We start from the raw sequence: 44,803 nt of genomic DNA on the forward strand, positions 1-44,803 counted from the left end.
TTTAATAACCATCTTAACTTATTTATTAATATTATCAAAACAGACTTTAAGCAATAATTTTATAAAATTCTATCTATATAAAAATGGAATTTTAATCTGCTGTTCAGCTCAACTGTATAAAAAAAACACAATGAATATTTAAAAGTTTTCTACATTGATAAATCAGATATCTCAATTATACTTTAACCTAAATAACAAAAGAGTTCATACATATGTATGAACTCTGGTAGCGGAAATAGGACTTGAACCTACGACCCTTCGGGTATGAACCGAATGCTCTAGCCAGCTGAGCTATTCCGCCAAATCTGGTTGCGGGGATAGGACTTGAACCTATGACCTTCGGGTTATGAGCCCGACGAGCTACCAGCTGCTCCACCCCGCGATATTATGGTGCCGAAGACCGGAATCGAACCGGTACGATGGTTTAAGCATCGCAGGATTTTAAGTCCTGTGCGTCTGCCAGTTCCGCCACTTCGGCACGTCATTTCTGACGACAAGATTTATTATATATCATATATTAATAAGTGTCAACAAATATTTAAAATATTTGTTATTATATTTTAATTTAAATCATATTTATATAATTCGTATACTGTTAAAAATAATAGAGGCTACTATAAGCCTCCTTATTACCTAACTTTTTTTATAACCACCACGACCTTTTGCTTCCTGGTGTCTCTTTAAATCTTGAAATCTTTCTTCACTATCTTTTAAAAATCTTGATAGCCTATCTTCAAAATCGGCTCCTCCCTGTTTAGGTTTTGAATTTTTGCTCCAATCAATATCAACAGGTTTACATGTTTTCTTAGGAATAGATGCTTGCTTTATAGACAAACTTATCTTTCCATTATCATCTACTGCCAAAACTTTTACCTTTACTTTATCTTGTTCCTTTAAATAATCTCTTATGTCTTTAACAAAAGTATCTGCCACTTCTGAAATATGAACAAGACCAGTTTTACCCTCCACCTCTACAAATGCACCAAAATTTGTAATATTTATTATTGTACCTTCTAGAATTACTCCTGCCTTTAAGGTCATATTAAAAAGACTCCTCCTCGATATATGTTTATATTTTATTTTAATTATAAATGCTATAACATTTATTTGTTATTAGTACCATTTATTACAGGAACCTCGCCTTGTTTAATAAGCCCTAGTTTTTCTCTAGCAAGTTTTTCGCTGTATTTATCCGATTGTGATACTTTAATTTCATCCTGTAATTTTTCATTTTCGGATTTTAGCTTTTGGGCCTCTACAGTTGTGTCTTTAATTCTAGCCTTTATTCTATGCATAGTGATTTGTTGATTTATAAACAAATAAGATACATTAATAGCAATAATACCCATTATAAGATATTTAAGCTTAGACTTTTTTCTCATACCCTTTTTCCTTTCAGAATTTAACCTTTTAGACTACTATCTCTATTTTAAATTTTTTTATCAATATATTCAAGTTTTTTATTCTTTATTTTTATCTTTAACTAAAAAATAATCAAATAATAGTCTAAAAGGATATACCATCAACTTAAATATTATCCTTATAATTCTAGCCAAACCTCTCATCATTTTAACTTCAATGTACATAAGTTTTTTACTTAAAAGTTTAATATAAATATAAACTCCAATTCCTATAAACAAATAAACATAAATGCCCATAATTGCATCATTACTATAAAGTAAAAATATAAATATTATTATAGCTGTTAAAATCCAAAATAAAAGATCTTCAATAAATCCAATAAACTTATTTGGGACTTCTAATCCTCTCATGACTCTATATATATCAAATAATATACCGGTAAATATCCCTGCAATAAAACTATAAAAAAGCAAATTAAATTGAATAAAATTTGAAAGTACCATAATCTTTACCTAAATAGCCTAGCTATTATACTTTCATTATTTTTTCTGTTTTTACTTCCTGTATATGCAAAAGAATTTATTGTTCCGGTAATTTTCATATCTCCATTTTCTACATCTAACTTATTCATCTTAAGGCCACTCCCTCTAACTGTAAGCGCCCCTAGATTAGTATTTAATATTATAGTTTCATCATTAAAACTGACTACTTCATTTACACCTGTAATAGACAATTTCTTTCTATTTTCAAGCACTAAATTTCCTTTTTTATCCTCAACTTTTACTTCCATACTCTTCCCTCCTATTCCACTTATAAATATATATGTAAAATAGAAGAGTTATATTACATCATATATATATTAATTATCTTCTCCAAAAATAATCTCATACATTTGACTTGCATGTTCTTTAAGAACATGATTTGAAATATTTATTATTTTTGCCTTTAATATTTTTTCAGAATACTTAATTTCTATAATGTCCTCTTCGTTTACATCGGTACTAGGTTTAGCTACTTTTCCATTTATAGAAACTCTACCACTTTCGCAAGCTTCTTTTGCTACTGTTCTTCTTTTTATAATTCTTGATACTTTTAAATATTTATCTAATCTCATAAGATTTCTCCTTTGATATAGCCTTTAATATTTTAATACATAAATAACGAAAAACCTGGATAAAATCCAGGTTTTACAATAAAATTATAAAAACTATTTATTTACTCTGTCTTTAAATTCTTTTCCTGCTTTAAATACTGGAACAGTTGAAGCAGGTATAGTTATTTCTTCTTTAGATCTTGGATTTCTTCCTTTTCTTTCAGCTCTTTCTCTTGTTTCAAATGTACCAAAGCCTACCAATTGAACTTTTTCACCCTTTTCAAGAGCTTCTTCAATACTTTCTATAAACCCTTTTAGAGCTATTTCTGCATCTTTTTTTGTTAAATTACTCTTTTCAGATATACTTGTAATTAATTCTGCCTTATTCACTTTTGTTACCTCCTTAAAATTAAGAATATACGTTAACTTAATAGCATATTCTTCAAAAATTACAAAATTCCTTTTTTTTAATAGACATTTAATTAATAATTAACTAAACGTTATTAATCTTCTAGTGATTTTGATTCATTCCATAATTCATCCATTTCACTAAGTGTCATATCTCCTAGATCGCTATTCATTTCTTTTGCCTTTAACTCAATGAATTCAAAGCGCTTAATGAATTTATCTATAGTATAATTTAAAGCATTTTCAGGGTCAATGTCAAGGAATCTTGAAACATTTACTACACTAAATGCTAAATCGCCCACTTCTTCTACTATTTTATCCCTATTACTCCCTTTATATACATCTTTTACTTCAGTTAATTCTTCTGAAACCTTGTCAAATGCATCTTCTACTTTATCCCAATCAAAACCCACTTTAGCCGCTTTTTTCTGTACTTTTTCTGCTCTTATAAGCGCAGGTAGATTCTTAGCTACATGTTTCAATGTATCTGTATAACTATTCATTTTCTGCTCTTTCATCTTAATCTTATCCCAATTGTCAATAACATCTTCTGTAGTTTCTGCTATTTCATCACCAAATATATGAGGATGTCTATTAATCATTTTATTGCAGATACCTTCTATTACATCATTAACATTAAAATATCCTTCTTCTTTTCCTATTTGTGAATGAAATATAACTTGAAATAATACATCGCCCAGTTCTTCTACTATCATATTTTCGTTTTTTTCATCTATTGCCTCTAAAACCTCATAACTCTCTTCAATAAGATTTCTTTTTATAGAATCATGATCTTGGTCCTTATCCCAAGGGCATCCATTTTCTCCCCTCAAAATATCAATAATTCTTAACAAATCATAAAAATCTTTAGTGTTATCCAAATCTTTTGGTATGTATATAGAAGTAAGATAATCTATATCTTGTTGGCGATCAAGCTCATATAACGCTATTTTCCTGATACTCTCATCCTCTTTTATTCCTGCTGATCTTACAAAGTAAATTTCAGTATCATCTTTATAATACTCCAATAATGTAATTTTAACCTCAGATGATATAAAATTATTATAAACTTGAGTTATTATCGTTCCTATTCTCTTATCCATTATTTGATTTTTTACATCAAAAGCATCTATTACTTTAATCCCCTCTATTGGATCTATCTCTAGTGCCTCCATCACGGCATCTATAAAGCTTACAGCTGGTAATATATTTGTTTTGACTTTTTTATTTTTGCATAGTTTCAGTAGAATATTTACTGATTTCTCAGCTACAAGTGGATGTCCTGGTACTGCATATACAATATCACCTAATAACTCATGTTGCTTGACTAAATCCTCGGCAATAGAACTATATACCTCATCAAAACTTTCTGCCTGCTCATATTTACCATCGTAAGTTGTAAAATGAATTCCTTCATCTTTTAAAAATTTAACAGTAGGATGCTTTTTTGTTCTTAAAAATATATTATTATTTTGCTTTATTAGCTGTATCGCACCCATAGTCAATGATTCTAAAGATCCAGGACCCAAACCAACTATATTAATCATACCTCTATCCCCTTTATGCATATTGCTTATTGCTATTAGAAAACATTATCAATGTTTTCTAGCTATTCTTCTCTTTATTTGACTATAACTAAATATACCAAATACCAATATTAAAATTAAGTATATAATAACTCCGAGAAATATAGCTACAAAACAAGCTATACCATTACTCATTGTATTATTATAGACATTTGAATAAATAAATACAACTGTAATCACCATAATTATAGAAGCATAAGCCGGTTTTATTATACTATCATAGAAACTAATCTTTACATTTAAACATTTTTTAACAAGACGTATATTCAGCATAGCCGCTGTCATATACCCCAATATAGTTCCTACTATAGCTCCATACACATTTATTTCAGGTATTGGAACTAAAAATAAAGTTATAGTTACTTTAACAACGCATCCTAAAAATAAATTTATTACAGGATAAAAATACTTTCCTATACCCTGCAATATGGCCGTACTTGTTTGAGCAAGAACTATAAATGGTATACAAATACTTAAATATTTCAAAATCAAATATCCATCTCCATGCCCAGGAAATATCAAGTTTAGTATAGGTCTAGACATAAAGAACAATCCACATAAAGACGGTATAGCAATAACCATAGATACCTTTATAGCTGACTGAAGCTTATTTAGTACTTCCTTCTTCCTGTTTAATATATATGCTTCTGATATTATTGGAACAAGAGAAGCACAAAGAGCTATAGATAAAGTTAATGGCACATTAACTAATACAAATGCTTTACCTGTAAGTTGTCCATAAATTATGGTAGCTTGTTTATAATTAAAACCTGCTATAAGAAGCTTTTGTGGTACAATTATAGAATCTAATAGCCCCATAATACTGCTCACTGCTGATCCAAGAGAGATAGGGATTGCTATATAAAGAAGTTTACTCATTATGTCATGATTTTTTTTGTGACTAACAACCTTAAATTCCTTTCTAACGGAAATATATTTACTTATCAAATATATTCCAGCCACTACGGCCCCTGCCACTGCACCAAAAGCAGCTCCACCGGCTGAGTATTCTATGCCTCTAGGTAATAGTATGTACGCAAGCCCTACCCCCACAATTACTCTTCCTAGTTGTTCAAATATTTGTGATATAGCTGTAGGATTCATATTTTGCATTCCTTGAAAAAATCCTCTAAAAGCACTTACTACAGATATAAATAGAGGCGCTAATGCAATAGCAATTAATGAATAATAAGATTTCTTGTCCCAATTCAAAAAATCAATTAAACTATTACTGAATATTAGAATAAAAGTTGTAAATCCTCCTCCAATAATAAACATAAGAATTAAAGCTTTTCTAAGAACTAAAATTGCCCCATCCTTGTCTCCCATGGCATTTCTTTCTGAAACCATCTTTGAAATTGCTACTGGTATGCCCGATGCAGTGGCTATAAAAAACATATACATAGGATATGACATTTGATAATATCCTATTCCCTCGTCACCTATTAACATTATAAGCGGCCATCTAAAGAATATACCTAAGAACCTAGCAAAAATACCTGCTATTCCTAAAATAACAGTTCCTCTAATAAGCGATTGTTTCTTCATAATATACAATACCTCCAAAGTTCCTATAAAATATTAATATTTATAGTTTGGAGGTATTATTACTTTTTATCTAATTTTTATATGTAACCTTTGGTTAAAAAAAATTTATTATAACTAGTACAATAATATTATTGTTCCATTTGTTTCCCTAAGAATAGAGAAGCTGTTTCACTCAATTTTTCTTCTGTTTCACCAAAAGTCACTCCTGATTCTTTAGACATTATAATTACTGCACCTATAGAATCTCCTTCTGCTATAATAGGTGAAATTATTTGTGCAGAATATTTACCCTCTATTTCTTCATCTTCTATTAAGGGTATTGCTTTATTATCATTGCTATTCATGTTGACAATTTTTCTGCCATCCATGACTTTTTCTAGTTCATCACTTACACGTTTTTCTAAATACTCCTTTTTAACTCCACCACTTATGGAAATAATACTATCTTTATCAGCTATAAGTACTATATGTCCAATGGATGTGTTCAAAGATTCTGCATATTCTCTTGAAAAGTCACTCAACTCACCAATAGGTGAATACTTTTTTAATATTACTCCTCCTTCTCTGTCAGTAAATATTTCAAGAGGATCTCCTTCTCTTATCCTTAAAGTTCTTCTAATTTCCTTCGGTATTACAACTCTTCCAAGATCATCTATACGTCTAACAATACCAGTTGCTTTCATACTCATTTTCCCTCCTATATAATGTAAATGTTTTTACGTTTATAGTATCTTACCAAGTATAAAATTTTATGCATACTTTTTACTATAGTACTAAATTAGACTTATATTTACAAAAACTATTTTGCACAATTTCCTGTATTAAAGCTTTACTTATCGTTAAGTAATTTATCTAATTTTCTCTTTATATCAGTGGAGTATTACAGCGACTAATCAACTAGTCATCAGATAAGAACATAACTTCGCTTAAACTATAATATCTTCATAACTAAATATGCAAATAGGCTATCCTGACAGGATAGCCTATTTGCAATTATATAAATATTATATTTAATTTAAATTTTTAGGATATTGTGTAATTTTAGCTTCTTTCTTCCATTTATCTATAGCTTTTGTTGTAGCATCTTGTTTTGCTGTTTTTATCAAAGTATCTTTTATATCAGATTTTACTTCATCAAGTTTTTTAACAGGATATTCGGTTTTAGTAATACATTTTATAACATGCCATCCAAATTGAGTTTGAACTGGTGCTGATACCTCACCTGGTTTTAATGCTAATCCAGCTTTTAAGAAAGTAGCATCAAGTCCTGAGTTTGCTTCCTCTAAATCCCCTAAATCTCCACCATTATCTTTACTTCCTGTATCAGTAGACACTTCTTTTGCTACCTTTGCAAAATCTTCGCCTTTATCAATTCTATCTTTAGCCTTTTGAGCATCAGCTTGTGTTTTCACTAATATATGAGCAAGGTGTACCTTATTAGGTTGTGTTGTAAACTGACTCTGATTTGCATTGTAGTAATCTTGAATCTGTTTGTCTGTTACCTTTACATTCTTAGTTACATTATCTACAACTTTATTTATTATAACTCCATTTTTTATCTGCTCTTTTAGAGAAGCATCTGTAAATCCATTTTGACTTAAAGCTGTCTTCCATTCAGCATCAGTTTTATAATTAGATTTTGTAGAATTATATTGTTTAGTAACTTCTGTATTCAATTCAGAATCAGACGGTACTAATTTCATTGATTTTGCCTTTTGTAGAAGTAGTGTTTCCGTAACCATTTCATCAAGCATGCTTTGTTTTTGTTGTTTTAATGCTTCTACTGCCTGATCATTACTAGTATAATTGTCTCCATACTGTTGTTTAATTTGACTAATAATACCCTTCATTCTGTCATCAAGTTGACCTCTAGTTATTTTTTCATCATTTACTTTTGCCACTGTACTCTTCATAATACCTTGTTCTGTTTTTGCTATCATATTACATCCACTCATGGCTATAGCAACTATACCAATAATTGCTATAGACACTATTTTCTTTATGTTCTTCAAATCTACGCCCCCTACTTTTTTAATTATTTAAAATATAAATTTATCAACATGCATTTAATTTTACCATAGATTTACTTTGTTTCAACTACTGATATCATGTATTTTAATAACTCAATCAAATCATTCAGTAAATTTTCCCTTTTTAAATCTCTTAAATTGTATACAATTATAGGTTTATCTTCACTCTTAAAAACTATACGTCTTTTGTAATTTTTAATTAAACCTTGTATCAGTTTATCTGTTATTCTATCTTTATCCTCAAATTTAAAATTTATTGATTCAATTCTATCTCTAACATCGACTATACCTATTTGTCTTGCTAGCGACTTAATATAGGCAATATCCATTAAATTAGCAACAGATATAGGTATGTTGGAATACCTATCCTCTAATTCTTCTTGTATATCTGTAAACTCATCTCTTGATTCAATAGAAGCAATCTTTTTATAAATCTCTATTTTTTGAACCTCATTTTCTATATAGGAACTTGGGATATATGCATCAACTTTGAGTTCAATAGATGTTTCAATAGGTTCTTTTTCTATATCACCCTTATACTGTTTTATAGCATCTTCAAGCATTCTGCAATATAAGTCATATCCAATAGCTGCCATATGACCATGTTGAGCTGATCCCATCATATTACCAGCTCCTCTTATTTCTAAATCTCTCATTGCAATTTTGAACCCAGACCCAAGCTCTGTAAATTCTTTGATTGCCTTTAATCTCTTTTCAGCTACCTCTGTTAACATCTTATCTTTTCTATATGTAAAATAAGCATATGCCATTCTATTAGTTCTTCCAACTCTACCTCTAAGTTGATAAAGCTGAGATAGGCCCATTTTATCCGCATCATATATAACCATTGTATTAACATTTTGAATATCAATTCCTGTTTCGATTATAGTAGTACATAGCAGTATATCATATTCCTTATTCATAAAGGCAAACATTTCTGTTTCTAATTGTCTTTCAGTCATCTGTCCATGTGCCACAGCCACCTTAGCTTCTGGAATTAATTTAGATAACTTAGATGCCATGTCTTTTATAGTTTCTACCCTGTTATATACAAAGAATACCTGTCCACCTCTATTAAGTTCTCTCATTACAGCATCTCTTATAAGTTGGTCATTATATTCCACCACATAGGTTTGTACTGGGTATCTCTCCTCTGGAGGTGTTTCCATAACACTTATATCTCTAACCCCTGTAAGTGACATATGGAGAGTTCTAGGTATAGGTGTAGCTGTTAACGTCAATACATCTATATTTCTCTTAAGATTCTTAATTTTTTCTTTATGAGTTACTCCAAATCTCTGTTCTTCATCCACTATTAAAAGTCCTAAATCTTTAAATAATACATCCTTTTGCAATATTCTATGCGTACCAATAAGTATATCTATATTTCCTTCTTTTAGAGATTTTATAGTAGCTTTTTGTTGAGCCGAAGTTCTAAATCTACTTATCATATCTACAGTTACAGGAAAGTCAAAAAATCTTTTCTTTAAATTTGTGTAATGTTGTTCGGCAAGTATAGTAGTAGGAACCAAAAATGCCACTTGTTTTCCATCCATTACCGCTTTAAAAGCAGTTCTAATTGCTACCTCTGTCTTACCATAACCCACATCACCGCATATGAGTCTATCCATAACTTTTCCTATTTCCATATCATTTTTTATATCTTCTATTGCACTAATTTGATCCGGGGTTTCATCATATGGAAACTCCTCTTCAAATTGCTTCTGCCACACAGTATCCTTGGAATAAGTGTATCCATTTAAAGTAGATCTTATAGCATATAATTTAACAAGTTCTTCCGCTATTTCATTGATGGATTTCTTAACTTTATTTTTAGCTTTATTCCATTCATTTCCACCCAATTTATTTATCTTGGGTGAATTTCCATCACTACCTATATATTTTTGCACTAAATCAAGTTGTTCTACCGGAACAAATAATTTGTCATCACCAGAATAACTGAGCTCAAGGTAGTCTTTTTTATGATTTTCAACCTCAAGTTGTTTTATACCCTTATATACTCCTATTCCATGATTAACATGAACTATGTAATCTCCAGGCTTTAATTCTGCAAAACTCTTTATCTTACTTACACCTTTTTGATTTTTCTTTTTAGCCTTTCTTTTAGCTTCTCCAAAAAGCTCTTTATCTGAAATTACACATAGTTTCAAATCTGGATACTCAAAGCCTTTATTAAGACTTCCAAAAGTAATTATAATTTCACCAAATTGTATACTTTTTATTTCATCTCTATAATTACTTTCTATACCTCTATCCCTTAAAGTATTTACAAGCCTTTCTCCCCTTGGTTTACTTCCACATAATATAATAGTTTTATAGCCTTTATCCTTCTTATCTTTGATTTCATTTATGATCAAATCAAGAACTCCACCAAAACCACTTAAAGTTATTTCTCTAAAGTTCTCATTATAAGTAGTCTTCAGAAAGCCTGCTGCCTTTTCAATACTAGTCATATTAATTGTTTTATTGTCATTCAATACTTCATAAATTTCCTTTTCAGGAATAAGAAGTTTACCCTGACCTGGTAGTATATCCCCTCTTTCAAGAAAGGCTTTATAATTTTCCTCAAATTCTAAGAATATGCTACTTAGCTTTCCCTTACAACGTACGTCATCTACTACTATTATTAGTGAGTCCTTGATAAAATCAAAAAATGTAGATAACTTATCATAGAAAAAGGGTAAAAAACTATCTATAGTTTCAAAATTAGAGGATTCTTTTAAAGCTTCAAGATTTCTATTCATTATATTAGTTATTTTTTCTTCAGCTTCCTTATCATTTTTTTGCTGAAGATTTTTTACTACTAAGGAAAGCTCTTCTTTTATCTTATTATATCCTCTTTTAACATTGTTTTCCTCTAAAATAACTTCTTTTGCAGGGAATATATCAATTTTACTTACCTTATCTATACTCCTTTGTGAATCCGTATTAAAAGTCCTTATAGAGTCAATTTCATCTCCAAAGAGTTCAATTCTATAAGGCATATTAGTTATAGGAGGAAATATATCAAATATACCTCCTCTTATGGAGAATTGTCCCTTACTATCTACAGTTTCTACTCTTTCATAGCCTGATAAGATAAGTTCTTTACTAAACTTATCTAAATCAATAGTATCTCCAAATCCAATACTGTATGAATACTTATTGTATAGCTCCGCAGGAGCATAATAGGATGAAAAAGCATCAATTGAAGTAACTATTATCTTTCTACCTTTTATAAGCATTTCTTTTATAATTTTTATTCTTTCCCATCTTAGGTCACCGGATATTGCATCTATATTATAGAACACCATATCTTTAGATGGAAAATAATAAACATTAGATAAGTATAATGACAAATCTTCATATATTTTTTTTGCTTCTACATCGTTATCCGTTACAATAATAAAAGGATTATCCATTTCTTCATACACACTGTAAATAAAATAACTTCTTGCCGAATCAGATAAACCAGATATTCCAATGGGAAATTTATTTCTATTTATATTAGATATTATATTTATAAATTCTCTACTTTCTCTTAAAGGCTGAATAAGCCCCCTAAATCTCATATTAACACCTCTTAAATTACTAAACCTTAATACCATTAAAATTATTCATGGCCTCACAGGTACCTTTTGTTATTATGCATTGCACTGCATCAGCTGCAACATTAAATACTTTTTCTACCTCAATTCTATCCTCAGTACTGAATCTTCCAAGAACATGTGATATTAGATCTCCTATTGGAGCCCCTACCCCTACTTTAACTCTTGGGAATACATCACTGGATAGATTAGATATTATATTTTTTATACCATTATGTCCACCAGCACTGCCTGATTTTCTTATTCTCATTCTTCCAACACTAAGACTAATGTCATCATAAATCACTATTATATTTTCATTTTTTATTTTATAAAAATCACAAACCGCTTTAACACTTTCACCACTTAAATTCATAAATGTAGCTGGTTTTAAAAGTATTACCCTTTCATCATCTATTTTTCCATCACCATATACTCCTTTAAATTTTGTCCTATTCATATTGATATTATACTTATCGCTTATTAAGTCTAATATATCAAAGCCTACATTATGTCTTGTTTTCTCATATTCTTTTCCGGGATTTCCTAATCCAACTATTAGATGCACTTTATGCCACTTCCTCCTTAATTTTATCACAATAAGACATACAAAAAGAAATGAGAAGTGAGCTGTACTTTAAATATCTTTACTGTTCATTTCTTTATTATGCCTAAATACATTATACTAAATATTTATATAAATAAAAATCGGCAGTAAAGACTAAATTCATTACTGCTAAATATTTTATGTTTATCAATTATCAAACACCGGTCTCTCTGATAATTTGATGTTATATCTTATAATCTTTCCGTCCCTTAAAATTTTACAAGGTATTGAATCCCCAACCTTATGCCTGTTTATAATGTCTTGTAGTTCATTTTTTGATTGCAATTTCATGCCATCAAATTCTATTATTATGTCATTAGCTTTAATACCTGATTCGTCTGCTCCAGTCTTCTCTGCAACTTTCTTAATCAGTACACCCTTTACACTTTTATCTTGAGATACATAATCTTCAGGATAAATTCCTAAATATGGTCTTATGACTCTTCCATCCTTCATTATAGAGTTTATTATTTTTTTCGCCTCGTTTATAGATATAGCGAATCCCATTCCTTCTACATTTTCGTTAGACCCTATTTTTAAACTGTTTATACCTATAACCTGACCATCTTCATTACAAAGAGCACCACCGCTATTTCCTGGATTTATAGCAGCATCAGTCTGAAGCACCTTGTAAGTTGTATTAACACCTGTAGATGGATCCTGTATTCGTATTTCTCTATTTATAGCACTTATTATGCCTGCAGTAACAGACCCTGAAAATTCATCTCCTAATGGATTCCCTATGGCAACGGCAGTCTCTCCTACCTGTACCTTTGATGAATCCCCAAAAACAGCTGTGGGTAAATTAGTGGAATCTACTTTAATAACGGCTAAATCAGACATAGCATCATATCCTATAACTTTTGCATTTAGTGGTTTAGAACTTTTACTATTGGACAATTTAACTAGATGCTTATTTGTTCCTTTAATAACATGATAATTTGTTACAATATATCCATCAGATTTAAAAATTATCCCAGATCCACTATAAGTACTAGTCTCACTATCTAAAACATTATCATTACTATTATTTATCCCAACTACGCATTGACTTACATTTTCAGCTACTCTAGTAATTGGATTTTTAGAATTGCTATCCTCATTGTTAGTTACCTTATTACTTTGAAAAATAGATGAGTTATTATTTTTTGCTTGATTATTACTATATAATTTACTGGAAATATATCCTCCCGTTATTCCACCAGAAAAGGCAGCAATTAATACAAATGCTACACCTTTATATATTTTAATGAGGATAGCTCTTTTATCCTTTTTTCTGAATTTTATATTTCCACTTAAATTTTCTTTCTTTGTTTCTAATTCATGCCATTCTACATCTTTAATAATATTATCATTATCTTTCAAAGTAACACCTCCCACTATATAAGATATCTTCAAAGAAACATTTAACCCATAGGATGTTCCTTTCTAGAATTATTATTTCTTTTCATCTTTTTAAAATCATTTGAATACATCTAATCTACCGCTTTTTTCAATGTAAATGTAAATTCCACTCCACTATCTTTACTATTTTTAACCCATATATCTTCCCCATGCTGAGTTAGTATACTTTGCACTATAGGCAATCCAAGTCCTGTACTTACCTTAGAGGTTCTAGACTTATCATTTTTATAAAATCTGTCCCATATATGTTTCAAATCATCTTCTGACAGCAGCTTGCTTTCATTGTATATTGAAACTAAAATCTTATCTCCCTTTATTTTTGTTCCAATACTTACTTTTCCCTCATTTATTGCATATTTAATAGCATTATCAATTAAATTTGTAACAACTTGCATTATTCTATCAATATCACCCATGCCATATAATTCATCTTTGTTGAAACATACATCCACTTTTAATTTCTTTTCATTTATCTTAGTTTCAAATTTTATAACCGTTCTTCTTATTATTTCATTAATATTAATCTTCGTTATGTTTAGAGGTAACTGACCAGACTCTATTGCAGATAAATCTAATAAATCATTTACAAGTCTTGTTAATCTTTGAGTTTCATCATAGGCTAAAGACAAATAGTATCTCTCCTTTTTCTCAGGTATAACTCCATCAAGTATTCCACCAATAAATCCTTTAATAGAAGTTATTGGTGATCTTATTTCATGAGAAACGTTTGAAATAAATTCTCTTCTATTTTTTTCAATTTTAGCTATAGAATCTGCCATATAATTAAAAGATTTAGCCAATTCTCCAATCTCATCCTCTGATTTAATTTCAACTCTTTTTTCTATATCACCATTAGCTATCTTTCTAGCCACATAATTTATCTTTTCCAAAGGCTTAACAATAATTTTCTGAGAAAGATGGTAAATAACGATACAAGCTATTACTATAGCAAAGGTAGCTAAAGCCCAAATTATATAATACACTTTTATAAGTGGTTTCTTTATTTCAGATAATGACGTATTCATCATTATAGCTCCTTCAAAACCACTACCATTATATATGATTGGTACAATATATGTATGAACTGGAGTTTTAAAACTACCTCCATATATATCTTTCCTAGCTATAATATTTCCCTTTCTAAGTTGCTCAATGTCTTCATTTAGAATTTGCTTATCAAGTAATTTACCGTTGTTTTTCATGTCAGATAAAGCATATACGTAACCATATTTATTTACTAGAAGTATATTGGCATTAAAATATTGTTCTAAATGTTCTAATGTATCATTCAGAAAATCATAGGACATACCGCCCTGCATATAATTTACCGCTACAGGTTTTATAAGTGTAGCTGCTCTATAAAGTTCATCTTCTCTTTGCTGAAAATAATAGGATTCAAACCAAACAGATAACAGTCCTGAGACTATAATAAAACTTATAGCTATAATAATAGTATATGCTGCTATCATCTGGGAAAATAATCCTTTTTTCATATACTATTTCACCTCAAATTTATATCCTACACCCCATACAGTTTGTATTTGCCAATTTGATCCACCTTGAAGTTTCTCTCTTAGCCTCTTAACATGTACATCTACAGTTCTAGAATCTCCAGGATAGTCATATCCCCATACTTCACATAAAAGTTGTTCTCTAGTAAATACTCTATTTCTATTATTTGCTAGATAATATAACAATTCAAATTCTTTAGGAGGCATTTTTATCTCTTCTCCATTATATACAACTGAATAGGAATTTATATCAACTATCAATCCATCAAAACTTAATTTTTCTTTTCCTCTATTATCAGTATTATATCTTCTTAATACAGCTTTTACCCTTGCTATAAGTTCCTTTGCTTCAAATGGTTTAACAATATAATCGTCTGCACCCAGCTCAAGTCCTAAAACCTTGTCAAAGGTTTCCCCCTTAGCTGTAAGCATTATTACAGGTGTTTCATATTCCTTTCTTATAGCCTTTAGTACATCTATTCCATCTATATGAGGAAGCATTATATCTAGAAGAACTAAATCTGGCTTGCACTCAATAAAAGTATTCATAGCTTCTTTGCCATCATAGCAAAGCCTTGTATTATATCCTGAACTTTCAAGATATATTTTTATTATATCTGCTATATTTTCATCATCATCAATAATTAAAATTGTTCCTAGTGTTCCTTCCATCTCTTTACCTCCTATGGGTATTATCTTAACCCAGTAATTATAATTTATCACATTCTACATAATTAATCATGAATGTTACAAATTATTAATCATAATTTAAAATATAGTAAAACATCGCAAAACTAAAAATCAGATTGCGATGTTACTTAATTTTAACTTATACATTATATATTATTCTTTATTTGCCATTGTTTCATCAAATATTTTACTTACAGAAATATCTTCATATATTCTTCTTATTGCTTCTGCAAAAATATTTGCCACAGATAAAACTTTTATTTTACTAGCACAACTCTTCTCATCAATAGGTATTGTATCTAATATAACTACTTCTTTAAGTGATGATTTTTCAATTCTCTCCATAGCTGGTCCTGATAATACACCATGAGTACAGCAAGCATATACCTCTTTTGCCCCTAATTTCATAAGTGCATCTGCTGCATTTGTAATTGAACCAGCAGTATCTATCATGTCGTCTACTAATATAACTCTCTTACCTTCTATATTACCAATAACACTCATTACTTCCGATACATTTGGTTTAGGTCTCCTCTTATCAACTATAGCTATTGGTGTTTCAAGTCTTTCAGCAAACTTTCTAGTTCTTTTAACTCCACCAATATCAGGTGAAACTGAAATAAGCTCATCTTTATTCAAATTTAATCCTTGAAAGTACTTAGCAAGTATTGGTGCACCTTCTAAATGATCAACTGGTATGTCAAAGAATCCTTGAATCTGAGCTGCATGTAAGTCCATTGTAAGAACTCTATCCGCACCTGCAGTATGTATTAAATCAGCTACCAGCTTTGCAGTTATAGGCTGTCTTGCTTTTGCTTTTCTATCTTGTCTTGCATATGCATAATGCGGAATAACTGCTGTTATTCTTCCAGCTGATGCTCTTTTAAGCGCATCTAACATAATTAAAAGTTCCATAAGACTGTCATTAACAGGTTCACAAAGAGTCTGTACTACAAATATATCTGCACCTCTTACAGTTTCATTAATATCAACAAAAGTTTCTCCATTACTAAACTTGCTTACCTTAGAATCTCCTATTGCAATACCTAGTATATCTGCAATACTCTTTGCCAAATCAGGATTAGAATTCCCTGTAAATATTTTTATATTCTTTCCATGACATATCATAATAAAATAATCCTCCTAAAGTCTATTTCTTTAAATTCTTTTTTGATACCCAACCTTTTTTTATAACCTGTCTTGCTCTAGCTATTGCTAGTGACCCTTCTGGAACTTTTTCTGTTATTGTAGACCCTGCCGCAATATATGTATTGTCATCCACTTCTACCGGTGACACTAAATTAGTATTACATCCTATAAAGGAGTTATCACCAATTATAGTCTTATGCTTATCTCTTCCATCGTAATTTACTACTACAGTTCCACATCCAAAATTACAATTACTTCCTACTTGTGCATCGCCTATATATGTCAAATGTGATACCTTAGTATTATTACCAATAGTTGATTTCTTAATTTCAACAAAATCCCCCACTCTAACATGATTTCCAATATTACTTTCAGGTCTTATATATGCAAATGGGCCTACTGTAGTGTTGCTACCTATTTTACTTTGCAAAATCACAGAACTTTGTATAGTCACATTTTCACTAATAATGCTATCTGAAATTCTAGAATTAGGATAGAGAATACATCCTTCCTTTATTATGGACTTTCCTTCAATTACATTTCCAGGATATATTATTGTATCCCTTTCTATTTGCACATCTTCACCTATATATGTAGAAACAGGATCAATAATTGTCACACCATTTTCCATGTGTTTTTCGTTAATCCTATTTCTCATTATAACTTCCGCTTCTGATAATTGAACTCTTGAGTTCACACCTAGAGTCTCCTCAAAATCTATAGGCATTGCACCAACCTTTTCTCCAGACGCTTTGAATATTTCAACCATATCAGTCAAATAGTATTCTTTTTGAGCATTATCATTTTCAATTTTATCCAATCCATTTAAAAGAATATTTATGTCAAAACAATACATTGCTGCATTGACTTCTTTAACTTTAAGTTCTTCAGCCGTGCAATCTTTATGCTCAACTATTTTTTCTACATCGCCTTTAGAATCTCTCATAATTCTTCCATAGCCCGTAGGATTTTCTAATATTGAGGTAAGTAAAGTAGCTTTATATTTTCCCTTTTTATGGAAATCAATGAACTTTTTAACAGTGTTTTCCGATATTAAAGGAGCATCTCCTGCAAAAATCGCCACAATTCCATCCTTATCTTTTAGAAAATCTTTAGTACACATAACTGCATGTCCTGTACCTAATTGTTCACTCTGAAAAGAATAAGTTACATTTCTGTCTCTTGTAGCATCTTTTACTTGATCAGCTCCCTTTCCTATTACAACATTCACATCTTGAAAGTCTGCCTTCCTCATCACATCTATTACATGGTTTATCATTTCTTTGCCACAAACTTTATGCAAAACTTTAGGTAAATCTGATTTCATTCTCTTACCTTTGCCACCAGCCAAAATCAAAACACACTTATCCATGCTAACACCTCTTTATGGTTAATAATTTTCATTTACAATATATATTACGACAATTAACCTTTTTTATTATATTTTATTATTAGATTATTTTCAAGATAATAGGACGTTTTTTGAACTTTCTAAATAATATATAATTTTACAAAAAATAAAAAGGGAGCATTTTCCCCCTTTTTATTTTATTCTTCAGTTTCTGATTTTACTTCTTCGTTCTTTACTTTTTCATATTCATCTAAAATTGCTGTCTGTATCTTTTCTCTTGTCGTAGTGTTTATAGGATGTGCTATGTCCTTAAATTCTCCATCTGGAGTTTTCCTACTAGGCATAGCAATAAAAAGACCATTTTGACCTTCAATAACTTTTATGTCATGAACAACAAATTCATTATCGAATGTAACAGAAACTATGGCTTTCATTTTTCCTTCTGTAGTGATTTTTCTGATTCTTACATCTGTAATCTGCATTCTTCAACTCCACCTCCAAGATGCTTTATACTTTACTTATATTCTCTATTTATTATATTTTTCCTTCTTATTTTTCAAAAAATTTATAATTTTTATAAAAATTTTTTGAAAATTTTATTATTTTCAGTTTTCAGATGGAATTAAAATAGCTGATCCATCATCTGATATACCATTAAACTTAATAATAGAAATGTAGTTGTTTACAAGTTTTCTTTTATTCTCTACATTATCCACTAATACACCTATTCCCAAAACTTCGCTATCAAATTCTTTCAATAAATCAATAATTCCTAGAGCTGTTCCACCAGCTTTCATGAAATCGTCAATAAAAATACACTTACTTCCTCTTTTCATAGACCTTCTAGATAAAGACATATTTTGAATTCTTTTTCCAGACCCACTAAGGTAATTTATACTTACAGTAGGACCTTCAGTAACCCTACTGTCTCTTCTTACTATAATAAGTTGAACTCCAAGCATTTTAGCAACTTCATAGGCCAAAGGAATACCTTTAGTTTCAACTGTAACTACATAATCTATTGATAATTTATTGAAACTTAATGATAAAACAGCAGCTGCTTTATGTACCATAACGGGATTATACATTATATCTGTCATGTAAATAAAATTCCCCGGTATTATTCTATCCTTTTCCTTTAAAATAAAGCACAATTCTCTAGCCAACTTATTTTTATCATCTTCTGAAACATCACATGCATATTTAATTCCTCCAGATGCACCTGAAATAGTTTCAATATTGCCTAATTTAAGCTTATTTAATATATCTCTTATAATAACTATATCTTCACTTATTGTTGATTTTGCAGCATTAAAAATTTCTGTAAAATTATTTAAGTTAATAATTTTATTAGGACTTTCAACCAATATTTTCGTTATGGCTGCTATCCTCTGGTTCCTGCTAAACTTCTCCATCCCATCACCTATTTACATTAAAATTACGAATTATTTATGAAATAATTTTCTTATCATTCATATTTTATGCTATATTATAGCCTTTATCAATATAAATATTCTTACTTTTAAATGTTATTCACTATTTTATGTATTGCTTTTTTTCATATTTGTATATAATTAAGAAGGGGAATTTTTTAATTATTAGGTGTAATATATTCTATTAAATAATATTAATTTATAACAATGATTAATTAAGGAGTTGATTTCATGAGTTTTAATTTAAATAATGACTTAGACAAAAAAGTTCACTTTATAGGAATAGGTGGTATTAGTATGAGCGGACTTGCTCAAATTCTGCTTAAAAGAGGCTATACAGTATCAGGTTCAGACATGCATAAGTCTCCTCTTACTGAAAAATTATCAGCACTTGGAGCTGAGGTATATATAGGCCATGATAAAAGCAACATAAAGGATGTAAATTTAGTAATATATACAGCTGCTATTCCAGAAACAAATCCAGAAATAATAGAAGCTAAACGATTAAAAATTCCAATGCTTACAAGAGCAGAGTTTTTGGGATTAATAATGAAAGGTCATAAATATAATGTAGCTATATCAGGAACTCATGGTAAGACTACTACTACATCCATGATCTCTCACATAACTTTAAAGGAAAATTTAGATCCAACTATTCTTGTTGGTGGTGAACTAGATATAATAAATGGTAATGTAAGAACTGGCAAAAGTGAATACTTTATAACTGAAGCCTGCGAATATAAAGCTTCATTTTTAAAATTCTATCCTTATATAGGTCTAATTCTTAATGTGGATGCAGATCATTTAGACTACTATAAAGATATAAATGAAATTCAAGATACTTTTCAAAAGTTCACCAGTTTAATTCCAAAGGATGGTTATTTAGTTGCAAATGCGGACGACATAAGAGCTTCACAAATAGCTTCAAAGGCATCCTGTAATGTTATAACTTTTGGTATAGATAATGGTATTATAACCGCTAAAAGCATACACTTCGATGATAAGGGTTGCGCTTCTTTTGACGTGTATAATTCTAATGACTTCTTATTTAATATAAAACTTGCAGTTCCTGGGAAACACAATGTATTAAATGCTTTAGCATCAATCAGTTGTGCTTTAATACTTAACATAAGTAATGAATCTATATTAAATGGACTTTCAAGCTTTGGTGGTACCCATAGAAGATTTGAATATAAGGGCATAAAGAATGGTGTAATAGTAATAGATGATTATGCACATCACCCAACTGAAATAAAAGCTACTTTATCCGCTGCTAAGAATTATCCTCATAAAAGAGTCTTTTGTGTTTTCCAACCCCATACTTACTCAAGAACACTCACTCTTTTTGACGAATTTAGCAATGCATTTTCAGATACAGATAATCTTATATTAGCTGATATCTACGCTGCAAGGGAAAAAGATACAGGCGTGGTTAGTTCAGATACTCTTGGCGACGCAGTAAGAAAAAACAATGTGAAGTGTGAAAACATACACAGTTTTAAAGAAATAGTTTCATATTTAAGTGAAAACTTAAAAGATGGTGATTTACTTCTAACTGTAGGTGCTGGAGATGTCTTTAAAGTTGGAGAAATGTATTTAGAAAATTAAAATTTATATTGACAAGTAAACTTCAATACTCTATGATTGAAGCATAATATTATAAGGAGGTAGGAAAATGAGATACGGAATTTTATTACTAGGTATTTATAAAAATTTAAAAGATAGTCCTGCCTTAAAAAATATACTTTATAAATAATTTAAAGTTTGCTTTTAACAGTCATGGGCTATCATTCCCATGACTTTTTTATTTTGATATATGCAATGTATTCTATTATGTAAAAGTCCATGGGAAACTGTGGACTTTTTGTTTTATTATAAAATAATAAGTTCATAATAATAACACATCAAAAGGAGGCATTATTACTTGAAAAGAATACTTAAATATTTACCTAAATATTATTTTCTCATACTAGTACCATCAATAGCAATGCTCATAGGTATTGGATTAGATATGTTAAATCCATATCTTGTGCAGGTAATGATAGATAGAGTAATAATATTAAAAAAATACGAACTGCTTAATAGACTTCTTATTTATATTGGCATTATATCCATAGCAAGAGCCCTACTAGGATACATAAAAGAATATTGTTTTGATTACATGTCTACTAAGGTTACCACAGATATAAAAAAGGATTTATTTGATCATATTCAAAGTCTTTCTTTTAGCTATTTTGATAGTATTAACACAGGTGAACTTATGTCTAGAATAGGAGAGGATGTAGAAAATGTATGGAAATCCTTAGGCTTCGGAATAAACTTAATAATAGAAAATGTTTTATATTTTATTATTGCATCTATAATACTTTTCAAACTAAATTGGATTCTAGCAATTATATGTTTGTCTACCATGCCTATATTGATATATGTAACCGCTAAATTAAAGAAAGAGACAGATCATCAATTTGACAAGATAAGTGATCAAATAGCTGTATTGAATACTACGGCTCAAGAAAATATTGCTGGAGTAAGACTAGTAAAAGCATTTGCCAGAGAGAAACATGAAATATTAAAATTTTTAAAACTAAATAGGAATAATTACAATTTAAATATAGGATTAAACCACATATGGAGTAAGTATAATCCACTTCAAGATTTTTTAGGAAATATATCAACACTTCTAGTTGTATGTGTTGGTGGTATTTTAGTTATAAAAAATAATATGAGTATAGGTACTTTAGTTGCCTTTAACGGTTACGTCTGGATGCTAATATGGCCAATAAGAATGATTGGTACTTTTACAAATGTTGTATCTCAAGGATCAGCTTCTGCAAGAAAGATAGATAAAATATTTAATATAAAACCACAAATAGTGACTCCTAAAAATTCAATCTCGCTCAATAATATTAAAGGATACATAGAGTTTAAAAATGTAACCTTTAAATATAATAGTGAAATTGTTTTAAAAAATATTAATTTAAAAATACCAGCCAAAAGTACTGTAGCCATAATGGGTACTACTGGTTCTGGCAAATCCTCTTTAATGAATTTAATAGGACGATATTATGATGTTGCTGCTGGAAGTGTTCTAGTGGATGGAATAGATGTTAGAAACGTAAATATAGAACTTTTGAGAAGGCAAATGGCTATAGTTCCACAGGACACCTTTCTTTTCTCTGATAGCATAGAAAATAATGTAAAATTTAGTAATATCACCGCGTCCAAAATAGAAGTTGAGAAAGCTTGCAATGATTCTTGTTCCCTAGATTTTATAAATGAACTTGAAGAAGGTTTTAATACAGTTATTGGTGAAAGGGGAATAGGTCTTTCTGGTGGTCAAAAGCAAAGACTTTGCATAGCCAGAGCACTTATTAAAAATTCAAAAATATTAGTATTAGATGATTCTACCTCGGCTTTAGACATGGATACAGAATATAATCTATTAAAAAACCTTTATAATAGACAAGAAAAAGTAACTACTTTTATAATTGCCCATAGAATATCAGCTGTAAAAAATGCAGATATTATTGTATTTTTAGAAAATGGTGAGATAGTTGAAACTGGAACTCATAAAGAGTTAATTAACCAAAAGGGGCGTTATTACGAAATTTATTGTGAACAATTTGAATCTTTAGATGAAGATGAGGTGATATAATGGCTAAAAATTCAGTGCGACAAGATGAGGATATAAATAATACCTCCAATAAAGACTTAATAATTAGATTATTTAGTTACTTGAAATCATATAAATTAAAAGTATTCTTTATATTGATACTTCTAATTTATGTAATGATATGTAATCTTTTAAACCCTTATTTAATGAAAATGGCTATTGATAAATATATTTCAGTAAAGAATCTAAATGGGCTTATCTTTATAGCTATTATCATGTTCATAATGAACTCCTTATCAATGCTTGCTTCAAGAACGAGTATTCGAATGATGTCTAAGGTCACAAATAAAATTTTACTTAAGATAAGACAACAGCTTTATGAACACATTCAGAAACTTTCATTTTCTTTCTTTGACAATAGACCAGTAGGAAAAGTTCTAGCTAGAGTAATAGGTGATGTAAACTCTCTCCAAGAATTATTTTCCACTAGTTTAACAAGCTTTATACCTGAAATATTAACACTTATATGTGTAACCTTGATAATGTTTTATATGAACTTTAAGCTAGCTTTAGTTTCCATAATTATTCTTCCATTTTTAGCAATTGCTCTTTTCTCTGTAGAAACAATTTCTAGAGGTAAATGGCAAAATTATAGAAGAAAAAGATCAAATTTAAATGCCTATACCCATGAAGACTTTTCAGGCATAAGAGTAATAAAAAGTTTTTCCGAAGAAGAAAAAACATCAAGAACGCTCTTATTACTTACAAAAAATATGATGAGTACTTTCATAAAAGCGGTAAGGTTAAATGACTCATTTTGGCCGATAGTCACACTTTCCTCTGGGATAGGTACCATACTAGTCTTTGGTTATGGAGTCTCACTTATAAAATCTGGGAATATAACTATTGGAACCATGGTAGCCTTTATTTCTTATGTAAGCATGTTCTGGAGACCTATTATAAATATAAGTAACTTTTATAACACTCTTATCACAAATTTTGCTGCCGGTGAAAGAATCTTCGAAATTCTTGATATTGAACCAGATATAATAGACATAAAAGATGATATTATGCCAAAAATAAAAGGTACTGTAGAATTTAAAAACTTAACTTTCTCTTATGATGATATACCTATTTTAAATAATCTTAATTTTAAAATAAATCCCGGCGAAACTGTTGCTTTAGTTGGCCCTACTGGTTCTGGTAAAACTACTATAGTAAATCTTATAAGTAGATTTTATGATTCTACTAAGGGTGAAGTATTAATCGATAATACTAATGTTAAAAATGTAAATATAGAATCACTAAGATCTCAGATGGGAATCATGTTGCAGGATACTTTTTTATTTTCTTCTACTATAAAAGAGAATATTAGATATGGAAAGTTAAATGCTACGGATGAAGAGGTTATATCAGCAGCGAAATCGGCTAATGCTCATGATTTTATTATAAAACTTGAAAAAGGTTATGATACAGAAGTAAATGAAAGAGGCTCAAGACTATCAGTAGGGCAAAGACAACTTATATCCTTTGCAAGGGCCATTCTAGCAAACCCTAGAATATTAATTCTTGATGAAGCTACCTCAAACATAGACACCTACACAGAGAAATTAGTTCAACAGGGAATAAAAAAATTACTTATTGGAAGAACTTCTTTTGTAATAGCACATAGGCTTTCTACCATTAGAGATGCTGATAAAATAATGGTTATAAATAATGGTACTATAGCTGAGTCTGGAACCCATAATGAATTGATAAAATTAAAGGGTATGTATTATGACTTATTTATGTCTCAATACAAGTTTCTTAATGAACCTATTTAAAAATTATAAGAATATAGCTTAATTCCATTAATTTAAGCTATATTCTTATAATTTTCACTAATAACAAGTTTACTATCATTTAAACTATACTGATCAATGAATGTTATTTAGTTGAAGCTTGTATTCCTACTAACTTTAGATTAGGCATATGAAAATAAATAGTAAGTCAAAGATGCGACGTATATTTTGAAGCCTACAAGGAAATAGGTTCTTTAGATAGTGAGCTATCTGAGGGTTCTATTGACGTGGTGGGATTCAAAATAGACTAGCATACTGACTAGTTATTTATTTGAATGTGCCTTAAGTATACAATAGCTAGTCATCATCTAAATAAACTACATAAAATATTAATTTTAAATTTTATGTGTAAAATTCTATAAATTAGGCAAAATATAATAGAATATAAAAAGCTTATTTTCATGATGAGGAGTGATTAACATGAAAAATTTTATTATCTCAGCAGGCATGGATTTAGTCCTAATACTTATTTCTTATTTCTTATTTAGAAGTATTATTAGTGGACCTACTCGTCATAGATTTTATGAAAAATTCATGAGTTCTTTTGCAAAATTTGTTATTTATATATTTGTAGCTTCAATTTTGATTACTGGTGTAACAGCTCTAATTGTTTATAAAACTAGATATGTAGTATATATTAACGTTATTGCACCAGCATTGGTCTCTATACTTATAGGTTTTATAGTTTCTGTGGTGCCTACAAGAGGTGCAGGTGATAAAAGACATAAGTACCCACATTAATTTATAAAAAACAAAATATATAGAATTTCAATGGTATCATAATGTAAAATAGGGCTTAGTAGCAAATAATCAATCATACTTGCTACTAAACCCTATTTTTAATATTAACTTTATTTAAATAAAAATTTACAAATCCACTTTATTTTCAATTATATATGAAGTTAAAAAGAAGAATGCCCAAAATAGAATAAATTCAAATATAAGTGCTGATATATTGAAAGGTACACTATTCTGAAGGAGTAAATCACTACCGCTCTTACTTACAGTAAATGTAAACCCATTAACTATATCTAATAAAATCGTCTGAGGAAATAAACGATTAAGTCCATCAGATGCAAAGCCAGTTATTATGGATATTATTATAAAAACTATAAAAGCTGCAAACTTTCCACCTCTTTTTTTTGTTATAGCCATTCTAGTTAAAGATATTGAGAAATATATACTTACAAGTAGGGAAATAGCTGTTATACACATACCTATTAAACCTATAAAAAACAGTCTAGTTATATTAACTCCTGAACCTATAAGGTCTAACTGATTTTGTATGTCGTTGGGAGTTGAAATAAAGTAAACTATAAATAATCCGGTTATAATTCCTGTTATTATATAAGCAATTAGAGATACTATAATTTTAGAACCTACTATTGAATAACCCCTTTTAGGTAAAATATATGTAAGATAGCCTTTATCCTCATATAAATCTTGACTAAACAATCCTATACACCATATTAATAGTACTACTGACACCAATCCTGCTATAAAAACAGATAACATTATTATGGCTGGATCAGGCCAAACTCCACTTCTAGTCATTAGAAGTAGATTTAAAATTATAGCAACTGCAACTAATATTCCAAAGGCTCTATACTTGCCTATAATTTCATATTTTATAAGTTTAAACATTATTTAAACACCTCCCTATATAACTCATCTATAGATTTTCCCTTTTCTATTCTAAGCTCTTCTGCATTCCCTTGAAGAACAATTTTACCTTCTGAAATGAATGCTACATCATCAAATAATCTTTCAATATCATTTACCAAATGAGTAGTAACAATCATAGAACTATCATCTCTATAATTTTCTAATATTGCATTTATTATCTGTTCCCGTGCAGTTGGATCTACTCCTCCTAAAGGTTCATCTAAGATATATAATTTTGCTCTTCTTGAAAGTGTAAGGGATAACGTTAATTTCTCCATCATACCCTTAGATAACGATGTCACTTTATCCTCTTCACTTAAATTCATTATTTGCAAAAGTTCCCTACATTTATTATCATCAAAATCATTAAACATATCTTTATAAAATTTAATTGCATCTTTAATTTTCATCCACTTATAAAGAAAGTTTACATCTGGTAAATAGGATACTATAGATTTTGTATAAACTCCTGGATTATTCCCATCTATCTTTATTTCTCCTGATGTGTGTCTTAAAATTCCAGCAGCAATTTTTATAAATGTAGTCTTTCCACTACCGTTTGGTCCTAGAAGTCCAATTATTTTACCTGATGGTATTTCTAAGTTTAGGTCCTCTAGTCCCCTTTTTCTAAAATATGACTTTTTAAGATTTGATGCCTTAAGTATTGGCTCCATCCTTACCCCTCATTTCTAATTCTTTTTTTAATATTTCAATTATTTCCTGTGAATTATATCCTAATTTTGACATACCTTCAACAAAAGTGTATATAAATTTATCAGCCATTTCCTTTTTTAGCAACCTCACTTTTCCCTCATCTTCTGTAATATATCTTCCAAGTCCCCTTTGACTATGTGCTACATTTTCTCTTTCAAGCTCTTGATAAGCTCTTTGAACTGTATTAGGATTTACTTTTATAAATTCAGCTAATTCTCTAACAGATGGAAGCTTTTCTCCCTTTTTTAATTCTTCTGTAATAATTCTTTCTTTTATATAATTCATTATTTGTATATATATTGGAATATTCTCATCAAACTTCATTATCTCACCTCCATATCAATTACTGTTATACTTACATAATACACTAAACATTCATGCTTGTAAATACTTATATTATTAATATTTTAAATTAATCCTTGATTTTTGTTGAGTATTTGTATATAATAATAAATGTTGCCGGGGTGTGGCGCAGATGGGAGCGCGCGTGGTTTGGGACCATGAGGTCGCAGGTTCAATCCCTGTCACCCCGACCAAAAGAGCTATTAAGCTCTTTTTTTTTATTATCTTCATTTTTATCCACTATAATATAAATCACTATCGATTTTTGAAAAATATTCATATATAATTAATATATAAACTTATTGTATTCATTAATAAATAGTTTCTTAAGAATACAATACATATTGTATGGTTAAAATAATAATTGATTCATATTACATAAAATTTATAAATTCATTAAACAATTTAGAGGAGTTGGTTAAAATGAAGCAAGAATATAATAATTTATTTAAATCTCTTGTAGATGCATATTATAAAGATGAATTTGAAATATTCATAAAAAAGACACTTTCAGATCCTTCAATAAACAAAAATGAACTTTCTAATATCATATCTTCTTTCTGTGGAGTAGAGTTAAAGTATACAGATAATGATAATTACATAAAAGATTTAAGAAATGCTATTAAAAACTATAAGTCTGATCATAAAATTGTCAGTAAAATTAGAGATTGTTCAATAGACTGTGCTGATGAAAATGGTCAAACTTCTTGTCAAAAATCTTGTCCTTTTGATGCTATTTTAATTGATAAAGAAAAAGGGAGCTCATATATTCAAGAAGATCTTTGTACAGATTGTGGTTTCTGCGTTGAAGGATGTCCAAATGGCTCTATTTTGGATAAAGTTGAATTTATACCACTAGCTAACCTTTTAAAAGAAAAGAAGCCAGTTATAGCTGCAGTAGCCCCTGCCATAACAGGACAATTTGGAGATAACATTACTATGGATCAACTAAGAACAGCTTTTAAAAGGGTTGGCTTTGCTGATATGATAGAGGTAGCATTTTTTGCTGATATGCTTACCTTAAAAGAAGCTTGTGAATTTAATGAACATGTAAAATCAAAAGATGATCTTATGATTACTTCCTGCTGCTGCCCAATGTGGGTTGGAATGCTGAAAAGAGTATATAATGATATGGTAAAATATGTTTCTCCTTCTGTATCCCCTATGATAGCTGCTGGTAGAGTTATTAAATCACTTAATATTGATTGTAAAGTAGTATTCATTGGACCATGTATAGCTAAAAAAGCAGAAAGTAAAAATAAGGATATTATAGGTGATATTGATTTCGTCTTAACTTTTGCTGAAGTTAAAGACATATTCGAATCCTTAAATATAAAACCAGAAGAACTTCCCGAAGATCCTTCTACAGATTATGCATCTCGTGAGGGAAGACTATATGCTCGTACTGGGGGAGTTTCAATTTCAGTAAGCGAAGCTGTAGCAAAACTATTTCCTGAAAAAAAGGATTTATTTAAAAGTGTTCAAGCAAATGGTGTCAAAGAGTGCAAAGAAATATTAGAAAAAGCTCAAAATGGAGAAGCTAGTGCAAACTTTATAGAGGGTATGGGTTGTATTGGTGGTTGTGTTGGTGGACCTAAAGCTCTTATTCCAAAAGAGAAGGGTAGAGATAAAGTTAATGAGTTTGCAGAAAATTCTAATGTAAAAATTTCACTGGAAAGTGATCAGATGAAAAAGATTTTGAGCAAATTAGGTATAAGTTCTGCTAAAGATTTTATGGATGAGGATAAAATGAAAATATTTGAAAGAGATTTCTAGTTGTAAATATCATTTAGTACAATTATAATCTAGACTATGTATTTTTATATAAAAATATGATATCATTTATACAATAAGAGTGTTGCAAATTTTATTTGCAACACTCTTATTGTATAAGGCACATTCAAATAAATAACTAGTCAGTATGCTAGTCTATTTTGAATCCCACTACGTCAACAGAACCCTCAGATAGCTCACTATCTGAAGAACCTATTTCCTTGTAGGCTTCAAAATATACGTCGCATCTTTGACTTACTATTTATTTTCATATGCCTAAGATTAAAAATTAACTTAAATTTAAAGAAGATTCAACATTAATATTATAAAATGAATCTACAAACTCAGTAAACATTCATAATATATTTTATAGGGTGGTGAAATTTATGAATGCTCTTTTAGATCGTATCCAAAGAAAAGATACTTCAATACTAATGATTTTTAATAGTTCTATAAAATGTAAGATATTAGATATATTTATGCCTATAGTTACTTATGTGGGGTCTGCAGTGTTTGGAATATTATTTTGTGCTATATCTACTATATATTTCAAAACTAGGGTTTTCGGTATGGAAGTCACAGGTGCCCTTTTAATAAGTTCATTAGTTGCTAGATTTATAAAAGTCCATGTAAGTAGAATAAGACCTTATGTAACTTTACAGAATTTATATATTCGTAAAATAGGCATAGACAATTATTCTTTTCCATCTGGTCATACAACGGCTACTTTTTCAATTGCCGTTATGATAGCTTTAAATATACCTACTCTTGGCATTTTTAGTATGTTAATTGCTATTACTGTGGGAGTTTCAAGAATGTATTTAGGAGTGCACTATCCCTCTGACGTTTTAGTTGGTATGTTGCTCGGTACTATTACTTCTCTATGTATATACTTTTGGGTTTAATCTTTTGTTTGTATATTTTAACAATGCTTATTAGAGGCCTTTAAAATAATATTCTTTAACAAACATATATTTGCAAAGCTTATAGATGACTTGTCTTTATATTATAAAATTTTCATGTTATACTTCTATGGAGGTGATATTATGCTAGATAACATTAAAGCCGCTATATTTGATATGGATGGTACGCTTATAGATTCCATGTGGGTATGGAATTTAATTGATACAAGATATTTAAAGAGGAGAAATTTAATAATGCCTCTAAATTTGAGGTCTGATATAGAACATTTAAGCTTTCTAGAGACAGCTCAATATTTCAAAAGAAAATTTAATTTACCAGAATCCTTACAGGAAATAATGGATGAATGGAATAATATAGCATATCATGAGTATGCTTATAATGTAGATTTAAAACCCTTTGCAAAAGAATATTTATATAAATTAAAATCCCTTGACATAAAATTAGCTCTAGCTACTAGTAATTGTACCTTACTTTTAGAAACTGTATTAAAAAAATATAATATATATGATTTATTTGATACTATAACCACTACCGATGAAGTAACTAGAGGGAAAGATTTTCCAGACATATATTTATTAACTGCTAAAAAACTTCAAATTCCACCGAAGAATTGCATTGTTTTTGAAGATATCCTCCCAGCTGTTATAGGGGCCAAGGCTGCTGGTATGAAAGTAATTGGAGTTCATGATTCCTATGCTGAATGTCAAAAGAAAGAAATAATAAAAAGTGCAGATAAATATATAATTGGATATAAAGAACTAACTGAATCTGCTAAAGCTATATAAAACAAAATGGACATTGCAAAATAGAAATATGGATAATGTCCATTTTTATTTTGCAATAAATATGCGTGAAATAATAGGAATATAAATTGTTATAAATAATATTATAATACTATGTTACTAAAGTTTCCTCTAAATTAATATTAATAAGGAGAGAGTATTTTGTTAATCATATTATTTTTAATATTACTAGCTATATCACTATACTTTACATCACATTTTGCAACTATAACTTCTATGCAAAAAAAACAAATAATGCTTCTTGTAAGACAAAATATTAATCTTAAAGATAAGGTTAATAATGAAACTTTGATACTTGACAACGTCACTATATTCTACAGTGTTCCAAAATATAAGTATGGTGCTGTATCAAATTCTTGTAATCTCTATATTGCTCCAATAAAAAAATATGTTATACTTTGTAAATTAAGTTCTAATATGAAACTTAAAATATTAGATTGTGCAAAGATTGATAAAAACATATGGTACGAAGTACAATTTCAATCACAAGACAATATTAATAACAAAGGCTGGATGGAAGCAGAAAATATAATTATTTTTGAGAATGACTTTATTGACTATAAAAATTAAAGGACATCTCAAGTTTGAGACATCCCTTTAATTTTAAACTATCTTTGTTGTCCATTCTTCACAATTCCATATATCAGTAACTACATCTTGATAAAACTCAGGTTCATGACAAACTAAAAGTATACTTCCTTTATATTCCTTTAGTGCCCTTTTAAGTTCCTCTTTTGCTTCAACATCAAGGTGATTAGTAGGTTCATCTAATACTAATATATTTGTTTCTCTATTGATAAGTTTACAAAGTCTAACCTTTGCCTGTTCTCCACCACTTAGAACTGTAATCTTACTTTCTATATGTTTTGTTGTAAGACCACATTTAGCTAATGCAGCTCTAACTTCATATTGAGTAAATGATTGAAATTCATTCCAGACTTCATCTATACATGTATTATAATTAGCCTTTTTTATCTCCTGTTCAAAATATCCTATGTTTTGATAATCACCTAAAGTAACAGTTCCTGAAATTGCGGCAATCTCTCCTAATAAACTTTTTAACAAGGTAGTCTTTCCAAGTCCATTAGCCCCTACCAATGCAATTTTCTGACCTCTTTCCATCTTTAAATTAAGCGACTTTGATAAAGGTGTATCATACCCTATTTTCAAATTATCAGTTTCAAAAATAAGTTTTCCAGAGGTCTTTGCAGGTTTAAAATTAAACTCTGGCTTTGGTTTTTCCTGAGTGAGTTCAATAAGTTCCATTTTATCTAATTTTTTCTGTCTTGCTTTTGCCATACCTGTAGTTGCAACTCTAGCTTTGTTTCTTGCAACAAAATCCTTAAGTTTAGATATTTCAGCTTGTTGCCTTTCATAAGCAGCTTCTAGCTGCCTCTTGTTAGCTTCATGTACTCTTATAAAATCATCATAACTTCCTACATACCTAGTTAACTTTCTATTTTCTACATGATATATAAGATTAATCACACTATTTAAAAAAGGAACATCATGAGAAATTAATATAAATGCATTCTCATAAGACTCCAAATATCTTCTTAACCATTCTACATGACTTTCGTCAAGATAATTTGTAGGCTCATCTAGAAGTAGTATATCTGGATTTTCAAGCAATAATTTTGCTAGAAGTACTTTAGTTCTCTGCCCACCACTAAGATCTGTTACATCTCTATCTAATCCAACATCTGTGAGTCCTAATCCCTTTGCCACTTCTTCAATTTTAGCATCTATTATATAAAATCCACTATTATCTAATAAATCTTGTATAGTTCCCATTCTTTCAAGCAGCTTTTCTAAAGTTTTCTCGTCTACTTCTGCCATTTTATCTGCTATTTCCATAATTTCAGCTTCAAGATCAAATAAATATTTAAAGGCCCCTTTAAGTACATCCCTTATACTTTGTCCTTTTTGAAGTTGTGCATGCTGATCCATGTAACCTACTCTTACATTACTTGACCATTCCACTTTACCTTCATCCGGCATAAGTTTCCCAGTTATTATATTCATAAATGTAGATTTACCCTCACCATTTGCACCTATAAGTCCTATATGTTCTCCTTTTAATAATCTAAAAGAAACGTCTTCAAAAATCGCTCTATCTCCAAAACCATGATTAATATTTTTCACTGTAAGAATACTCATGTTTTCCCTCCAAACTTAATAATTGTCATTTAAAATAAATAGAACTGAAATGTGGAAAATAAACTAATCCATTTCTCTATTTTTTCTTTGAAAACACCCTAATTTACTATTTAAAAATTTAATGTCTAATAAACAGTTTAAATGAGGTTAACAGCTATGTCAAAAGAATTTTTTATTCATAAATTAATGTATAGATCCATCTTTATATTCTGGAACTGAATCAATTATATCCTTTTGGCAACAATACTCTAAATCTTCGTATAAACCAAGCTTGCTTATTTTTTTGTAATGATTTGCATATCTTATGAAACTTTTTATATCTTTATTATTTTCATATATATATAATGCTGTAGTAGCTATATCAGATAAATGAAATTCACGCTTCTTCTTCAATATACTTATTATATAACCGCTACATATAAAATCATCTATAGAAAATTCTCCATTGGTACCCGAATTAACAATAACTATATCATTATTAAGATTAATTAATTTTTTTGCCACTGCCTCAGCATTTATCATAGCTGCAATAATTATATGTTTCGCATTAATGCTAGCTTTTATGGCCCTGGTTCCATTAGTAGTAGTCATAATAAGAGTTTTGTCTTTAACTTTATCTGAATTGTATTCTAGTGGTGAATTTGAAAAATCAAAGCCTTTTATTTTTATGGCATCTCTTTCTCCTCCAAGCATATACTTTTTTCTATCTTTTCTTGCTATTCCTACTGCTTCATCCACTGTAAGAACAGGAATAACTTCTTTGCATCCATTGTTAATTGCAGTTACAATTACAGATGTAGCCCTCAATATATCTATAACTACTACTGATTTATTAAGTATTTTCTTTTCCTTTATATCATCTGCTGATATTATTATATCAATATTCATAATATTTTCCTCCTAAACTACACTTTCCTCTATTTTGTTAGAATAGCTATATATCTTATATTTATGAATCTCTTTTTATATTACTGCTACACTTTTTCATTATAAAAACAAAAATTATTCTGATTAATTTTTATGAAAACATAATCCTTGATAAATCTTTTCTTCTTTCATCTTATTATCAATAGCATTGAGAATTTCCCACTTTTTTAGACTCCATTTTGGCTCTATTAGAAGATTTCTGGGTGCATCTCCAGTAAGCCTATGTATAACAATATTTTCCCTTAGCATAGTAAGAGATTTACATATAATATTCACGTATTCTTCTTCAGTCATAAAATTCATCTTATTATCTTCATATAATTTTACTAAAGGTGTATTCTTCATAAGATGTAAGAGATGCATTTTAATTCCTTGAATATCTATATCCGATATATATCTTATAGTTTTTAGCATATCGTCTTCAGTTTCTCCCGGAAGACCAAATATAGTATGGACAACTACATCTATATTTCTACTCCTCAATCTTTCAAGTGTAATTTCAAAGGCACTTAAATCGTATCCCCTATTAATTATCTCGGCTGTTTTATTATTTATAGTTTGAAGCCCTAACTCTACCCATAGATAAGTCTTCTTATTGTATTCATCAAGTAAATCTAATACAGCATCACTTATACAGTCTGGTCTTGTGGCAATAGCCAAAGCTACTACACCATCTTGCTTTATAGCCTCTTCATATTTATATCTTAAAGTTTCAGTATTCGCATAAGTGTTTGTATAAGCCTGAAAATAGGCTATGTATTTACCGTGCTTCCATTTTTTATTCATCATACTTTTTATATCTTGAAACTGTCTATCTATTGAAAAATTTCGATTCCCAGCAAAATCTCCTGACCCTCTTTCACTACAGAAAATGCACCCTTCATTACTTATGGTTCCATCTCTATTGGGACATGAAAAACCAGCGTCAAGGGATATTTTAAATACCTTTTCACCAAATTTTCCTCTTAAAAAACTATTTAAATTATAATAATGTTTACCATTCCATTTTAAATCATGAATTGAATCAACTTCTTTTTTTATCATATACACCTCATTTTTATAATAAGTTTCTAGCTCCTATTATAATATTTATAATAATTTTATACTTATAAACTTATTCCTACTTTATTTTATTATATAAAAGTACAATAATTCAAATAAAAATTCTTGAAAACTTTTAATAAGTCTCAAGAACTTTTATAAATTTTATTTCTTTAAATTACTTATTTCTTTTTCATCTATTTTCTTAGGTTTATACTTTTTCATATCTATTTGCCAATTACCTATTATATCTTTTATACTTTGGTCATTTTCCTTACCTTTTATAGGAGTGACTTTATAAATAAGTCCATCCTCTACAAAGTTTATAATTTTTAAGTCCACTTTATCCATGGGATATTTGTTTTCAAATTTAAATGATATAACTTTTCCATTCTTATTTAGATATATTTTTATAGAATTTCCTAAATTAGCTTTTGAATATTGAATAGCTAAATACCTTTCATCTTGGGAAAACACCATATTATTTATAGTAGCCCCAGGAATTACATCCATAGGTACTATTTCCATACCAATTGGAGTCTCTGGTTTAGATTCCATACCTTCACTGCTACCACCGTCATTACTTGAAGATCCACTTCCACTACTATCCTGTGAATCTCCTTGAGTTACCATTGATTCATTAAAATGTATAACTTCTATAAATGGATTATCTCCTCTTGTAGTTATAGCTTCTGCAGTTCCTTCATAAGTTAAAGCAATAATACCAAATTCACTATTACTTATAGGTATTTTAGTAGCTCTTGCCTTATCATCTTGTGTATAAAAATATCTAGGTACTCCCTGTAAATTTGTAACAAGACTTGTATCTACATTACTTGAAAATCTTACTCTTATCTGTTTACCATTAAAGGATGTATTATTTCTCCCTAGGGCAGAAAAAGTTTCACTTTCATTTGTAATATCTATACTAGAAATTTTGTATTGACCTTTTTCTTTTTTAACTTTGAAATCTTGTGTCTCTAAAGATGAATATGATGTTTGAGTATTAATTTTTGTTACTCTTACATTTATATCCGCCATATCTTGAGCTTGATTGACTTCATCAAATTTATATCCATTAATAATAACATTCTGCTTATTATCTAATTTATTGTCTTTTTTTAAGCTTTTGTTGTATAATTTTTCCATTTCGTTATTGTCATTTTTCATGCTTGCTGCCATATATTTATTAATTACTTCAATAGCCTTTTCTATATTAAATTCTTTCATTACTTCACCTTGCTCTACATTACCTTTATTACAACCAAATGTAGATAATAACATACAAATACATATAATACCACAAAGTATTCTTTTCATAAACTTACCTCACTTTATAAACGATTTTATAATAGTTTTCCACAAAATATAAAATTCATTTATAAAGTTTCATATTAATATGCAATTTTATTTATCATATATTTTCCATATATATCATATTAATCTACATAGTGCATATTTTAATAATAATATTTGATTTGGAGGTAAAATATGAGAAAATCTTTAGGTATAATTTTTCAAATATCAGCTGTATTTATAGGTACTATTGTTGGCGCTGGTCTTGCTTCTGGACAAGAGATAACACAATTTTTTTACTACTTTTGGATACAAAAGTTTTTTAGGTCTTACACTTTGTATGATTATGTACATGCTATATAGTTTTATGATTATAAATCTTAGTATAAAATATAAATTGAATTCCTATAAAGACTTAATTTCATTAGTTAGTTCTGGATTTTTGAGTAAAATAATTGATATATTAACAAGTTTTTTTATGATAAGCGGTGCTGCCATAATACTTGCAGGAAGTGGTGCATTATTACATCAATATTTTGGTATATCAAAGTGGATAGGAATAGTATTAATGGCTGCTATATCTTTAATTATACTATTTAGAAACACTAAGGGGCTTATCGAAATAAACTCTTTTATAGTTCCTTCATTACTCATAGTAATAATTACTATATTTATATTATACATATTTTTTTCAGGACATGCTATTAATATAAGTCATATAAAGTCTATTCCATATAATAAAAATTACTGGCTTTTATCATCGCTAGTATACGCTAGCTTTAATATATTATCTTTCAGTGGAGTATTAGTTCCCTTTAGCCACGAAATAAAAAGAAAAAAATATTTAATTATAGGTACAGCAATTGGCGCATTAGGACTAACTGTTCTTTCTTTTATGCTAAACTTCATGTTATTAATGAATATGCCCTATATATTTAACTATGATATTCCTTTACTATATATAGTGAGCCGTTTTGGAAAAGTAATTCAAATATTACTTCTTGGCATAATTTGGCTTGAAATGTTTTCTACAGAAGTATCAGATATATACAGTGTTTCTAAAACCTTAGAACAATCCTTTAGTATCTCTTATAATAGAGCAGTTATGTATATCTTAGCTTTAGCTATTCCAATATCCCAAATAGGTTTCAAAAAGCTTATAAACTTTCTATATCCAGCATTTGGAATTATAAGCTTTATATTTCTAATACAATGTATCATATTTTACAAAAAAAATTATTAGTTATTTTGTAATTACATTATAAAAACTGTATAATCAATTTATATACAGATTCTGTTTATATAAATAATATATCATACCAAGAAGGTGTCCTTATGCTAAATATGTTAAAATGTTGTAATCTTTGTCCAAGAAATTGTAATATAAATAGATTAAAAGATGAGGTTGGATTTTGTAACTCTGATAAATATATTAAAATAGCAAGAGTTTCTCTTCATGCTTGGGAAGAACCATGTATATCTGGAGAAAATGGATCTGGAACTATCTTCTTTTCTAATTGTAATCTTAACTGCGTATTTTGTCAAAACCATGAAATAAGCCAAGAGAATGTAGGTAAAACTGTATCTATAAATAGACTAAGCGAAATTTTTATGGAGCAACAAGATAGAGGAGCAAATAATATAAACTTAGTAACTCCCACGCACTATGTTCCCCAGATTATAGAAGCTCTTAAAATAGCAAAAAAAGCAGGTCTTAATATACCAATTTTATACAATACTAATGGCTATGAAAATTTAGAAACAATAAAAGCACTTGAAGGCTATATAGATATATATCTACCTGATTTAAAATACATGAATGATAAATATGCATCAAGGTATTCTAAAGTAAAAGATTACTTTAAATTTACATCAAAAGCTATAGAAGAAATGGTTAGACAATGTCCAAAGCCACTATTTGATAAAGATGGTCTAATTGTAAAAGGGGTTATTATAAGACACCTTATGCTTCCAGGTTTACTTTTTGATTCAAAGAAAATAGTTGATTATATATATAATACCTTTAAGGACTCCGTTTATATTAGCATTATGAATCAATATACACCCTTGTTTAATTCTAAAGAATATCCTGAAATCAACAAACCTTTAAATAAAAAACATTATAAAAGCCTCATAAATTATAGTTTAAATATAGGAATTAAGAATGGATTTATTCAAGAGGACGGAACAGTTAAGGAAAGTTTTATTCCTCACTTTGACTTAAGCGGAATTTAAAAGGCCATGGATATAATATTAATCCTAAGCCTTAAGGCACATTCAAATAAATAACTAGTCAGTATGCTAGCCTATTTTGACTTACTATTTATTTTCATATGCCTAAATTAAATATTTTATAATTATATTTTATATTTTTTTAATTCATCATCAAAGCTTTCTATAAGCTTTTTAAATTGTCCTACATTATCAGTTAATTTTTTAATCTGGCTGGTGTAATTAGCTACATTAGCACTTACTTGTTCTGAAGAAGCTGAGTTTTCTTCTGCTATAGCTGCAAGAGATTCTATATTATTGTATATACTTGATATGGAATTTGCCTCTACATTTAGTCTCTCTGCTGCATTTATCATAGATTGAGAAACAGTTTTAGCAGATATTTTTGCTTCATAACTTGAATTTCTTACACTTTGCAATGAGTCTATTCCATTTTGAAGCACTCCATATTGAGTTTCTATATTACGTACAAGCACTCCAATATCATTAATAAAATTAGCTAAACTGTCGTTTATTTCTCCTACAGCATTTTTTGTTTCTTCTGCTAATTTTCTTACTTCTTCTGCAACTACACTAAAGCCCTTACCAGCCTCTCCAGCACGAGCTGCTTCGATTGAAGCATTCAAAGCTAATAAATTAATCTGGCCTGATATCTCTGATACTATTGAAATGATTCCTCTAATATTTTTAACTTCTCCATTTAACTTAACACCATTATCTCTCACTTCTTTAAATTTATTGAGACTATCCATTATATTTTTACCAGTTTCATCTACGCTCTCATAGCTATTATCAATTTTTCTAATAGCATCTTCTAACTTTTCCTTATTTTCATTTTCGTCTTTTACTACTTCCTTCAAAGATTCTATATTATCATTCAATACGGTAGCACAATCTTGAGTATTATTAGCTTGATCTACCGCTCCACTTGCTAATTGCTCTACTATACCTGATATTTCATTTGAAGTTGTACTCATAAAATCTGAAATATTATTTATATTTTTTACAAATGTATTCATCTCATCTGTAATACCTTTAATTCCAACAAAATCTTTAGATATCACCTTTTCATGATTTATTATACCCTTATGAATTTCTTCAAAGAAATCTGATGTCTTTATGCTACTCTTCACAACAAAATCATGATTATTTATCTTTAATAATTGTTGATTTATAAATTTTTGTGGTCTAAGTAAAAGTTCTGTCCCTACAAATGATGCTATTCCTGAAATAATAGCTGCAGTAATGACTCTTATTATATTGCTTGTCCCAAGTAATGGTATAGATATTATTAAAGAAACTATAAAAGTAAATATTGCCACTTTAACTCCCATATTTTTAATAAATCCTAAAGATAATAGTTTATTAAATCTAAATACCTTTACATAATGTATATCTTTTTCAAAATTAATTTTTAATTTAGCATAGCTATCTGTTCTTTCAATTTCATCTATAGTTATATTTTCATTAAAAAACTCTGCACTGCCTTTAAGCAATCCATATAAATAATCAAACATTCCTCTTTTAGATTTATAGGTAAATATAGCTTCTCTAGAAGCTATAGGTTCAATAGATACAATTGGTGGTTTTGCCCCAGGAAATTTCTGAGTCATTACTACATGAATATCAAAAAGTGTTCTCAAAAATGAATACAAATTTTCATGCTGAAAAAATGCAGGGAAGTCATTAAAGAACGATACTACATTATCCTTACCTATGGTTGTCCAAAGTTCTTTAATGTTTGTGTTTGTTTTTTTAGAAATATATTTTATAAGTTCATTTACTTGATTATCATCAACATTTTCAAGAGGTGAAAATATCTTTTCACTACCAAAACCTACTTGTTTCATAGCCTCATCAATTATAGAATCACCATAAAGCTTTCGGCAAGTCCGCACCCAGGTTGCAACTACAGTTCCCTTCATTATTTCCCCGCCCCCAATATTTATAATACAATTTCTAATCTATCAAGTTTTGCTAATGGCTTTATTTCCTTTATATATACGGTTTGTGTTTTAATGCCACTACCATTATTGCTAACAAGTAATAATTTATTACTGTCTAATTTTTTAATCTGTCTTATTATTTTTTTATTGCCATGTTCGAGTAGGCATAAAGAATTATTCTCAGCTTCATGAACTATATGTGCAAAAGCAATATCTCCCTCTGCAATTCTGAAACCTATCATATCATTATTTTGTATTTCAATAAAAAACACCTTATCTTGAGCGTATCCTTCTATTTTATTTGAAATTATAGGTAATTTTCTTGATGATACAATAGTTTTTAGATCAGTTTTATAAACTGGTACAGATTTTAATATAGACCCTAGCGCAGTATCCCATACATCGTTAACTTCTTGTCTTTTTACAGATTTTAATGATGATATATCTCTTTTAGGAATATCTACTTCTTTCTGATCCTCTTCATACATGTTAATATCATCTAAATCTTTTCCAAACACCTTTGATATTCTCTTTATAATAGATTCATTAGCTACCTTCCTACCAGTTTCAAGTTCATTTATAAAACTTTCTGAAACACCTAATTTCTTACCCAAAGTTTTTTGAGTCAATCCCTTTTCATTTCTTAAAAACTTAATTTTTTCTCCAATTCTAGTCATATACATACACCAATCCTTAATATCAATGAATCTTACTTGGTGAGAGTTTGTTTTACTCCCGCCAAGTTTAGATGAATTATTTTTTTCGTTTTTCCATCCATTTTCTTTCTTCTACTAGATGCTCTAAAAGTTCATCCACCGTCCATTTAATGGATGTTGGCGTTACTACTGCAAATATAGTTTTTTTATCTATGTTGTTTCTAAATACCTTTATACTTTTCTCAAGTTCTTCATCATCTAGATTATTAAATAAAATTACCTTTTCATCTTTTACAGTACCCTCTACTACAGGTAAGCTCAATCCCTGTATAATACTTCCTATTTTCATCTTACCCATATGTTTATCAATAACTTTAAATTTCACAAGATCATTACTTAATATAAGCTCTCCTATATTTACAACATCTTGTTCATTAAACCCATATACCAAAATCAGCTTATCATTATTAAGTACCATTAACCTCTCTCCCTTCAAAGTGATAAATATTGTAATCTTACTTAATTAAACTCTTTATTAAACTCGTTCTGGTTCACCGTATTCTTTTCCAAAAGTATCAACAGTTACTTCTTCCATCACAATATCCTCTAATGGTTTATCTCTATAGTCAGTTTTTGCCTCTGTCATTTTCTTAGCTATTTCTAAACCTTCCGTTATCTTTCCAAAAGCAGCATATTGTCTATCTAAATGTGGAGAATCTCCTACCATTATAAAAAATTGACTTCCTGCAGAATCAGGGCTCATAGCTCTTGCCATAGACAATACTCCTTCTGTATGCTTTATATCATTTTTAAATCCATTAATCTCGAATTCACCCTTAATTGAATATCCTGGATTTCCCGTACCTGTTCCATTAGGACATCCTCCTTGTATTACAAAGCCAGGTATTATTCTATGAAAAATTAATCCATTATAAAATCCCCTATTGATAAGACTTATAAAATTCTTTACTGTGTTTGGTGCTAAATCTGGATATAATTCTGCTTTCATTATATCTCCATTTGATATCTTAATTGTAACTATGGGATTCATATATATCTCCTCCATTATTTTATGTGATTTATAACATTAATTATATATTCTTAATACTATTATTATACACTAAAATCTACGAAAAAATAAGAAGTGTGGTATTTACTACACAACACTTCTTCTATTTTTATTGAGAAATAATCTCCTCTCGCCATTTTATAGTTAATTCTAGATTATTTACAGCTTTATCTAATTTTACAAATACGCATCCTTTGGGCAACAAAAAAAACAAAAAATTTTTTAAAATATTTTTTGACTCATCCTTATATAATCTTATAGAACATACTTCTAAATTTTTATCTTTATCTTTTTTTAATTCATAATTTACATTAAATGTATTTGTATCTCTAAATAACGTTTTATTAAAATTCATTTCTCCTATCATTAAACTAATCATACTATCTTTATCACCTAATTTAAAATCTATATCTTCCAAAATACATATACGATTGCTTTCTGTAGGATTCTGTATAGTTATAAAGTTAAATTCATTATTTTCTTCTATTTTTATAAAAGACTTATTTTCCATCGAATCTATAACTTGCAAATCATCTTTCAATAATTTTTCCACTGTGAAAACTTTCACTTTATCACCTTATTTCTTAGGTTTTAAAAAAGAAGCCTAATATAATTTATTCATATATATTCATAAGGTGATAGATAGTTTATGGATATCTTACAGCATTATTCTATATACTTAGAAGTTTATGACTTAAATCGATCATTCTTTTATCCTCAAGTGAATTTAATATTTCTACGCTACCTTTTTGTCCACTTTTATTTAATAGATTAAGCATTATGAGTTTTCTTTTTAATTGTTTAACTGTACCCATACTTCCATCAATTATAGGTACATCTACTGCAATTTTTGCAATCTCATCTCTTATAAAAGGATAGTGAGTACAACCTAAAACAATAGTTGATATGCCTATATGTACATATGGCAATAATTTTTCCTTTAGATAATCTTCTAATTCACGTCCATTAAGTATTCCCGCTTCTATTAATTCTGCAAGACCAGGGCACGGCAACGGAACTATTTCTGCCATACCCTTATATCTTCTAAGCAAGTTATTAAACTTTTTTTCTTCTAACGTTACGGGGGTAGCCATAATTAACACCTTACCAACCCTATTGGTTTCAACAGCTGGTTTTAATGCTGGCTCTATACCGATTACAGGAATATTCCTGTATTTTATTCTTAAATCTTTAATTGCTGCACTAGTAGCTGTATTACAAGCAACTACTAAAGCTTTTATATGTTTCTCAATAAGAAATTCAGAAACTTGAAAACTCAATTGTCTAACTGCATCAACGGTTTTAGTTCCATAAGGTGCATTTTTTGAATCACCATAATAAATAAAACTTTCATTTGGCAAAATTTTCATTGCTTCCTTTAAAACACTTATTCCTCCAACACCAGAATCAAAAAAACCTATGGGTCTATTCTGTATTTCCACTACATATCACCTCAAGTTAAGTATCTAAAATAAACAAAAATTTTAAATAAGCACTCTATACAAACAAATATTATAAATTTAATTTTATTATAACGTATATATATATATTCTTCTATATATAATATACACAATACATAAATACAAATATAAATATATACACTATATTAATCAATAAACAAACAACAATACTTGTAATTTTAATCATAAATAATTATATACCGTCTTAATTCTTAATGTATATTATTATTATTTGCATTTTAAAATAATGATATTTAATTTTAACACACTTTCATTTTTTATAAACTTTCACTAAAAAATTTACAAATTATATTGTATATATTTAATAATTATATTATAATTAACAATCATAATGCTTGTGTATATCTAAATTTTTATTCACATTGTAAATATGATAATTACATTAGAAGCATTAACATTTTACTTCTAAAATTTTAAATTAAAATAATAATATTTTTATAGTTTTTATATTTTTCAAAATGAGAGGGGATTTTTATAATGAGCAACTTATCAGAAATTTTTGGTTCAAATGTATTCAATGACTCAGTCATGAAGGAACGTCTTCCTAAAAATACTACGTGT

The 44,803-nt window shown here is 29.0% G+C and carries 41 protein-coding genes, 4 tRNA genes and 1 pseudogene; 11 read left to right on the forward strand and 35 right to left on the reverse strand.

What is annotated here, in order from left to right; all coding sequences use genetic code 11:
- Positions 1-224 precede the first annotated feature (224 nt).
- The 22 genes from RH99_RS05770 to purR all read right to left on the reverse strand — a co-directional run bounded on the left by RH99_RS05770 (position 225) and on the right by purR (position 19,741).
- Positions 225-301 (reverse strand) — tRNA-Met (locus RH99_RS05770).
- Positions 302-306: 5 nt separating this feature from the next.
- Positions 307-382 (reverse strand) — tRNA-Met (locus RH99_RS05775).
- Positions 383-388: 6 nt separating this feature from the next.
- Positions 389-478 (reverse strand) — tRNA-Leu (locus tag RH99_RS05780).
- A gap of 155 nt (positions 479-633) precedes the next feature.
- A complete protein-coding gene (locus tag RH99_RS05785; RefSeq protein ID WP_010235211.1) occupies positions 634-1,041 on the reverse strand; it encodes a S1 domain-containing RNA-binding protein in 408 nt (135 codons plus the stop codon).
- Between the two features lie 62 nt (positions 1,042-1,103).
- Entirely contained in the window at positions 1,104-1,382 is a 279-nt protein-coding gene (locus tag RH99_RS05790; protein ID WP_010235213.1) for an FtsB family cell division protein, read from the reverse strand.
- Positions 1,383-1,460: 78 nt separating this feature from the next.
- Complete coding sequence (gene yabQ / locus RH99_RS05795; protein WP_010235215.1) at positions 1,461-1,865, reverse strand: spore cortex biosynthesis protein YabQ; 405 nt, start codon at positions 1,863-1,865, stop codon at positions 1,461-1,463.
- Positions 1,866-1,870: 5 nt separating this feature from the next.
- Positions 1,871-2,152: a sporulation protein YabP gene (gene yabP, locus RH99_RS05800; protein WP_010235217.1), complete on the reverse strand. Its 282-nt coding sequence runs from the start codon at positions 2,150-2,152 to the stop codon at positions 1,871-1,873.
- A gap of 69 nt (positions 2,153-2,221) precedes the next feature.
- The gene (locus RH99_RS05805) at positions 2,222-2,476 is read right to left on the reverse strand and encodes an RNA-binding S4 domain-containing protein (RefSeq protein WP_010235218.1); all 255 of its coding nucleotides are present in this window, start codon (positions 2,474-2,476) and stop codon (positions 2,222-2,224) included.
- Positions 2,477-2,569: 93 nt separating this feature from the next.
- Entirely contained in the window at positions 2,570-2,872 is a 303-nt protein-coding gene (hbs, locus tag RH99_RS05810; RefSeq protein ID WP_158511939.1) for a non-specific DNA-binding protein Hbs, read from the reverse strand.
- Positions 2,873-2,958: 86 nt separating this feature from the next.
- Complete coding sequence (yabN, locus tag RH99_RS05815) at positions 2,959-4,410, reverse strand: bifunctional methyltransferase/pyrophosphohydrolase YabN (RefSeq protein ID WP_010235220.1); 1,452 nt, start codon at positions 4,408-4,410, stop codon at positions 2,959-2,961.
- A gap of 48 nt (positions 4,411-4,458) precedes the next feature.
- On the reverse strand, positions 4,459-5,997 hold the full coding sequence (locus RH99_RS05820; protein WP_010235221.1) for a putative polysaccharide biosynthesis protein: 1,539 nt from the start codon (positions 5,995-5,997) through the stop codon (positions 4,459-4,461).
- Positions 5,998-6,125: 128 nt separating this feature from the next.
- Positions 6,126-6,680, reverse strand: a complete 555-nt coding sequence (gene spoVT / locus RH99_RS05825; RefSeq protein ID WP_010235223.1) for a stage V sporulation protein T — start codon at positions 6,678-6,680, stop codon at positions 6,126-6,128.
- Between the two features lie 327 nt (positions 6,681-7,007).
- Complete coding sequence (locus RH99_RS05830) at positions 7,008-8,009, reverse strand: peptidylprolyl isomerase (protein WP_010235225.1); 1,002 nt, start codon at positions 8,007-8,009, stop codon at positions 7,008-7,010.
- Positions 8,010-8,080: 71 nt separating this feature from the next.
- A complete protein-coding gene (gene mfd / locus RH99_RS05835) occupies positions 8,081-11,599 on the reverse strand; it encodes a transcription-repair coupling factor (RefSeq protein ID WP_010235226.1) in 3,519 nt (1,172 codons plus the stop codon).
- Positions 11,600-11,618: 19 nt separating this feature from the next.
- Positions 11,619-12,182 (reverse strand): aminoacyl-tRNA hydrolase, encoded by a 564-nt coding sequence (pth, locus tag RH99_RS05840; protein ID WP_010235228.1) that lies wholly within the window; start codon positions 12,180-12,182, stop codon positions 11,619-11,621.
- Positions 12,183-12,368: 186 nt separating this feature from the next.
- Positions 12,369-13,586, reverse strand: a complete 1,218-nt coding sequence (locus RH99_RS05845; protein WP_010235231.1) for a S1C family serine protease — start codon at positions 13,584-13,586, stop codon at positions 12,369-12,371.
- A 110-nt stretch (positions 13,587-13,696) separates the two neighbouring features.
- The gene (locus tag RH99_RS05850; RefSeq protein ID WP_010235233.1) at positions 13,697-15,118 is read right to left on the reverse strand and encodes a sensor histidine kinase; all 1,422 of its coding nucleotides are present in this window, start codon (positions 15,116-15,118) and stop codon (positions 13,697-13,699) included.
- A gap of 3 nt (positions 15,119-15,121) precedes the next feature.
- On the reverse strand, positions 15,122-15,808 hold the full coding sequence (locus RH99_RS05855) for a response regulator (RefSeq protein ID WP_010235235.1): 687 nt from the start codon (positions 15,806-15,808) through the stop codon (positions 15,122-15,124).
- 171 nt (positions 15,809-15,979) lie between these two features.
- Positions 15,980-16,954 carry a ribose-phosphate diphosphokinase gene (locus tag RH99_RS05860; protein WP_010235237.1) on the reverse strand — a complete coding sequence of 325 codons (975 nt, stop codon included), beginning with the start codon at positions 16,952-16,954 and terminating at the stop codon, positions 15,980-15,982.
- 22 nt (positions 16,955-16,976) lie between these two features.
- The gene (gene glmU, locus RH99_RS05865) at positions 16,977-18,347 is read right to left on the reverse strand and encodes a bifunctional UDP-N-acetylglucosamine diphosphorylase/glucosamine-1-phosphate N-acetyltransferase GlmU (RefSeq protein ID WP_010235239.1); all 1,371 of its coding nucleotides are present in this window, start codon (positions 18,345-18,347) and stop codon (positions 16,977-16,979) included.
- Positions 18,348-18,523: 176 nt separating this feature from the next.
- Complete coding sequence (gene spoVG / locus RH99_RS05870) at positions 18,524-18,808, reverse strand: septation regulator SpoVG (RefSeq protein WP_010235241.1); 285 nt, start codon at positions 18,806-18,808, stop codon at positions 18,524-18,526.
- 123 nt (positions 18,809-18,931) lie between these two features.
- Entirely contained in the window at positions 18,932-19,741 is an 810-nt protein-coding gene (gene purR / locus RH99_RS05875) for a pur operon repressor (RefSeq protein ID WP_010235245.1), read from the reverse strand.
- A 249-nt stretch (positions 19,742-19,990) separates the two neighbouring features.
- On the opposite strand from purR, the gene murC reads away from it, so the two are divergent.
- From murC to RH99_RS05895, 4 genes are all read left to right on the forward strand, one after another.
- Entirely contained in the window at positions 19,991-21,367 is a 1,377-nt protein-coding gene (gene murC, locus RH99_RS05880; protein ID WP_010235248.1) for a UDP-N-acetylmuramate--L-alanine ligase, read from the forward strand.
- 316 nt (positions 21,368-21,683) lie between these two features.
- Positions 21,684-23,414: an ABC transporter ATP-binding protein gene (locus tag RH99_RS05885; RefSeq protein WP_010235250.1), complete on the forward strand. Its 1,731-nt coding sequence runs from the start codon at positions 21,684-21,686 to the stop codon at positions 23,412-23,414.
- Positions 23,414-25,195, forward strand: a complete 1,782-nt coding sequence (locus tag RH99_RS05890; RefSeq protein WP_010235252.1) for an ABC transporter ATP-binding protein — start codon at positions 23,414-23,416, stop codon at positions 25,193-25,195. The genes RH99_RS05885 and RH99_RS05890 overlap by 1 nt, the downstream gene beginning before the upstream one ends.
- Before the next feature lie 438 nt (positions 25,196-25,633).
- Entirely contained in the window at positions 25,634-25,954 is a 321-nt protein-coding gene (locus RH99_RS05895; RefSeq protein ID WP_010235254.1) for a hypothetical protein, read from the forward strand.
- Between the two features lie 126 nt (positions 25,955-26,080).
- Here the strand turns inward: RH99_RS05895 and RH99_RS05900 are convergent, their stop codons facing one another.
- From RH99_RS05900 to RH99_RS05910, 3 genes are read right to left on the reverse strand one after another with little or no spacing between them, the layout of a single operon-like run.
- Positions 26,081-26,857, reverse strand: a complete 777-nt coding sequence (locus RH99_RS05900; RefSeq protein ID WP_010235256.1) for a hypothetical protein — start codon at positions 26,855-26,857, stop codon at positions 26,081-26,083.
- A complete protein-coding gene (locus tag RH99_RS05905) occupies positions 26,857-27,552 on the reverse strand; it encodes an ABC transporter ATP-binding protein (protein WP_010235259.1) in 696 nt (231 codons plus the stop codon). The genes RH99_RS05900 and RH99_RS05905 overlap by 1 nt, the downstream gene beginning before the upstream one ends.
- On the reverse strand, positions 27,536-27,916 hold the full coding sequence (locus RH99_RS05910; RefSeq protein WP_010235260.1) for a GntR family transcriptional regulator: 381 nt from the start codon (positions 27,914-27,916) through the stop codon (positions 27,536-27,538). The genes RH99_RS05905 and RH99_RS05910 overlap by 17 nt, the downstream gene beginning before the upstream one ends.
- Before the next feature lie 136 nt (positions 27,917-28,052).
- On the opposite strand from RH99_RS05910, the gene RH99_RS05915 reads away from it, so the two are divergent.
- From RH99_RS05915 to RH99_RS05935, 5 genes are all read left to right on the forward strand, one after another.
- Positions 28,053-28,128 (forward strand) — tRNA-Pro (locus RH99_RS05915).
- A gap of 229 nt (positions 28,129-28,357) precedes the next feature.
- The gene (locus RH99_RS05920; protein WP_010235263.1) at positions 28,358-29,710 is read left to right on the forward strand and encodes a [Fe-Fe] hydrogenase large subunit C-terminal domain-containing protein; all 1,353 of its coding nucleotides are present in this window, start codon (positions 28,358-28,360) and stop codon (positions 29,708-29,710) included.
- 383 nt (positions 29,711-30,093) lie between these two features.
- Positions 30,094-30,612, forward strand: a complete 519-nt coding sequence (locus RH99_RS05925; RefSeq protein ID WP_010235265.1) for a phosphatase PAP2 family protein — start codon at positions 30,094-30,096, stop codon at positions 30,610-30,612.
- A gap of 141 nt (positions 30,613-30,753) precedes the next feature.
- Positions 30,754-31,416 carry an HAD family hydrolase gene (locus RH99_RS05930; RefSeq protein WP_010235267.1) on the forward strand — a complete coding sequence of 221 codons (663 nt, stop codon included), beginning with the start codon at positions 30,754-30,756 and terminating at the stop codon, positions 31,414-31,416.
- A gap of 159 nt (positions 31,417-31,575) precedes the next feature.
- Positions 31,576-32,004, forward strand: coding sequence for a hypothetical protein (locus tag RH99_RS05935; protein WP_010235269.1), 429 nt, complete (start codon positions 31,576-31,578; stop codon positions 32,002-32,004).
- 33 nt (positions 32,005-32,037) lie between these two features.
- Here the strand turns inward: RH99_RS05935 and RH99_RS05940 are convergent, their stop codons facing one another.
- The 4 genes from RH99_RS05940 to RH99_RS05955 all read right to left on the reverse strand — a co-directional run bounded on the left by RH99_RS05940 (position 32,038) and on the right by RH99_RS05955 (position 36,882).
- Positions 32,038-33,594 carry an ABC-F family ATP-binding cassette domain-containing protein gene (locus RH99_RS05940; protein WP_010235271.1) on the reverse strand — a complete coding sequence of 519 codons (1,557 nt, stop codon included), beginning with the start codon at positions 33,592-33,594 and terminating at the stop codon, positions 32,038-32,040.
- A 183-nt stretch (positions 33,595-33,777) separates the two neighbouring features.
- Positions 33,778-34,482 (reverse strand): 2-phosphosulfolactate phosphatase family protein, encoded by a 705-nt coding sequence (locus RH99_RS05945; RefSeq protein ID WP_010235273.1) that lies wholly within the window; start codon positions 34,480-34,482, stop codon positions 33,778-33,780.
- 123 nt (positions 34,483-34,605) lie between these two features.
- Positions 34,606-35,565, reverse strand: coding sequence for a tRNA modification radical SAM protein MnmL/YtqA (gene mnmL, locus RH99_RS05950; RefSeq protein ID WP_010235275.1), 960 nt, complete (start codon positions 35,563-35,565; stop codon positions 34,606-34,608).
- A 162-nt stretch (positions 35,566-35,727) separates the two neighbouring features.
- Entirely contained in the window at positions 35,728-36,882 is a 1,155-nt protein-coding gene (locus RH99_RS05955; protein ID WP_010235278.1) for a hypothetical protein, read from the reverse strand.
- Positions 36,883-37,053: 171 nt separating this feature from the next.
- On the opposite strand from RH99_RS05955, the pseudogene RH99_RS05960 reads away from it, so the two are divergent.
- Both RH99_RS05960 and RH99_RS05965 read left to right on the forward strand, forming a co-directional pair.
- A pseudogene (locus tag RH99_RS05960) lies at positions 37,054-38,101 on the forward strand (YkvI family membrane protein).
- Positions 38,102-38,193: 92 nt separating this feature from the next.
- Positions 38,194-39,093 carry a radical SAM protein gene (locus tag RH99_RS05965; RefSeq protein WP_010235286.1) on the forward strand — a complete coding sequence of 300 codons (900 nt, stop codon included), beginning with the start codon at positions 38,194-38,196 and terminating at the stop codon, positions 39,091-39,093.
- A 122-nt stretch (positions 39,094-39,215) separates the two neighbouring features.
- Here RH99_RS05965 and RH99_RS05970 read toward each other — a convergent pair whose 3' ends face one another.
- The 6 genes from RH99_RS05970 to murI all read right to left on the reverse strand — a co-directional run bounded on the left by RH99_RS05970 (position 39,216) and on the right by murI (position 44,203).
- Entirely contained in the window at positions 39,216-41,015 is a 1,800-nt protein-coding gene (locus RH99_RS05970) for a heme NO-binding domain-containing protein (protein ID WP_010235288.1), read from the reverse strand.
- Between the two features lie 20 nt (positions 41,016-41,035).
- A complete protein-coding gene (locus RH99_RS05975; protein WP_010235290.1) occupies positions 41,036-41,713 on the reverse strand; it encodes a helix-turn-helix transcriptional regulator in 678 nt (225 codons plus the stop codon).
- A 76-nt stretch (positions 41,714-41,789) separates the two neighbouring features.
- Positions 41,790-42,170 carry a DUF3783 domain-containing protein gene (locus tag RH99_RS05980; protein WP_010235292.1) on the reverse strand — a complete coding sequence of 127 codons (381 nt, stop codon included), beginning with the start codon at positions 42,168-42,170 and terminating at the stop codon, positions 41,790-41,792.
- 57 nt (positions 42,171-42,227) lie between these two features.
- Complete coding sequence (locus tag RH99_RS05985; protein ID WP_010235293.1) at positions 42,228-42,743, reverse strand: peptidylprolyl isomerase; 516 nt, start codon at positions 42,741-42,743, stop codon at positions 42,228-42,230.
- A gap of 127 nt (positions 42,744-42,870) precedes the next feature.
- Complete coding sequence (locus RH99_RS05990) at positions 42,871-43,314, reverse strand: hypothetical protein (RefSeq protein WP_138990611.1); 444 nt, start codon at positions 43,312-43,314, stop codon at positions 42,871-42,873.
- 118 nt (positions 43,315-43,432) lie between these two features.
- Complete coding sequence (gene murI, locus RH99_RS05995; RefSeq protein ID WP_010235297.1) at positions 43,433-44,203, reverse strand: glutamate racemase; 771 nt, start codon at positions 44,201-44,203, stop codon at positions 43,433-43,435.
- Between the last annotated feature and the right edge of the window lie 600 nt (positions 44,204-44,803).

The organism is Clostridium arbusti SL206, assembly GCF_000246895.1.
Lineage (GTDB): Bacteria > Bacillota > Clostridia > Clostridiales > Clostridiaceae > Clostridium_I > Clostridium_I arbusti.

Coding starts and splice junctions, on each gene's coding strand:
- RH99_RS05785 (WP_010235211.1), bottom strand. CDS start 1,041: ATGACCTTAAAGGCAGGAGTAATTCTAGAAGGTACAATAATAAATATT.
- RH99_RS05790 (WP_010235213.1), bottom strand. CDS start 1,382: ATGAGAAAAAAGTCTAAGCTTAAATATCTTATAATGGGTATTATTGCT.
- yabQ (WP_010235215.1), bottom strand. CDS start 1,865: ATGGTACTTTCAAATTTTATTCAATTTAATTTGCTTTTTTATAGTTTT.
- yabP (WP_010235217.1), bottom strand. CDS start 2,152: ATGGAAGTAAAAGTTGAGGATAAAAAAGGAAATTTAGTGCTTGAAAAT.
- RH99_RS05805 (WP_010235218.1), bottom strand. CDS start 2,476: ATGAGATTAGATAAATATTTAAAAGTATCAAGAATTATAAAAAGAAGA.
- yabN (WP_010235220.1), bottom strand. CDS start 4,410: ATGATTAATATAGTTGGTTTGGGTCCTGGATCTTTAGAATCATTGACT.
- RH99_RS05820 (WP_010235221.1), bottom strand. CDS start 5,997: ATGAAGAAACAATCGCTTATTAGAGGAACTGTTATTTTAGGAATAGCA.
- spoVT (WP_010235223.1), bottom strand. CDS start 6,680: ATGAAAGCAACTGGTATTGTTAGACGTATAGATGATCTTGGAAGAGTT.
- mfd (WP_010235226.1), bottom strand. CDS start 11,599: ATGAGATTTAGGGGGCTTATTCAGCCTTTAAGAGAAAGTAGAGAATTT.
- RH99_RS05850 (WP_010235233.1), bottom strand. CDS start 15,118: ATGAAAAAAGGATTATTTTCCCAGATGATAGCAGCATATACTATTATT.
- RH99_RS05855 (WP_010235235.1), bottom strand. CDS start 15,808: ATGGAAGGAACACTAGGAACAATTTTAATTATTGATGATGATGAAAAT.
- RH99_RS05860 (WP_010235237.1), bottom strand. CDS start 16,954: ATGATATGTCATGGAAAGAATATAAAAATATTTACAGGGAATTCTAAT.
- glmU (WP_010235239.1), bottom strand. CDS start 18,347: ATGGATAAGTGTGTTTTGATTTTGGCTGGTGGCAAAGGTAAGAGAATG.
- spoVG (WP_010235241.1), bottom strand. CDS start 18,808: ATGCAGATTACAGATGTAAGAATCAGAAAAATCACTACAGAAGGAAAA.
- purR (WP_010235245.1), bottom strand. CDS start 19,741: ATGGAGAAGTTTAGCAGGAACCAGAGGATAGCAGCCATAACGAAAATA.
- murC (WP_010235248.1), top strand. CDS start 19,991: ATGAGTTTTAATTTAAATAATGACTTAGACAAAAAAGTTCACTTTATA.
- RH99_RS05890 (WP_010235252.1), top strand. CDS start 23,414: ATGGCTAAAAATTCAGTGCGACAAGATGAGGATATAAATAATACCTCC.
- RH99_RS05895 (WP_010235254.1), top strand. CDS start 25,634: ATGAAAAATTTTATTATCTCAGCAGGCATGGATTTAGTCCTAATACTT.
- RH99_RS05900 (WP_010235256.1), bottom strand. CDS start 26,857: ATGTTTAAACTTATAAAATATGAAATTATAGGCAAGTATAGAGCCTTT.
- RH99_RS05905 (WP_010235259.1), bottom strand. CDS start 27,552: ATGGAGCCAATACTTAAGGCATCAAATCTTAAAAAGTCATATTTTAGA.
- RH99_RS05910 (WP_010235260.1), bottom strand. CDS start 27,916: ATGAAGTTTGATGAGAATATTCCAATATATATACAAATAATGAATTAT.
- RH99_RS05920 (WP_010235263.1), top strand. CDS start 28,358: ATGAAGCAAGAATATAATAATTTATTTAAATCTCTTGTAGATGCATAT.
- RH99_RS05925 (WP_010235265.1), top strand. CDS start 30,094: ATGAATGCTCTTTTAGATCGTATCCAAAGAAAAGATACTTCAATACTA.
- RH99_RS05930 (WP_010235267.1), top strand. CDS start 30,754: ATGCTAGATAACATTAAAGCCGCTATATTTGATATGGATGGTACGCTT.
- RH99_RS05940 (WP_010235271.1), bottom strand. CDS start 33,594: ATGAGTATTCTTACAGTGAAAAATATTAATCATGGTTTTGGAGATAGA.
- RH99_RS05945 (WP_010235273.1), bottom strand. CDS start 34,482: ATGAATATTGATATAATAATATCAGCAGATGATATAAAGGAAAAGAAA.
- mnmL (WP_010235275.1), bottom strand. CDS start 35,565: ATGATAAAAAAAGAAGTTGATTCAATTCATGATTTAAAATGGAATGGT.
- RH99_RS05955 (WP_010235278.1), bottom strand. CDS start 36,882: ATGAAAAGAATACTTTGTGGTATTATATGTATTTGTATGTTATTATCT.
- RH99_RS05965 (WP_010235286.1), top strand. CDS start 38,194: ATGCTAAATATGTTAAAATGTTGTAATCTTTGTCCAAGAAATTGTAAT.
- RH99_RS05970 (WP_010235288.1), bottom strand. CDS start 41,015: ATGAAGGGAACTGTAGTTGCAACCTGGGTGCGGACTTGCCGAAAGCTT.
- RH99_RS05975 (WP_010235290.1), bottom strand. CDS start 41,713: ATGACTAGAATTGGAGAAAAAATTAAGTTTTTAAGAAATGAAAAGGGA.
- RH99_RS05980 (WP_010235292.1), bottom strand. CDS start 42,170: ATGGTACTTAATAATGATAAGCTGATTTTGGTATATGGGTTTAATGAA.
- RH99_RS05985 (WP_010235293.1), bottom strand. CDS start 42,743: ATGAATCCCATAGTTACAATTAAGATATCAAATGGAGATATAATGAAA.